The organism is Streptomyces sp. NPDC045967, assembly GCF_056430495.1.
This window is the reverse complement of the sequence record NZ_JBWKLE010000010.1, coordinates 1-57,671: the sequence shown is the minus strand read 5'-3', so window position 1 is coordinate 57,671 and position 57,671 is coordinate 1. Positions and strand designations below refer to the sequence as shown.

Annotated in this window: 40 protein-coding genes (1 of these 40 running past the window's edge); 10 read left to right on the top strand and 30 right to left on the bottom strand. The window is 73.3% G+C overall.

Annotated elements, in window-relative coordinates; all coding sequences use genetic code 11:
• Nucleotides 1-1,871, bottom strand: partial view of an APC family permease gene (locus tag AC07FY_RS20380; protein WP_479008097.1) — the 5' portion only. 184 nt of this gene lie to the left of the window's left edge; only the first 1,871 of its 2,055 coding nucleotides appear in the window; the start codon lies at nt 1,869-1,871; the stop codon falls past the left edge of the window.
• A 363-nt stretch (nt 1,872-2,234) separates the two neighbouring features.
• Between AC07FY_RS20380 and AC07FY_RS20375 the strand changes: the two genes are divergently transcribed.
• A complete protein-coding gene (locus AC07FY_RS20375) occupies nt 2,235-2,903 on the top strand; it encodes a potassium channel family protein (RefSeq protein WP_479008095.1) in 669 nt (222 codons plus the stop codon).
• Nucleotides 2,900-3,562: a potassium channel family protein gene (locus AC07FY_RS20370; protein ID WP_479008093.1), complete on the top strand. Its 663-nt coding sequence runs from the start codon at nt 2,900-2,902 to the stop codon at nt 3,560-3,562. Before AC07FY_RS20375 ends, AC07FY_RS20370 begins: the two co-directional genes overlap by 4 nt.
• A gap of 189 nt (nt 3,563-3,751) precedes the next feature.
• On the opposite strand, the gene AC07FY_RS20365 is transcribed toward AC07FY_RS20370, so the two are convergent.
• The 5 genes from AC07FY_RS20365 to AC07FY_RS20345 all read right to left on the bottom strand — a co-directional run bounded on the left by AC07FY_RS20365 (nt 3,752) and on the right by AC07FY_RS20345 (nt 7,009).
• Nucleotides 3,752-4,483, bottom strand: a complete 732-nt coding sequence (locus AC07FY_RS20365) for a DUF3159 domain-containing protein (protein ID WP_479008091.1) — start codon at nt 4,481-4,483, stop codon at nt 3,752-3,754.
• Between the two features lie 3 nt (nt 4,484-4,486).
• Entirely contained in the window at nt 4,487-4,906 is a 420-nt protein-coding gene (locus AC07FY_RS20360; RefSeq protein ID WP_479008089.1) for an OB-fold nucleic acid binding domain-containing protein, read from the bottom strand.
• A gap of 180 nt (nt 4,907-5,086) precedes the next feature.
• Nucleotides 5,087-5,878, bottom strand: coding sequence for a DUF3710 domain-containing protein (locus AC07FY_RS20355; protein ID WP_479008087.1), 792 nt, complete (start codon nt 5,876-5,878; stop codon nt 5,087-5,089).
• 1 nt (nt 5,879) lies between these two features.
• Nucleotides 5,880-6,425 (bottom strand): dUTP diphosphatase, encoded by a 546-nt coding sequence (gene dut / locus AC07FY_RS20350; RefSeq protein WP_479008085.1) that lies wholly within the window; start codon nt 6,423-6,425, stop codon nt 5,880-5,882.
• Nucleotides 6,425-7,009 (bottom strand): PaaI family thioesterase, encoded by a 585-nt coding sequence (locus tag AC07FY_RS20345; RefSeq protein WP_479008083.1) that lies wholly within the window; start codon nt 7,007-7,009, stop codon nt 6,425-6,427. The genes dut and AC07FY_RS20345 overlap by 1 nt, the downstream gene beginning before the upstream one ends.
• 57 nt (nt 7,010-7,066) lie before the next feature.
• Between AC07FY_RS20345 and AC07FY_RS20340 the strand changes: the two genes are divergently transcribed.
• Nucleotides 7,067-7,522: a DUF3093 domain-containing protein gene (locus tag AC07FY_RS20340; protein WP_479008081.1), complete on the top strand. Its 456-nt coding sequence runs from the start codon at nt 7,067-7,069 to the stop codon at nt 7,520-7,522.
• Nucleotides 7,523-7,563: 41 nt separating this feature from the next.
• Here AC07FY_RS20340 and AC07FY_RS20335 read toward each other — a convergent pair whose 3' ends face one another.
• From AC07FY_RS20335 to AC07FY_RS20320, 4 genes are all read right to left on the bottom strand, one after another.
• Nucleotides 7,564-8,499: a hypothetical protein gene (locus AC07FY_RS20335; RefSeq protein WP_479008079.1), complete on the bottom strand. Its 936-nt coding sequence runs from the start codon at nt 8,497-8,499 to the stop codon at nt 7,564-7,566.
• A 12-nt stretch (nt 8,500-8,511) separates the two neighbouring features.
• Nucleotides 8,512-8,808 (bottom strand): DUF4193 domain-containing protein, encoded by a 297-nt coding sequence (locus tag AC07FY_RS20330; RefSeq protein WP_030008769.1) that lies wholly within the window; start codon nt 8,806-8,808, stop codon nt 8,512-8,514.
• 382 nt (nt 8,809-9,190) lie between these two features.
• A complete protein-coding gene (locus AC07FY_RS20325) occupies nt 9,191-10,432 on the bottom strand; it encodes a sensor histidine kinase (RefSeq protein ID WP_479008077.1) in 1,242 nt (413 codons plus the stop codon).
• Between the two features lie 5 nt (nt 10,433-10,437).
• On the bottom strand, nt 10,438-11,091 hold the full coding sequence (locus AC07FY_RS20320) for a response regulator transcription factor (RefSeq protein ID WP_030036265.1): 654 nt from the start codon (nt 11,089-11,091) through the stop codon (nt 10,438-10,440).
• 258 nt (nt 11,092-11,349) lie between these two features.
• On the opposite strand from AC07FY_RS20320, the gene AC07FY_RS20315 reads away from it, so the two are divergent.
• Complete coding sequence (locus AC07FY_RS20315) at nt 11,350-11,529, top strand: hypothetical protein (RefSeq protein ID WP_479008075.1); 180 nt, start codon at nt 11,350-11,352, stop codon at nt 11,527-11,529.
• A gap of 136 nt (nt 11,530-11,665) precedes the next feature.
• On the opposite strand, the gene AC07FY_RS20310 is transcribed toward AC07FY_RS20315, so the two are convergent.
• Together AC07FY_RS20310 and AC07FY_RS20305 are read right to left on the bottom strand one after the other, a co-directional pair.
• Nucleotides 11,666-12,469 carry an inositol monophosphatase family protein gene (locus AC07FY_RS20310; protein ID WP_479008073.1) on the bottom strand — a complete coding sequence of 268 codons (804 nt, stop codon included), beginning with the start codon at nt 12,467-12,469 and terminating at the stop codon, nt 11,666-11,668.
• Nucleotides 12,470-12,481: 12 nt separating this feature from the next.
• On the bottom strand, nt 12,482-13,651 hold the full coding sequence (locus tag AC07FY_RS20305; RefSeq protein WP_479008071.1) for a ferrochelatase: 1,170 nt from the start codon (nt 13,649-13,651) through the stop codon (nt 12,482-12,484).
• Nucleotides 13,652-13,823: 172 nt separating this feature from the next.
• Between AC07FY_RS20305 and AC07FY_RS20300 the strand changes: the two genes are divergently transcribed.
• From AC07FY_RS20300 to sepH, 3 genes are all read left to right on the top strand, one after another.
• Complete coding sequence (locus AC07FY_RS20300; protein WP_479008069.1) at nt 13,824-15,077, top strand: MFS transporter; 1,254 nt, start codon at nt 13,824-13,826, stop codon at nt 15,075-15,077.
• Nucleotides 15,031-16,356: a D-arabinono-1,4-lactone oxidase gene (locus AC07FY_RS20295; protein ID WP_479008067.1), complete on the top strand. Its 1,326-nt coding sequence runs from the start codon at nt 15,031-15,033 to the stop codon at nt 16,354-16,356. Before AC07FY_RS20300 ends, AC07FY_RS20295 begins: the two co-directional genes overlap by 47 nt.
• A gap of 1,272 nt (nt 16,357-17,628) precedes the next feature.
• Nucleotides 17,629-18,681 carry a septation protein SepH gene (sepH, locus tag AC07FY_RS20290; RefSeq protein ID WP_479008065.1) on the top strand — a complete coding sequence of 351 codons (1,053 nt, stop codon included), beginning with the start codon at nt 17,629-17,631 and terminating at the stop codon, nt 18,679-18,681.
• Nucleotides 18,682-18,777: 96 nt separating this feature from the next.
• On the opposite strand, the gene AC07FY_RS20285 is transcribed toward sepH, so the two are convergent.
• Nucleotides 18,778-19,623: a sulfurtransferase gene (locus AC07FY_RS20285; protein ID WP_479008063.1), complete on the bottom strand. Its 846-nt coding sequence runs from the start codon at nt 19,621-19,623 to the stop codon at nt 18,778-18,780.
• Nucleotides 19,624-19,797: 174 nt separating this feature from the next.
• Here AC07FY_RS20285 and AC07FY_RS20280 point away from each other — a divergent pair, with 174 nt between their 5' ends.
• Nucleotides 19,798-20,595 (top strand): VOC family protein, encoded by a 798-nt coding sequence (locus AC07FY_RS20280; protein WP_479008061.1) that lies wholly within the window; start codon nt 19,798-19,800, stop codon nt 20,593-20,595.
• 103 nt (nt 20,596-20,698) lie between these two features.
• Here AC07FY_RS20280 and AC07FY_RS20275 read toward each other — a convergent pair whose 3' ends face one another.
• On the bottom strand, nt 20,699-21,133 hold the full coding sequence (locus tag AC07FY_RS20275; protein WP_479008059.1) for a type II 3-dehydroquinate dehydratase: 435 nt from the start codon (nt 21,131-21,133) through the stop codon (nt 20,699-20,701).
• 411 nt (nt 21,134-21,544) lie between these two features.
• Here AC07FY_RS20275 and AC07FY_RS20270 point away from each other — a divergent pair, with 411 nt between their 5' ends.
• Nucleotides 21,545-22,873 carry a helix-turn-helix transcriptional regulator gene (locus tag AC07FY_RS20270; RefSeq protein ID WP_479008057.1) on the top strand — a complete coding sequence of 443 codons (1,329 nt, stop codon included), beginning with the start codon at nt 21,545-21,547 and terminating at the stop codon, nt 22,871-22,873.
• Between the two features lie 44 nt (nt 22,874-22,917).
• Here the strand turns inward: AC07FY_RS20270 and AC07FY_RS20265 are convergent, their stop codons facing one another.
• The 4 genes from AC07FY_RS20265 to AC07FY_RS20250 form a co-directional block, all read right to left on the bottom strand.
• Nucleotides 22,918-23,775, bottom strand: coding sequence for a metallophosphoesterase family protein (locus AC07FY_RS20265; RefSeq protein WP_479008055.1), 858 nt, complete (start codon nt 23,773-23,775; stop codon nt 22,918-22,920).
• Nucleotides 23,775-24,542: a thioesterase II family protein gene (locus tag AC07FY_RS20260; protein WP_479008053.1), complete on the bottom strand. Its 768-nt coding sequence runs from the start codon at nt 24,540-24,542 to the stop codon at nt 23,775-23,777. Before AC07FY_RS20260 ends, AC07FY_RS20265 begins: the two co-directional genes overlap by 1 nt.
• 168 nt (nt 24,543-24,710) lie before the next feature.
• Nucleotides 24,711-25,955, bottom strand: a complete 1,245-nt coding sequence (locus AC07FY_RS20255) for a cytochrome P450 family protein (protein WP_479008051.1) — start codon at nt 25,953-25,955, stop codon at nt 24,711-24,713.
• A gap of 313 nt (nt 25,956-26,268) precedes the next feature.
• On the bottom strand, nt 26,269-27,015 hold the full coding sequence (locus AC07FY_RS20250) for a class I SAM-dependent methyltransferase (protein WP_479008049.1): 747 nt from the start codon (nt 27,013-27,015) through the stop codon (nt 26,269-26,271).
• A 418-nt stretch (nt 27,016-27,433) separates the two neighbouring features.
• On the opposite strand from AC07FY_RS20250, the gene mhpA reads away from it, so the two are divergent.
• A complete protein-coding gene (gene mhpA / locus AC07FY_RS20245; protein ID WP_479008047.1) occupies nt 27,434-29,068 on the top strand; it encodes a bifunctional 3-(3-hydroxy-phenyl)propionate/3-hydroxycinnamic acid hydroxylase MhpA in 1,635 nt (544 codons plus the stop codon).
• A gap of 3 nt (nt 29,069-29,071) precedes the next feature.
• On the opposite strand, the gene AC07FY_RS20240 is transcribed toward mhpA, so the two are convergent.
• From AC07FY_RS20240 to AC07FY_RS20185, 12 genes are all read right to left on the bottom strand, one after another.
• The gene (locus tag AC07FY_RS20240) at nt 29,072-29,971 is read right to left on the bottom strand and encodes an ROK family protein (protein WP_479008045.1); all 900 of its coding nucleotides are present in this window, start codon (nt 29,969-29,971) and stop codon (nt 29,072-29,074) included.
• Between the two features lie 15 nt (nt 29,972-29,986).
• Nucleotides 29,987-30,679: an HAD-IA family hydrolase gene (locus AC07FY_RS20235; RefSeq protein WP_479008043.1), complete on the bottom strand. Its 693-nt coding sequence runs from the start codon at nt 30,677-30,679 to the stop codon at nt 29,987-29,989.
• Between the two features lie 239 nt (nt 30,680-30,918).
• Nucleotides 30,919-32,004, bottom strand: a complete 1,086-nt coding sequence (locus tag AC07FY_RS20230) for a Gfo/Idh/MocA family protein (protein ID WP_479008041.1) — start codon at nt 32,002-32,004, stop codon at nt 30,919-30,921.
• Nucleotides 32,001-33,161, bottom strand: a complete 1,161-nt coding sequence (locus AC07FY_RS20225; RefSeq protein WP_479008039.1) for a DegT/DnrJ/EryC1/StrS family aminotransferase — start codon at nt 33,159-33,161, stop codon at nt 32,001-32,003. Before AC07FY_RS20225 ends, AC07FY_RS20230 begins: the two co-directional genes overlap by 4 nt.
• 226 nt (nt 33,162-33,387) lie before the next feature.
• Nucleotides 33,388-34,200, bottom strand: a complete 813-nt coding sequence (locus AC07FY_RS20220) for a shikimate dehydrogenase family protein (RefSeq protein ID WP_479008037.1) — start codon at nt 34,198-34,200, stop codon at nt 33,388-33,390.
• Nucleotides 34,197-35,447, bottom strand: a complete 1,251-nt coding sequence (locus AC07FY_RS20215; RefSeq protein ID WP_479008035.1) for a 3-deoxy-7-phosphoheptulonate synthase — start codon at nt 35,445-35,447, stop codon at nt 34,197-34,199. The genes AC07FY_RS20220 and AC07FY_RS20215 overlap by 4 nt, the downstream gene beginning before the upstream one ends.
• Before the next feature lies 1 nt (nt 35,448).
• The gene (locus tag AC07FY_RS20210; protein ID WP_479008033.1) at nt 35,449-36,516 is read right to left on the bottom strand and encodes a 3-dehydroquinate synthase family protein; all 1,068 of its coding nucleotides are present in this window, start codon (nt 36,514-36,516) and stop codon (nt 35,449-35,451) included.
• 6 nt (nt 36,517-36,522) lie between these two features.
• Nucleotides 36,523-37,866, bottom strand: a complete 1,344-nt coding sequence (locus tag AC07FY_RS20205; RefSeq protein ID WP_479008031.1) for an NAD(P)/FAD-dependent oxidoreductase — start codon at nt 37,864-37,866, stop codon at nt 36,523-36,525.
• Nucleotides 37,867-37,953: 87 nt separating this feature from the next.
• Entirely contained in the window at nt 37,954-38,730 is a 777-nt protein-coding gene (locus tag AC07FY_RS20200; protein WP_479008029.1) for an arylamine N-acetyltransferase, read from the bottom strand.
• A 14-nt stretch (nt 38,731-38,744) separates the two neighbouring features.
• Nucleotides 38,745-49,421 (bottom strand): type I polyketide synthase, encoded by a 10,677-nt coding sequence (locus AC07FY_RS20195; RefSeq protein WP_479008027.1) that lies wholly within the window; start codon nt 49,419-49,421, stop codon nt 38,745-38,747.
• A 50-nt stretch (nt 49,422-49,471) separates the two neighbouring features.
• Complete coding sequence (locus AC07FY_RS20190; protein ID WP_479008025.1) at nt 49,472-55,081, bottom strand: type I polyketide synthase; 5,610 nt, start codon at nt 55,079-55,081, stop codon at nt 49,472-49,474.
• Nucleotides 55,082-55,135: 54 nt separating this feature from the next.
• A partial coding sequence (locus AC07FY_RS20185) for a type I polyketide synthase (protein WP_479008023.1) occupies nt 55,136-57,671 on the bottom strand: 2,536 nt, incomplete at its 5' end.

The following is a 57,671-nucleotide window of genomic DNA, read 5'->3' as shown; positions in this document are numbered from 1 at the left end:
CGCAGGGCGCTCTGGTTGTGCAGCAGGTGCTCGTACCAGCGCCCGACCACGTACTCCGGGATGTAGACGCTGACCGCGTCGCGCGGGTTCTCGCTGCGCAGGCCCTTCACGTACTCGACGACCGGGCGGGTGATCTCCCGGTACGGCGAGTCGAGGATCTTGAGCGGGACGTTGATCCCGCGCCGGTCCCACTCCGCGCGCAGGGCCTTCGTCTCGGCCGGGTCGACGCTGATGCTGAGCGCCTCCAGGGTGTCCGAGCGGGTCAGCTTGGCGAAGGCCAGGGCGCGCAGCGTGGGCTTGTGGACCTTGGAGACCAGGACGATCGAATGGACCCGCGACGGCCGCACGCTGTCGTCGCTGGGGCCGTCGGCGGCGGCGATCTCGGCGGAGACCCGGTCGTAGTGCTTGCGGATCGCGCTCATCGTTCCGTAGAAGATCAGCATGCCGAGCAGGGCGACCCAGGCACCGTGGGTGAACTTGGTCGCGAGGACGACGACCAGCACCATGCCGGTGAAGAAGGCGCCGAAGGTATTGATCGCGCGGGAGCGGTGCATCCGGCGGCGGGCGGCCTGGTCGCGCTCCGACTTCAGGTGGCGGTTCCAGTGCCGGACCATGCCGATCTGGCTCAGCGTGAAGGAGACGAACACGCCGACGATGTAGAGCTGGATCAGCTTGGTGGAGTCCGCGTCGTAGACCCACACGAGCAGCATGGCGGCGCCGGCGAGGAGCACGATGCCGTTGGAGAAGGCGAGCCGGTCGCCGCGGGTGTGGAGCTGGCGCGGCAGGTAGCGGTCCTGGGCCAGGATCGAGCCGAGCAGCGGGAAGCCGTTGTACGCGGTGTTGGCGGCCAGGAACAGGACCAGCGCGGTGGCCGCGGCCAGCACGATGAAGAGGATGCTGCCGTCGCCGAAGACGGCCTCGGCGACCTGGGAGATCACCGGGTGCTGGACGTAGTCGTCGCCGACGGGGACGCCGTCCTTCAGCAGGTCCACGGAGGGGTTCTCGGCCATCCGCACGTTCGTGGCCATGGCCAGGCCGATGATCCCGCAGAACATGGTGACGGCCAGGGCGCCCATGAGCAGCAGGGTGGTGGCCGCGTTCTTGCTCTTGGGCTTGCGGAAGGCGGGGACGCCGTTGCTGATGGCCTCGACGCCCGTGAGCGCGGCGCAGCCGGAGGAGAAGGCCCGCAGCAGCAGGAAGACCAGCGCGAAGCCGGCCAGCCCCTGGTGTTCGGGTTTGATCTCCAGGTCCGCGGTGGGGGCCTGCATGGTGTCGCCGACGACGATGCCCCGCCAGGCACCCCAGGCGATCATGACGAACACCGCTCCGACGAACACGTAGGTCGGAATGGCGAAGAGGTTCCCGGACTCTTTCACCCCGCGCAGATTCATCAGCGTGAGCAGCAGAATCATGACCATCGCCGAGAGCACTTTGTGCTCGATGACGAAATGGACGGCGGAGCCGAGGTTCTCGACTCCCGAGGAGATCGAGACGGCGACGGTCAGGACGTAGTCGACGAGCAGGGCGCTCGCCACCGTGAGGCCGGCCTTGGGTCCGAGGTTGGTGTTGGCGACCTCGTAGTCCCCGCCGCCGCTGGGGTAGGCGTGGACGTTCTGCCGGTAGGAGGCGACCACGGTGAACATCAGCACGACGACCGCGGCCGCGATCCAGGGGCTGAAGTGGTACGCCGACACGCCCGCGATCGACAGGACCAGCAGGACCTCGCCCGGGGCGTAGGCCACGGAGGAGAGCGGGTCCGAGGCGAACACCGGGAGGGCGATCCGCTTGGGCAGGAGCGTTTCCCCGAGGCGGTCGCTGCGTAGCGCCCGGCCGATCAGGATCCGTTTGGGCACGTCGGTCAGTTTGGACACGGAGAGGATCGTAAGCGTTCGAAATCGGCCTGGCGAAACCGCACCCCGCCACGCGGCACGGCGCCGCCTGAATGCGGGCGCTCATGTCGTCCGGACGCGGTCCGCTCGTGCCGGTGGCCGTGCCGTCGCCGCCCGGATTGCGTCTCCGCGTCGTACGCAGGCCGCAGGCCGTGCACGTGCCGAGCGGACGCCGGGCGGATGCCGAGCGGACGCCGGATGCCGGGCGGGCCACCCCACCGGGACGGAGGAGGTCCCGTCCGTGACCGCCCGTGTGTAGCTTGGGCCATCGTCTGAGACCCTGTTAAACCAGAGCATGCAATGAGGCTGGGTACCAGCGAGCCGCTGACAGCCGGAAGGACGGCCGTGCACATCGTCATCATGGGTTGCGGAAGAGTGGGTTCCGCCCTCGCGCAGACCCTGGAACAGCAGGGGCATACGGTCGCCGTCGTCGACCAGGACCCCACCGCATTCCGCCGGCTGGGGGCCGGGTTCGGCGGCCGCCGCGTCACCGGCGTCGGCTTCGACCAGGACACCCTGAGGGAGGCCGGGATCGAGGAGGCGGGCGCCTTCGCCGCGGTCAGCAGTGGTGACAATTCCAACATCATCGCCGCCCGCGTGGCCCGGGAGATGTTCGGCGTCGAGAACGTCGCCGCCCGTATCTACGACCCCAAGCGCGCCGAGGTCTACCAGCGCCTCGGCATCCCCACCGTGGCCACCGTCCGGTGGACCGCCGACCAGATGCTGCGCCGGCTGCTGCCCTCGGGCGCCGAGCCGCTGTGGCGCGACCCGAGCGGGGGCGTGCAGCTCGCCGAGGTGCACGCCTCGGACACCTGGATCGGCCACAAGGTCAGCAAGCTCCAGGAGGAGACCGGCGTCCGCGTCGCCTTCCTGACCCGCCTGGGCGAAGCGATGCTGCCCACGTCGGCGACCGTCCTCCAGGAGGGCGACCTCGTCCACGTCATGATGCGCACGGACGAGATCGAAAAGGTCGAGGCGGCCTTCGCCGAGGGGCCCGAGGAGGCACACGCATGAGAGTCGCGATCGCCGGGGCAGGCGCGGTGGGCCGTTCCATCGCGGGCGAGCTGCTGGAGAACGGGCACGAGGTGCTCCTGGTCGACAAGGCCCCGACCGCCATCTCGGTGGAGCGGGTGCCGCAGGCGGAGTGGCTGCTGGCCGACGCCTGCGAGATCACCTCGCTGGACGAGGCGGCGCTGCAGCGGTGCAACGTGGTCATCGCGGCGACCGGCGACGACAAGGTCAACCTGGTCGTCTCGCTGCTCGCCAAGACCGAGTACGGGGTCCCGCGGGTGGTGGCCCGCGTCAACAACCCGAAGAACGAGTGGCTCTTCAACGAGTCCTGGGGCGTCGACGTCGCGGTGTCCACGCCGCGGCTGATGTCGGCCCTGGTCGAGGAGGCCGTGAGCGTCGGCGACCTGGTGCGGCTGCTGCGCTTCAGCCACGGCGACGCGAACCTGGTCGAGCTGACCCTGCCCCCGGACTCCTCGGTCGCCGGCCGGCAGATCAGCGACCTCACCTGGCCGGAGGACACCTCGCTGGTCACGATCATCCGCGGCAACCGGGTCCTCACCCCGCACGGGGAGGAGACGCTGGAGCCGGGCGACGAGCTGCTGTTCGTGGCGGCGCAGGCGCGGGAGGAGCAGCTGGAGATCCTCCTCCAGGCCCGCCGGTAACCCAGCAGGCACGCTCGCACGACGAAGGGGGCGGGGGCGACCTGATCGGTCGCCCCCGCCCCCTTCGTGCTGTGCCGCCGGACGGACGGTCCTGCGGGTGCCGCGCCGCTCCCGGGGCTCCGCCCCTGACCCTGCGCCTCAAACGCGCGTGGCCGGACATGCCCTGTCGGGCTGGGAGGCGCCTGCGGGCTACGGGCGGTTTTCGCCGGGGGTTTTCTGGGCGGCTTCCTTCGCTTCCCATTCCGCGATCACGTCGATCGGCGGCGGGGCCTTGGCCAGGAAGACCCAGGTGAAGTACACGGCGAGCACCATCGGCGGGAGTTTCAGGGCGATCAGCACCCACCCGAGCTGCGTCGCGTCGCCCCACCAGTACAGCGGGAAGAGGATCGCGTACTTGACCAGGAAGATGATGCCCCAGGCCAGGCTGGCCTTGACGTACGCCTTCTTGCGGCCCGGGTTGCGGGTGCGCCAGGACAGGTTCTCCTTGAACACCGGCCCCAGGATCACGCCCAGCAGGGGGAAGCCCACCAGCGCCGAAACGGTGAAGGCCACGCCCAGCCCTGCGCCGTAGATCATGCCCGGCAGGTAGAAGCCCTTCGCGCTGCCCGTGAACAGGGCGAAGGCCACGCCCACGCCCACGCCGAAGACGCCGCTGAAGGCGTGCTTCACGGTGTCCCTGCGCAGCAGTCGCACGATCACGAGCAGGACCGCGACCGCGCCCGCCGCGAGGGCGGAGAGCTTCACGTCCCGGTTGATCGTGTAGATCATGACGAACAGCAGCCCGGGGAGCATCGTCTCCACGGTGCCCCGGATGCCGCCGAAGGCGTCGAACAGCGCCGCCTGGGTCAGTGCGCCCTGGTCGTCGGCGGGGGCGCCGTCGGGGCCCGGTTCCGGGGTGGTCGGTTTGTCGAGTGACGTCACCGGTCAGTGCTCCTGTCCGAGCGGTCGGAGTTCGTACTTCGGGTTGAAGAGCACGCGGCGGCCGTGGGTCATGGAGATCCTGCCGGAGGCGATCATGCGCCGGCCCGGCTCGATTCCCACGATCGAGCGACGCCCGAGCCAGACCACGTCCAGTGCCGCCGAGCCGTCGAACAGCTCCGCCTCGAGGGCGGGGACGCCCGCGCGCGGCCGCAGGGTGACCGTACGCAGGGTGCCGGTCACCTTCACTATCTGCCGGTCGTCGCAGTCGCAGATGCGCGTGCACCCCGCGGCTTCTGCGTCCTCCTGCAGCTCCGCCGAATGCAGCTCCTCCTGCGAGGTGGACAGCCGCTCTATCATCCGGCGGAACCGGCCCGCCGGCCTGGCCGGCTTCGCGGGCTTCTCGGGACGCGGTTCAGCACTCATAACAGGAAGCCTACCGGCGTGCGCACCACCTCTCGAAGCGGTGCACCGGGCCCGGTTCGGTGATGAGGTGCCGGCGGTCCGGCTCCTCCCCCACGTGAAAAGGCCGGTGGGCCCGCCCGAGGGGGCGGGGCCCACCGGCCCGAGGCGTGCGGAAGCTCCGCGGGCCGTCGACCGGAGGGGTCAGCGGACCTCGGTGATCTCGGGGCCGCGCTCCAGCTGTCCCATGCCGCCGCCGAAGCGGGAGCCTTCCTGCTCCTCCGTCTGCACGCCGTCCGGCACCATCTGGGCGTCGTTGGGCAGCTTCAGGACGATCGGGTCGCGGGGCGCCATCGGGCCGTCACCGCGGACCACGACGGTGTCCCGGAAGATCTGCTCCAGGACCCCCGCCGACTCGGGGCGCACCGCGCCCTGGCCGGAGATGACGCCGCGCAGGAACCAGCGCGGACCGTCGACGCCGACGAAGCGGACCAGCTGCGCGCCGGTCTGCCCGTCCGGCAGCGGTACGGGAACCTGGGCGCGCAGCTCCCAGCCCAGCGGACCCTCGACCTCGTCGATGATGCCGCCCTGCTGGGTGATGCCCGAGGCGATCTCCTCGCGGACCTCGCCCCAGATGCCTTCCTTGCGCGGTGCGGCGAAGGCCTGCAGCTGTACGGCGCTGTCGCCCAGGACGACGGTCGCGGCGACGATCGCGTCCCCGGCGACCTCGACCCGCAGCTCCATGCCCTCGACCCCGGGTACGAAGATGCCGCCCAGGTCCACCCGGCCGTCGGCCGGGTCGCCGAGCACCTCGGAGACGTCCCAGGGGCCGTCGGGGCGCGGGGCCGGAGGCAGGTTCACCCGGCGCGGCTGGGCCGCGTCGAGCTCCTCGGCGCCGTCCTGCCCGCCGGCGTCCAGGCCGGACACACGGCCATCGACCTGCTCGGTCGCGCCGCCGTCCTTGGCGGAGTCGTTCTTCTTGCGACGTCCGAACACGTCACTGTCCTTCCCGGTCGGTTACGACCGAAGCGTAGCCATTCCCACCCTGCTGACCAGTGCCGGATCCGGCCACGGCCGCATGACCGCCGGTGGAGCCGAAACCCCCCTCGGCCCGGGCCGAGCCGGGAAGTTCCGCCACCTCGTGGAAGCGCACCTTCTCGACCCGCTGGACAACCAGCTGGGCAATGCGGTCGAAGCGCTCGAACCGGACGCTCTCGCGAGGGTCGAGGTTGACCACGATCACCTTGATCTCCCCACGGTACCCGGCATCCACCGTCCCCGGGGCATTCACGAGCGCGAGCCCGCAGCGGGCGGCCAGGCCGGAGCGCGGGTGCACGAAGGCGGCGTACCCGTCGGGCAGCGCGATGGACACCCCGGTGGGGAGGACCGCCCGCTCGCCGGGTTGCAGCTCGGCGGCCTCGGTGGTCACCAGGTCGCAGCCGGCGTCACCGGGGTGACCGTAGGCGGGCAGGGGGACCTCCGGGTCGACGCGGCGGATGAGCACGTCGACGTCGTGGCGGGGGCCGTGGTCGTTCAGGGACATCAGGGGTTCACCTCGAAGGCGCGGGCGCGCCTGACCTGGTCCGGGTCGGACATCGCCGCCCGGATCTCCTCGGGCCGACCGTTGTCGATGAAGTGGTCGACCTTCACCTCGATGAACAGCGCGTCCGCCCGTACGGCGACGGGACCCTCGGGGCCGCCTATCCGGCCGACCGCGCTGCAGTAGATCTTGCGCCCGGCGACGGCGGTGACCTCGGCCTCCAGGTACAGCACCGTGTCCACCGGAACGGGCCGGACGAAGTCGGTCTCCAGCCGGCCCGTCACGGCGATGACGCGCAGCAGCCAGTTGAGCGAGCCGAGCGTCTCGTCGAGCGCGGTGGCCAGCACGCCGCCGTGGGCGAGGCCGGGGGCGCCCTGGTGCGCGGGCTTGACGGTGAACTCGGCGGTGATGCGCACGCCCTCACCCGCACGGGCTTCCAGGTGGAGTCCGTGCGGCTGTCCCCCGCCGCAGCCGAAGCAGTGTTCGTAGTGCGCGCCGAGGAGCTCGCCGGGTGCGGGCGCGTCGGGGTGCCGGACCGGCGCGGCGGCATCGGCCGGGGGCGTCAACGCTGTGTTTCGTCCACTCACAGCCGCAGACCTTACCCGCGCGGCCATCCGCCGGACGCCTCGTGGCAGGCTTGGTTCATGCAGCCCTCCCCCGCGCTCCACGACGAACGCCTGACCGCTCCCCGCTCCTGGTGGGGCATCGCCGCGCTCACCGGCCTCGCGTGCGCGCTGATGCTGCTGCCGCTGGGCACGCTGCCGCTGCTGGCCGGGCTGGTCGGGGGCGCCGGACTGGCCGGGATGCTGGTGAGTTCGTACGGCTCCGCGCGCGTGCGCGTGGTGAACGGCGCGCTGGCGGCCGGTGAGGCGCGGATCCCGGTGGCGGCCCTGGGCGAACCGCAGGTCCTGGACGCCGAGGAGGCGCGCGCCTGGCGTACCCACAAGGCCGACACCCGCGCGTTCATGCTGCTGCGCGGCTACGTGCCGACCGCGGTCCGCGTCGAGGTGACCGATCCGGCGGATCCCACCCCCTACGTGTACGTCTCCACCCGCGAGCCGGAGGCCCTGCGGGCGGCCATCCTCGCGGCGAAGGGCTGACCCCGCCGACTTCGGGAGCCGGCGTCGCGGGCCGGGGGTCCTCAGCCTCCGCCGTCCTGCCGTCCGGGGCCCTCGAGTGCGACCCTGACGGCCTCGGGAAGGGGCTGGGAGGGCTGTTCCAGGGGCGGGAGCTGCGGGAGGGACTCCCAGGGCACGGCGCGACCGCGCAGGTCTCCACGGACCTTCTCGGCGAGTTTGCGGGTGTCGCGGCGGTTCATGGCCGCACCGACGGCCGCCCCGATCATGAAGGGGATGAGGTTGGGCAGGTTGCGGACCATCCGCTTCGTGATCTGCTGGCGCAGTTCGCGCTTCATCTGGCCGCCGAGCGCCGCGTTCAGCGTGGTCGGTTTGGTGAGGTCGACGCCGCGCTCCTCGGTCCAGGAGGTCAGGTAGGCGACGCTGCGCTGCCGGACCGTGCCGGGCGGGCGCAGGCCGTAGACCTCGTGGAGTTCGGCGACCAGTTTGAGTTCGATGGCGGCGACGCCGGTGATCTCCGCGGCCAGTTCCGCCGGCATGGCGGGCGGGACGGGCAGCATGGCCGCCGCTCCGATGCCGGCGCCGACGGCCGAGGTGGCGTTGGCGGCGCCGAGGATCAGCTTGTCGGCAAGCTGATCGGGGTCGAGGCCCGGGAACTGCGCGCGCAGGGTCGCGAGGTCCCGAACCGGAACGCGCGGTGCGTTCTCGATGATCCTTTCGGCGATGTACAGGGCGGCGTCCCTGACACCCTCGCCGCCCTTGCGTACACCGTTCCTGACGGCTTGCAGCCGACGGGTCCCGGACCGGTGCCGGGCCTCCTCGCCGGCCTCTGTGTCCGACGGCACCGCGGGGGCGGTGTCGGAGGGCACATCGGCACTCTCGATGGCGGAGCCGCCGGAGGTTCCGGGACCCGTGCGCGGGTCCGTGGTTCCTCCTCGCGTCTCCGCCGGATCACCGGACTTCCGGAAGCGGCGCTTCCGAAACGGTGTCGAGCCGGCCACGGCGGACGCCTCTCAGTCGCAGTCGCGGCAGATCGGCTGACCGTTCTTCTCGCGGGCCAGCTGGCTGCGGTGGTGCACCAGGAAGCAGCTCATGCAGGTGAACTCGTCGGCCTGCTTCGGCAGGACCCGGACGGCCAGTTCCTCGTTGGAGAGGTCCGCGCCGGGAAGCTCCATGCTCTCGACCGAGTCGAATTCGTCCATGTCCGCGGACGAGGTCGACTTCTCGTTACGTCGGGCCTTCAGCTCTTCAATGCTGTCGTTGTCGACGTCGTCGTCGGTCTTGCGTGGGGTGTCGTAGTCCGTTGCCATTGTTCGCTCTCCCCCTCTGGGTGTTAGCGGTGTCTCAGCGCACGTAACGCGCGAGAGGCCGGACTTGTGCCCGACCTGAGGCGGAGATTTTGCCTCACATCAAGGTCTGTTACTCAATCGACACCCAGCCGCCTGCCTGAAGGAGCACTCAGCTGGGATGACGACCGGGACCGTACACGGTCCCGGGGTCGTCTTGCACAAACGCCACCCCGTGTATTTCCCGCCATCCGGGGTGCCGGAAACCCGGACGTCCCGGGCTTTCCGGCCCTCAAGGGGTCACAGAACGCACATGGTCCGACACCCGGTCATGTGATCGATCACACAGGGCCGGTTGTCTTCATGGGACAGGTATTCAGCCAAAAGCGAACACGGGGCGCTGTGCTCACATGGGAAGAGTGACGCGCATCACGAGACCACCGCCTTCCCGGGGGATCGCCTGGATCCGTCCGCCGTGGGCACGCGCCACGGAGCGCGCGATGGACAGCCCGAGCCCGACGCCCTTGTCGCTGTTCGTCCGCTCCGTGCGCAGCCGCCTGAAGGGCTCGAACAGGTTGTCCACCTCGTACGCGGGGACCACGGGACCCGTGTTCGACACCACCAGGACCGCCGTGCCGTGCTGGGCCTCGGTGGTGACCTCCACCCAGCCGTCCTCCGGCACGTTGTACCGCACGGCGTTCTGCACCAGGTTCAGGGCGATCCGCTCCAGCAGCACGCCGTTGCCGGGGATGACGACCAGGGCGCGCTCCCCGCGGATCTCCACGCCCTTGGCCTCGGCCTCCCCGCGCACCTGGTCCAGGGCGCGGGAGGCGACCTCCGCCAGGTCCACGGGCTTGCGTTCGACGATCTGGTTCTCGCTGCGGGCCAGCAGCAGCAGGCCCTCGACCAGCTGCTCGCTGCGCTCGTTGGTGGCGAGCAGGGTCTTGCCGAGCTGCTGGAGCTCGAGCGGCGCCCCGGGGTCGGAGAGGTGCACCTCCAGCAGCGTGCGGTTGATCGCGAGCGGGGTCCGCAGCTCGTGCGAGGCGTTCGCGACGAACCGCTGCTGGGCCGTGAAGGCCCGCTCCAGCCGGTCGAGCATCTCGTCGAAGGTGTCGGCGAGCTCCTTGAGCTCGTCGTCCGGCCCGTCCAGCTCGATCCGCCGGGTCAGGTCGGATCCGACGACGCGGCGGGCGGTGCGGGTGATCTTGCCGAGCGGCGAGAGCACCCGGCCGGCCATCGCGTAGCCGAAGGCGAAGGCGATGATGCTCAGGCCCAGCAGGGCCATCAGCGAACGGCTCAGCAGGTCGTCCAGCGCGTGCCTGCGCTGTTCGAGCATGCACTGGCCGATCGCGGCGTTGAACTCGCTGGGCGTCAGCTGGCCCACCACACCGGGGCAGGTGCTGCTGGTGACCCGCACCTCGCCGCCGACGATCTGGAACGGGGGCGCGTTGCCCTCCCGCAGGGCCTGGGCCGCCAGCAGGTAGATGATCGACAGCAGCAGGATGCCCGCGATCAGGAACATCCCGCCGTAGAGCAGGGTGAGGCGTATGCGGATGGTCGGCCGCAGCCACGGGAAGGGACTCTCCGGCGCGGCGGGGTCCCAGGTCGGCTTGGGCGGCGCGACCGGTGGCGCCGGGTTGGCTGGCACGCGCGTCAGATCCGGTATCCGGAGCCCGGCACGGTCACGATGACCGGCGGCTCGCCCAGCTTGCGCCGCAGGGTCATCACGGTCACCCGGACGACGTTCGTGAAGGGGTCGGTGTTCTCGTCCCACGCCTTCTCCAACAGCTGCTCGGCCGAGACCACGGTGCCCTCGCTGCGCATGAGGACCTCCAGCACGGCGAACTCCTTGGGCGCCAGCTGCACCTCCCTGCCCTCGCGGAACACCTCGCGCCGGTTGGGATCCAGCTTGATGCCGGCCCGCTCCAGGACCGGCGGCAGCGCGACGGTGGTGCGCCGCCCCAGGGCCCGCACCCGGGCGGTCAGCTCGGTGAAGGCGAAGGGCTTGGGCAGGTAGTCGTCCGCCCCGAGCTCCAGGCCCTCCACCCGGTCGCTGACGTCGCCGGAGGCGGTCAGCATCAGGACGCGCGTGGGCATCCCGAGCTCGACGATCTTCCGGCAGACGTCGTCGCCGTGGACGAGCGGGAGGTCCCGGTCGAGCACGACCACGTCGTAGTCGTTGACGCCGACCCGCTCCAGGGCGGCGGCGCCGTCGTACACGACGTCCACGGCCATGGCCTCCCGGCGCAGGCCGGTGGCCACCGCATCGGCGAGCAGCTGCTCGTCCTCGACGACGAGTACGCGCACGTCGATTTCCTTCCTCCGAGCCCCGGCAGGGCACACGTGTGTTGCGTCGCCCATCCTGCCCCTTTCGGCCGTAAACCGGCTGTAAGGCGCCGCTCGCACGCTGCAGCGACGGGCCCGTGCCGGGCGGAGGCGGGGATTCCCACGGCTCACGAGGTTTCTGCGCCCGGGGTGCCGGGGAGGACGTCACCACACCCCGACCACTCCCTGACGGCGGATCGCCACGCCGCCGCCGACCCACGAAGAGGGGGCGAACCCACCATGGACGCATTCACCGCGGGTCTCCTGCAGCGCATCAGGGCCACGCAGACGGACCTCAGGCAGGCCCGCGAGGCGGGCGACGACTTCCTCGCCGACGTGGAGCAGGCGGAGCTGGAGGACCTCCACCGCCTGGCCGCCGAGCACGGAGTCCCGGTCTCGGTCGCCGTGCCCGCCGGCTGACCGGCTCCCCCGTCACGGCCCGGACCCCGGCCGCCCCTCGGGGCGCCGGGGTCCCCTCGTGTGCGCCGGGATTCCCCACGCGCGGCCGGGGTTCCCCGAGGTGCGGGGGGAATTCCCCGCGCGGCCGGGCCCCGGGTCAGTCGTGCCAGGCCCCCGCCGCCTCCAGCAGCGGCTGCAGGGAGGCGAAGACTTCGGGGGTGGCGGCGAGGGTGAGCTCGCCCGTCGCGGGCCGCCCCGGCCGGCCGCCGGTCAGGGCCCCGGCCTCGCGGGCGATCAGGTCGCCCGCCGCCAGGTCCCAGGGGTTCAGCCCGCGCTCGTAGTACCCGTCGAGCCGCCCGGCGGCCACGTCGCACAGGTCCAGCGCCGCCGAGCCGCCCCGCCGGATGTCGCGGACCAGCGGGATGATCCGCGCCACGACCTCGGCCTGGTGCGCCCGCCGGGTCTGCACGTACGCGAAGCCCGTCCCGAGCAGGGCCTGGTCCAGCGGCGCCGCCGGCCGGCAGGCGAGGCGCAGTGCGCCCAGCCAGGCCCCGCCGCCGAGGACCGCGTGGTAGGTCTCGCCGCGCATCGGGGCCGCCACGACGCCCACCACGGTCTCGCCCCCGTACTCGGCGGCGATGGACACGCCCCAGCTGGGCAGGCCGTAGAGGTAGTTCACGGTGCCGTCCAGCGGGTCGACGACCCACCGCACCCCGCTGGTCCCGGGGGCGTCCGCGCCCTCCTCGCCCAGCAGCCCGTCCTCGGGCCGCCGTTCCGCGAGGATGCCGGTGATCAGCTTCTCGGCCGCGATGTCCATCTCGGTCACCACGTCGATGGGGCTGCTCTTGGTCGCGGCGACCGCCAGGTCGGCCGGCCGGCCGTCGCGCAGCAGGGCGCCGGCCTGCCGGGCGGCCTCCAGGCCGACGTCCAGCAGCTCGGCCTTCAGCTCATCGGAGATCAAGGTTCCTCATCCCTACGCGTACGGACTGTCGGCGCCCGCGGCCGCCGGCCGGGGCGTCCGCCCCGGGCAGCACCCCACGGCGCACAGGTCGTGGCTCTGTCCCAGCGTGCCCACCCAGCACTCCGGGACCGTCTCCCCGCGCTCCCTGGCGGCCCGCTCCAGCACGAGCTCGCGTACCGCGGCGGCGAACGCGGGGTCGGCCCCGACCGTCGCCGAGCGGGCGACGGGCAGGCCCAGCTCGGCCGCCTTCGCGGTGGCCTCGGTGTCGAGGTCGTAGAGGACCTCCATGTGGTCGGAGACGAAGCCGATGGGCACCATCACGGCGGCGGGCGCCCCCTCGGCGTGCAGGGCCTCCAGGTGGTCGCAGACGTCCGGCTCCAGCCACGGGATGTGCGGGGCTCCGCTGCGGGACTGGTAGACGAGCCGCCAGGGGCGGCTGACGCCGGTCCGCGCGGCCACCTCGTCCGCGATCACCCGGGCGACGTCGAGGTGCTGCCTGACGTACGCGCCGCCCTCGCCCCCCTCGGTGTGGTCCTCGACGGGGCCGGAGGTGTCGGCCGCCGCCGTCGGGATGGAGTGGGTGGTGAAGGCGAGGTGCGCGCCGGAGCGCACGTCCTCGGGCAGCCCGGCGAGCGAGGCCACCACCCCGTCGACCATGGGCCCCACGAAGCCCGGGTGGTTGAAGTAGTGGCGCAGCTTGTCCACGCGCGGCGGTTCCAGGCCCTCCTCGGCGAGGGCGGCCAGCGCGTCGGCGAGGTTCTCGCGGTACTGCCGGCAGCCGGAGTAGGAGGCGTAGGCGCTGGTCGCGAGCACGGCGATCCGGCGGCGGCCGTCGGCGGCCATCTCCCGCATCACGTCCGTCAGGTACGGCGCCCAGTTGCGGTTGCCCCAGTAGACCGGCAGGTCCAGCCCGTGCTCGGCGAAGTCCTTGCGCAGCGCGTCGAGCAGCGCCCGGTTCTGGGCGTTGATGGGGCTGACCCCGCCGAAGCCGAAGTAGTGCTGCCCGACCTCCTTGAGCCGTTCCCGCGGGATCCCCCGCCCGCGCGTGACGTTCTCCAGGAACGGCACGACGTCGTCGGGGCCCTCGGGCCCCCCGAAGGAGAGCAGCAGGAGGGCGTCGTAGGGGGCGGCGGAACCTTCGGCCGGGGGCCGGGCGGCGGCGGCGCGGAGCTGGTCTGACATGCCTCGAATCCTGCCACCCGGCCCGGTCCGGCGGGAATCGGCCCGGCCGGGGACAGCCCGCCCGTGCGAGGTAAGGTGAACCTAAGTTCCCATGTCGGGAGCGTTTCCCGTGCGGGTGCCGCGCCGGCGGTCGTAACCTGTACGGGCAGATGACGTCCCTTACGGAGACCCCTTGCCCAGTCCCTACCGCGCCATCTTCGCGACCCCCGGCACCAAGGGGTTCAGCGCCGCCGGCCTCATCGGCCGCCTGCCCATATCGATGGTCGGGGTCGGCATCCTGACGATGATCTCCGAGATCACCGGCCGGTACGCGATGGCGAGCGCCCTGACCGGCACCCTCGCCCTGGCCGCCGCGGTGGTCGGCCCGCAGGTCTCGCGGCTGGTGGACCAGTACGGCCAGCGGCGGGTCCTGCGCCCCGCCACCCTGGTCTCCGTGGCCTCGGTCGCCGGGCTGCTGGTGGCCGCCGCGAGCGGGTGGCCCGACTGGACCCTCTTCGTGTTCGCCGCGATCGCCGGCTGCGTGCCGAGCGTCGGCTCGATGGTCCGCGCCCGGTGGACCGTCATCTACCAGGACTCCCCGCGCGAGCTGCACACCGCGTACTCCTTCGAGTCGGTGGTCGACGAGGTCTGCTTCATCTTCGGCCCGATCATCGCCATCGGCCTGTCCACCACCTGGTTCCCCGAGGCCGGTCCGCTGATCGCCGCCGTCTGCCTGCTGGTCGGCGTCTGGCTGCTCACCGCTCAGCGCTCCACCGAGCCCGCGCCGCATCCGCGCAGCGAGGGCGGGGACCGCACCTCGGCCCTGCGCTCCCCCGGCCTGCAGGTGCTGACGCTGACCTTCGTGGCGACGGGCGCGATCTTCGGTTCCATCGACGTGTCCACCCTGGCCTTCGCCGAGGAGGAGGGGCACAAGTCCTGGGCGAGCTTCATCCTGGCGATCTGGGCACTGGGGTCCTGTATCGCCGGAATCGTCTTCGGCCTGCTCCACCTCAAGGGCCGGACCGAACTGCGATGGGTGGTGGGCGTATGCGCGATGGCCGTGAGTATGATCCCCCTCCTACTGGCCGGGGACCTTCCGTATCTGGCCGTGGCGCTCTTCGTCTCGGGCCTCGCCATCGCTCCCACGATGATCACCACGATGGCCCTGATCGAGGCGCACGTACCACGCGCGAAGCTGACCGAGGGCATGACCTGGATCAGCACCGGCCTCGCGGTCGGCGTCGCGGTCGGCTCCTCGGTGACCGGTCTGGTCATCGACGCGGCGGGCGCGCAGCGCGGGTTCGTCGTCTCCATCGCGTCGGGGGTGGCCGCGGCGGCGGTGGCGTTCGCGGGATACCGCCGGCTGACGAAGCCGGCGCAAGGGGAGGAGCCAGCTACCGATGGGGACGGCGACAGCAGGGCACAGCAGCAGGACCGCGTGGTCTAACTGGGCGGGCAACGTCCGGGCCACGCCCGCGCGCACCGTCACCCCGGCCTCGGTCGGGGAACTCCAGGAAGTGGTCCGCCGGGCCGCCGAAGAGGGCCTGCGGGTCAAGGCGGTCGGCACCGGCCACTCCTTCACCGCGGCCGCCGTGACCGACGGGGTGCTCGTACGGCCGCAGGCGCTGGCCGGGATCAGCTCGCTCGACCGCGCCGCCGGGACGGTCACGGTGGGCGCGGGCACCGTTCTGAGGGACCTGAACACGGCCCTGGCCCGGCAGGGCCTGTCGCTCACGAACATGGGCGACATCATGGAGCAGACCGTCTCCGGCGCCACCGGCACCGGCACCCACGGCACCGGTCGGGACTCGGCCTCCATCGCCGCCCAGATCCGCGGCATGGAGCTGGTCACCGCGGACGGCGAGCTGCTGACGTGCTCCGAGACGGAGAACCCCGAGGTGTTCGCCGCGGCCCGGATCGGCATCGGGGCGCTCGGCATCGTCACCTCGCTCACCCTCGCCGTCGAACCGGTCTTCTTCCTGACCGCCCGTGAGGAGCCCATGGGCTTCGACCGGGTGACCGCCGAGTTCGACGAGCACGTCGCGGAGAACGAGCACTTCGAGTTCTACTGGTTCCCCCACACCGGCAACTGCAACACCAAGCGGAACAACCGCAGCCAGGGCCCCGCGGCCCCGCCCGGGCCGGTGAGCGCGTGGATCGAGGACGAGCTGCTGTCCAACGGCGTCTTCCAGGCGGTGAACTCGCTGGGCCGCGCGGTCCCGGCCACCATCCCCGCGATCGCCCGGGTGGCCAGCCGCGCGCTGTCCGCGCGCACGTACACGGACATCCCCTACAGGGTGTTCACCAGTCCGCGCCGGGTCCGGTTCGTGGAGATGGAGTACGCGCTCCCCCGGGAGCGGGTGGTCGAGGCGCTGCGGGAGCTCCGGGCGATGGTCGACCGCTCCGGGCTGCGCGTCAGCTTCCCGGTCGAGGTGCGCACGGCGCCGGCGGACGACATCACGCTGTCGACGGCCTCCGGCCGGGAGACGGCCTACATCGCGGTGCACATGTACCGGGGCACCCCCTACCAGGCCTACTTCACCGCGGCCGAGCGCATCTTCACCGCCCACGGCGGCCGGCCCCACTGGGGCAAGCTGCACACGCGGGACGCGGAGTACCTGGCCGGGGCGTACCCGCGGTTCGCGGAGTTCACCGCGCTCCGCGACCGGCTCGACCCGGGCCGGTTGTTCGGCAACGACTACCTGCGGCGCATCCTGGGCGACTGACCCCCTGGCGCCCCCCTCAGGGAGCGGCCGGGCCCTGCCCGGACGGCGTCGGCCCGGCCGGGTCGGGGGGCGCGGACGGGGCGGGCGGGGAGGTCGGCTCCGGCGTCGGGGTGGGCTGCGCGGGGGTGGGGCTCGGTGTCGGGTCCCCCGGGTCGGCGGGGGTGGGCGTCGGGACCGCGCCCCGACCGCCGCCGCCGTGCGGGCCGGAAGGGTCCGGGCCGGTCGAGGTGTCCGGGGTCGCGCTCCGCGTTCCGCCGGTGCCCGGCGTCCGGTGGGGGCCCGGGGGCGGTGAGGGACGGTGGTCGGGCGCCGTGCGGGTGCCTCCGGAGAGATGGTGCCGCCGTCGGCGCTGACCGAGGTGCCGGCGATCGCCTCGTAACTCCCGAGGGCGCCCAGGCCGAGGGCGCAGGCGGCCCCGGCGGCCACGGCCGTGCGCTTCCAGCCCCGCACGCGGGTGCCGTGCACGGTGGCCGCACCGAACTCCCCGCAGGGCGCGGTGTCCTCGGGCCCGCCGGGCGGCGGCACCGGTCGGGTCCGCGGGCGGGCGGTCCCGCGCAGCCGGTCGCCGGTGCGCCGGAAGAAGTGCTGGACGACGGGGCCGCCGGCGGTGGCGACGACGCTGACCACACCGGCGCCCAGGATGGTGCCGTAGACCCCCAACCGCGAGGCGAGCAGGGCCGCCGCGACGGTGGCGAGCGAACTGCCGGCCACCTGGGCGGCGCTCAGGTCGAGCTTCGCGTCCTCCGGTTCGGCGTCGTGCGCCGTCTTCTGACCCTTCGCCATCCCGCGTACGTCCCTCCTCTCCCGCGTCGGAAGCCTTCACGAGTGACCGACGACCGAGCGAAACGATTAGTTCCGTTTCTGTGGATCGTGTGAAGCAGGACACCCGGAAACGGGCGCGGGTGCAGGTGGGAGCCGCCGGAGGGCAGGCCAACTCCCGCCGTCCGGGAGAAGTCCGGCGGCGCGGCGGTCCACCCAGGTGGCCCGAATGGAGTACTGTGACGAGCCCTGGGGCCGTCCTTCCTTACGGATGTCCGGACTCGGGAGAGGGGGCCGGTTGATGGAGAACGGCGCTCGAAGACCGGTGATGCCGCGGTATCGCACGGGCGCCTGCTGCGCACAGTAACCGTTCGGTCACTGTGCGTGCCCAACAGGTAACCGTGCCATAACGGCGATCAAGGGCGCATGCCCGACACGCCGGTTTAACTCGGCAAGGTTGTGGCAGGCTGCACCCGGGCAGGCCACACTCGACTAGCGGAAGCAGCGACGCACGTGACGTCGGCAGGCACCACCCGGGAGGTCCCCATGCCCGAACTGCGTGTCGTGGCCGTCTCAAATGACGGCACACGACTGGTGCTCAAGGCTGGGGACAGCACGGAGTACACGCTTCCGATCGACGAACGGCTGCGGGCCGCCGTGCGCAACGACCGCGCGCGCCTGAACCAGATCGAGATCGAGGTGGAGAGCCACCTCCGCCCCCGTGACATCCAGGCCCGCATACGAGCCGGTGCCTCCGCGGAGGAGGTCGCCCAACTCGCCGGCATCCCCGTCGACCGCGTACGACGCTTCGAGGGCCCGGTGCTCGCCGAGCGCGCGTTCATGGCCGAGCGGGCCCGCAAGACCCCCGTGCGCCGGCCCGGCGAGAACACCGGTCCGCAGCTCGGCGAGGCCGTGCAGGAGCGGCTGTCCCTGCGGGGGGCGGAGAAGGAGTCCGTCCAGTGGGACTCCTGGCGCCGCGACGACGGCACCTGGGAGGTCCTGCTCGTCTACCGGGTCGCCGGTGAGCCGCACTCGGCGAGCTGGACGTACGACCCGCCGCGCCGGTTGGTCGTGGCCGTGGACGACGAGGCGCGCTCGCTGATCGGCGAGTCCGACGACCTGCCCGCCACTCCGGAACCGAGCTTCCCCTTCGTCCCGAGGATCGCGCGGCTGCCGCGCGACCGGCCGCTGGACCGCGCGCTCGACCGCCAGCTGGAACGGCCGACGGCCCCCCAACCGGAGCCGGAGGAGGAGCGGGACACGCTGACCAGCCTGCTGGAGGCGGTCCCGAGCTTCCGGGGCGACATGGTGGTCCCGGAACGGGCGCCCGAGGACCCGGCGCCGGAGGAAGAGGTGGCGGAACCGCCTGCTCCGGCCGCCTCGGCGGGCGCGGGCTCGGCGTACGCCGATGTCCTGATGCCGCGTACGGTGGCCGGCCACCGCGAGCGGCTGACGGGGACCACGGACCGGCAGGCCGAGGCGGACGGCGTCCGGCCCGGCCGCCGGGCGGCGGTGCCCAGCTGGGACGAGATCGTCTTCGGCACCCGCCGCAAGAAGCAGGAGTAGCACGCCGGCCGCCCGGGTCGGGCCCGCTCCCGTCCCCGGCGGGGCGCGCTCCCGCCCCCGGGCGGGATGTCGCCCGCCCGGGTGCGCCGCCCGCCGTTACTGCGGCGCGGGGCCCGTGGCCACCGGGCGGGCCGGGTCGCGGGACCACTCCGACCAGCTGCCCGCGTAGAGGTCGGCGGGGATGCCCGCGATCTCCAGCGCCAGGACCTCGTGTGCGCCGGACACCCCCGAACCGCAGTACACGCCCACCGGCGCGCCGCCCGCGGCGCCGAGCGCGGCGAAGCGTGCGCGCAGGGCGCCGACGGGCAGGAAGCGGCCGTCCGGACCGACGTTCTCCGTGGTCGGGGCGGACAGCGCGCCCGGGATGTGGCCGCCGACCGGGTCGATCGGTTCGACCTCCCCGCGGTACCGCTCCCCCGCACGCGCGTCCAAAAGCACCCCCGCACGCGCCCGCGCGGCCGCCCCGTCCGCGTCGAGCAGCCCGACGGCGCCCGGATTTGGCTTGAAATCGCCCTCCGGGGGAATCACCCGGTCGGCCGACACGTCACCCCCCGCTGACGTCCACGCGTCCAGGCCGCCGTCCAGGACCCGTACGTCCGCGTGCCCCGTCCAGCGCAGCAGCCACCACGCCCGGGCCGCGGCCCAGCCCTGGCCGCCGTCGTACACGACGACCGGCACGCCCGCCGAGACCCCGGCCCGCCGCATCGCCGCCCCGAACGCCTCCGGGTCCGGAAGCGGGTGGCGCCCGCCCGACCCGGCCGGACCAGCCAGTTCGCGGTCGAGGTCGACGTACGCCGCACCGGGCAGGTGCCCGGCGTCGTAGGCGGGGCGCTGGTCGAGGCCGCCCAGCTGCCAGCGGACGTCCAGCAGCACGGGAGGCCGGGAACCGGCCAGTTCGCTCATGAGTTCGGCGGCGGAGAGGATCGGTGGGGTCGCAGTCATACCGGCCATCTTCCTCCCCGCCCGGTACCCGGGTCACAAGCCCGCCGCCCGGGGGGCGCCTTGATCCGGTCATCTCCTCCCGGGGCCCGGACGTGCGGCCCGGTCGAAGCGCGCCGGGCCCCCCGGAGTGGAAGCATCAGCAGCGGCAACGGGACGACGGAGGAGACGGTTGACATGACCGAGGCAGCGAAGGCCACTCGGCGCACACCCGGCACCCCGTGCTGGGTGAGCCTCATGGTGCACGGCCTCGGAACCACCGAGGACTTCTACGCCGACCTGTTCGGCTGGGAGTACGAGCCCGGTCCCGAGCAGCTCGGCCCGTACGTGAGGGCCCTGCTGGACGGCCAGGAGGTGGCGGGCATCGGCGAGATGCCGCCGGACCGCCATCTTCCGGTCGCCTGGACGACATACCTGGCCACGGACGACGCCGACGCCACGGCCGAGACGATCCGCTCGTGCGGCGGCACGGTGGCGGTGGGCCCGCTGGACGCCGGTGTCGCCGGCCGCGTGGCGATCTGTTCCGACCCGCTGGGCGCGATCTTCGGACTGTGGCAGGCGCAGAGCCGCATGGGCACCCGCTCGTACGGGGCCCCGGGCACTCCGGTGTGGAACGAGCTCGTCACCCAGGACGCCTCGACGGTCGGCAAGTTCTACGAGCACGTCTTCGGCCATGAGCCGCAGACGCACTCCACCGCCTCGGACGACTTCGACTACGTGACCCTGCTGCTGGGGGGCCGCCCGGTGGCCGCCGTGCACGGCGTGGGCCGCTCCCTGCCGCACGACCGGGGGCCGCACTGGATGGCCTACTTCGAGGTCGAGGACACCGACACGGCCGCGGCCAAGGTCCTCGACCTGGGCGGCCGCATCGTGCAACCGGCCCGGGAGGGCCTCACCGGCCGCGTGGCCACGGTCGCGGACCCGGAGGGCGCCGTCTTCGGGCTCGTACGGTCGCGTTCGCGGGCGTCGGCCTAGGCCCTGTCGTCAAAGTGGCGCCGGGCCGGGCGGGACTTCGACGACAGGGCCGAGCCGGAGCGGGGTGCCGTGCGGGGCGGCGCGACGCGGTCAACCCTTCCGGTCACGGCACCAGGTGCAGCAGCGCCTTGGCGGCCAGCCGGTAGCCGAACGAGCCGAGGCCGACCACCACACCGCTGGCCAGGGGGGCGATCACCGACTCGTGGCGGAACTGCTCGCGGGCCCAGACGTTGCTGAGGTGCACCTCCACCCACGGCGGCGGATAGCTCGCCAGGGCGTCGCGCAGACTCCATCCCGCGATCATGAGCGCGCCGGGATTGACGATGGCCCCCACCGTGGTGTCGCTGTGCTCGTGCAGGGCCCGGACGAGCTCCCCTTCGGAGTCGTGCTGGACGGAGACGACGTCCCATCCCCGGGCGTCCACCTCTTCGGCGACCGCCTTCTCTATGTCGGCCAGTGTGTCGGTGCCGTATATCTCCGGCTCGCGCCGTCCCAGGATTCCCAGATTGGGACCGTTCAGGAGAAGTACGACACTCAAGGGGACACCTCTTCACACCGTCGGCGAACTGGAGGACCGCGAACCCGGACCCGGATCACGCCCATCGTGTCGGGCCCGCCCGACCGGCACCATCATCAGCGCTGGTAGTTCCGGCGGCGTTCTCGAGAAACCGGCCCGTCCTTCCTCGACGCCGGCTCGGGACGCACTGGAGAACGCCTGGTGCGTCCCGTACGCGCGGTTCGCACCGCACCCCGCGGGCACCCTGGCGCGCACGGGACCGCCGGGGTCCGCCCGCGCCGCGAGGGCCGCCGGAACACGCCGTCCGTCCGCTCGGCTCCGATCGCCTCTCGAGGGGTTCCTGAGCAGCCGCCGCCTAGGCTCCGCCGAGAACTGCCGGTGCCACCACGGGAACGACGCGGCGTGACTGATGATCCCCTGACAGGAGATGTGATGCTCGATTCTCTGTTCCGGTCGGACCTCCCGCCCGCCTTCGCCACGCTCCCGGCGTGCGGCGACGCCTCGTGCGAGACGGTCAGACTGTCCTCGCTCTCCTTCACCGCCTGGTCCCGCGGCGATCTCACGGATGCGCTGCGGCTGTCGGACGCGGCGAGCCAGGGACACCCCGCCTGCGCCGGAACGTGCACGGGGCCGGCCACCATCTGGCATTCCGCACTGCTGGTCAGGGTCCGCGAGGTGGTGGCCGCGGCCCGGTCGCTCGCCCGTATCGAGGAGCTGACGGCCGGCGCCGGGAACACCGACGCGCTGGTCGCGGCCTCGCACGTGTGCGCCGGCGAACTCGCGCTGGCCCAGGGCGATGTCGGCACCGCGATCGACGCGGTGGGCAAGGGGGTGCACGAGGCGCGGCGTGCGGGTCTGCGCGGCCTGCTCCCCGACGCGCACACGGTGATGGCCCTCAGCGCGCTGCGACAGGGCAACATGAGCGTCAGTACGGAGTTCGTGGACCAGCTGCGGGACGACGCCCTGCTCGGCCGGACGACCGACCGGCCCGGCCAGTACGCCTGGGCCGCGGCCCAGTTGCTGGAGGTGCAGGGCGGTGCGAAGAGCGCCGCGCACTTCATCGTGGGCATCATCACCGACGACCAGCTCGTCCTGGAACTCCTGGCCTCGCAGCCGGCGGCCGCGGCCTGGCTCGTGCGGACCACCCGGGAACTGGGCGACGTGTCCCTCGCCCGGCGGGTGGCGTCGCAGGCCACCGGCCTCGCGGCGCGCAACGGCGGACTGCGTTCGATCGGGGCGGCGGCGCTGCACGCCCGCGGGCTGCTCGGTGACAGCCCCGAACAGCTCGTCGGCGCCGGGGAGTCGCACCTGGACCCGTGGGCCGGGGCGTCGGCCTTCGAGGACGCCGGGAACCTCCTCGCCGACCTCGGCCCGGAACGCGACCGGGCGGTGGAGATACTCGAGCGCGCGGTGGACGGGTACACGAACGCCGGTGCCCCGCGCGACGCCCGGCGGGTCGTCAGCACGCTGCGGGGGCTCGGGGTACGGCGCGGCCGCTATCCGCGCTATGCCGGTCAGGAGGGCGTGAACACCGGATCCCTCACCGAGACCGAGGCGGCCGTCGCCGAGCTGGTGAGCCACGGGTTCACCAACTCCCAGGTCGGCGAGCACCTGTTCATCTCCGGCCACACGGTGGCATTCCACCTGAAGAAGATCTTCCGCAAGCTGAACGTGACGTCGCGGGTGGAGCTGACCCGGGCGTGGAGCCGCCTTTCCGACCCGGCCGCCGACCCGGCCGCCGAGCCGGCGTCCGCCCGCTGATCCCGGCCGGTCCGGCCGCGGCCGGTCCGCCGTCGCTCCACCGCTCACCCGGTGGCGGCGGGCGCCGGCAGGATCCGGCGCAGCTTCCCCGGCGTTCCTCCCGGGCGCTTGCGCCACTCGCGGGGGTAGCCCACGGAGACCTCCTCGAAGCGGACGCCCTCGTGGTAGGTGGTGCGCGGGATGTGCAGGTGGCCGTAGACCATGGCGGCCACGCGGAACCTGCGGTGCCAGTCGGCGGTGAGCCCCGTCCCGCACCACATGGCGAACTCCGGGTACCACAGCACGTCCGTCGGGTGCCGGTCGAGGGGGTAGTGGTTGACCAGCACGGTGGGCAGGTCCTCGGGGAGTTCGGCGAGCCGGCGCTCGGTCTCGGCGACCCGGGCCCGGCACCATGCCTCGCGGCTCGGGTAGGGGTCGGGGTGCAGCACGTACTCGTCCTGGCACACGACCCCGGTCTCGTGCGCGTAGGCGAGCCCCTCCTCCTTGGTGGTGCAGCCGGCCGGCAGGAAGGAGTAGTCGTACCCCAGGAAGAGCGGCGCCACGGCGACGGGGCCGCCCGCCCCCTGCCAGACCGGATAGGGGTCCTCGGGGGTGGTGACGCCCAGGTCGCGGCAGAGTTCGACCAGGTGCTCGTAGCGGGCGACTCCGCGCAGGGTGACGGTGTCGCTCGGGTGGGTCCACAGCTCGTGGTTGCCGGGGACCCAGACCACCTTGCGGAAGCGGCTCGCGAACGTCTTCAGGCACCAGCGGACGTCCGCCGCCGTCTCCGCCACGTCGCCGGCGACCAGCAGCCAGTCCTCGTCCGACTCGGGCACCATCCGGTCGACCAGGGCGCGGTTCTCGGCGTAGTGGAGGTGGAGGTCGCTGATGGCGAGCAGCTGCCCGGTGCCGCCGGCGGCCATCACCGGCTCCGCACGGCGTTCGTGAGCCGCTGCGCCAGCAGTTCGGCCACGGGGGCGCTCTGCTCGACCAGGTAGAAGTGGCCTCCCGGGAGGACGTGGAGGTCGGTCGGGCCGGTGGTGTGGTCCTCCCAGGCGGCCGCCTCGTCGATCGAGACCCGGGGGTCGCTGTCCCCGGTGATCACCGTGACCGGGCAGTCCAGCCGCCGGCCGGGCTCGTACCGGTAGGTCTCGACCGCCCGGTAGTCGCTGCGGATCGCCGGCATGATCATTTCGAGTAGTTCGGGGTCGTCCAGCATGGCCGCGTGGGTGCCGCTCAGCTTCCGCAGTTCGGCGACCATCCGCTCGTCGGACTGCGTGTGGACGCCCTCTTCGCGCTCCCGGGAGGGGGCCCGGCGGCCTGAGGTGAAGAGCCGTACCGGCGCGGGGAGTGCGGCGTCCTGCATGCGCAGGGCCACCTCGTAGGCGAGCACGGCGCCCATGCTGTGCCCGAACAGCGCCAGGGGCTTGTCGTCGAGCCGGCGCACCGCCTGGAAGATCCGGTCGGCGAGGTCCGGGAGGCTCGGGATGTTGGGCTCGTGGCGCCGGTCCTGCCGCCCCGGGTACTGGACCGCCAGCACCTCCACCGCGGGTGCGAGCGCCTTGGACATCGGGAAGTAGAAGCTCGCCGAGCCGCCGGCGTGCGGCAGGCACAGCAGGCGGACCGCACTGTCCGGTGCCGGGTGGGACCGGCGCACCCACTTCTCGAACTGCTCCGCTGCTTGGGGCACGTCCAGAACATCCTTTCGGGAACAGCCCTTGGCGTGCTGCTGCTCCACCACGGGTCGAGCACTTGTCGTCTTCAGGAGCGTAGGACGGGCGACGGCGGCCGGACATCCCCCGATCTGATAGGTGGGCGGCTCCCGGGGGCGGCCCCGCACCGGCAGGTGCCCGCGCGGTCAGCCGAGCCGCAGCGGGAGGGCGGCGACCGCGGTGAAACCGGTCCGCAGCACCCACGGGACCTGCTCGCGGGGCACGGCGAGGGAGAGGCCGGGGAAGCGGGTGAACAGCGCGCGCAGCGCCACCTCCGCCTCCTGCAGGGCCAGCGGCGCGCCGAGGCAGTAGTGGGCTCCCTGCCCGAACCCGAGGTGGCCGGTCCCGGTCTCCCGGCCGATGTCCAGCCGTTCCGGGCAGCCGAAGGCACGCGGGTCGGTGTTCGCGGACAGGATCAGCGGCAGGACCGGCGCGCCCGCGGGGATCACCACGCCGCCGAGCTCGACGTCCCGCGCCGGATAGCGGGGGTTGCCGAACTGGGTGGGCCCCAGCCGCATGAACTCCAGCACCGCCTGCGGCCACCGGTCGGGGTCCTCGCGCAGCAGGGCCAGCTGGTCGGGGTGTTCGAGCAGGGCCAGCACCGAGTTGGCGATCAGGTTCATCGTCGTCTCGTGGCCGGCGATCACCAGGGTGAAGACGAGCTTGACCATCTCCCGGTCGGTGAGGCGGTCTCCGTCGTCCTCCTGGACCTCCACCAGGGCGCTGATCAGGTCGTCGCGCGGTTCGGCGCGGCGGGCGGCGATCACGCCGAACAGGTGGTCGGCGCACGCGCGGAAGACGGCCGGAAGGCGCTCGGCATGCTCCGTGGGGGCCATCAGGGCGCGCCCCCACCCGTACCAGTCCGCGCGGTCGGCCTCGTCGATCCCGACCAGTTCGCAGATCACGGTGGCCGGCAGCACGAAGCAGAAGGCGTCCACGAGGTCCACCGGCGTGCCGTCGCGTCCCGCCTCGGCCAGCCGGTCGAGGAGCGTCTCGGTGATCTCCTCGATCCGGGGGCGCAGCGCGGCGACCCGCCGCGCGGTGAACGCCTTGGAGACCAGCCTGCGCAGCCGCAGGTGGTCGGCGCCGTCGATCTCGATCAGCTTCCCGGAGAGGTACTCGACCACGTCGGAGGAGACGTCCTTCATGACGGTGAACCGGCCGGCCGCGCCCGGCACGGAGGCCGGGTTGTTCAGGAACAGCGGGTCGGTGAGCACCCGGCGCACGTCGTCGTAGCGGGTGACCAGCCACATCGGCGGTCCGCCCATGATCGAGCCGGTCAGCACCGGCGCCTGCTCGCGCATCGCCGCGTACCCGGCGAACGGGTCGGCGATCAGATCCGGCGCGAACAGGTCGACCGGGGCGGCCGGGGTCTCGGCAGTGGCGGTCACGGGTGTACCCCTTCGTGGGTCGAGTCGGAGCGGTTGCCCCTGCGGCAGCCGGCCGCCCGGCCGGCTCCGCGGCCGGCTGCCGCAGGGGCAACCGGCCGCGGGGAAGGACGCCTTGTTCGGGCCGGTGGCCCGGCAGCGTCGGCTCTAGGGCGTGTCTTTCGGATCAGGCCGGCCCGGCCCGCGGCGTCCGGTGCCGTGCATCGCAAGGCCGAGGAGGGAGCCGATGCGGAGCATCGGCGACCGACGAGAACGCCGCGAGGTGCGGTGCCGGACGCCGCGGGCCCGGCATGATCCGAAAGACACGCCCTGGGTCCTAGCCGGCGCGGACGGCCGTGAGCTGCCAGACGGGGGCCTTGATCTCGCCCTCCAGCTCCTCCTCCGGCCACTTGAAGGCCGGGTCGAAGGCGACCGGCGCGTCGGGGGCGCCCTCGGCGGGCTTCACGCCGAGCATCTGCCGGATGCCCTCGTGGGTGAGGGTGGTGTCGTACTCGGCGAGGTGGAGGGAGGTGATCTCGAACTTCTCACCCACGTTGCGGCGCAGGTTCTCCTCGGTGACGCGCTGCACCGTCGGGAAGGGCGCGTGCGCCTCGGCGGCGAAGACCCACAGGTGCAGCTTCGCACCGGGCTTGGTGGCACGGTGCAGTGCGGCGATGTAGTCGCGCTGGCCCTGCTCGTTGAGGCAGTGGTAGAGCGCGCTGTCGACGACGGTGTCGAACCGGCCCTCGAAGCCCTCCAGGCTGGTGGCGTCGGCGACGGTGAAGTCGACCTCGACGCCCTGGGCCTCGGCCCGCTTGGACGCCTCCCGGACGGCGGTCTTCGCCGCATCGATGCCGGTGACCTTGTGGCCGCGCGAGGCGAGGAAGATCGAGTTGCCGCCGAGGCCGCAGCCGATGTCCAGGACGTCGCCGCTGATCTCGCCCGCTTCCTCGAGCGCGATGAGGACCGGCTGCGGGCCGCCGATGTCCCACGGCGCCGGGGGGCCTACGCGGGTTTCTCCCTTGTAGCTCTCGTAAAAGGCGTCCAGGTCGAGATTTTCCACGGAAACCTGATTTGCGGTCACACGAGCCTCCAGCGAATTGTTCAACGAGTTGATTTTCGGCATCCGACCGCGCCGACATCACGTCGTGCACGCCCGTGCCCAGAGCCCGGCAGCGGTGGCCCGCGCGCCTTGCATTGTCCTGCCACACGCTAGGGCGGGCACCACCGCCGGACCATCCCCCGACCTGATAGGACTTTCCGGGTCCGGCCCGCGGACAAAGGGGCCTTAGGGCACCGGCGAACGGGCGGACATCCCCCAACCTCACAGTCTTTACCGTTCCTTGACACGTCCGGAAGGCCGCAATACTATTCTGGCAATTTTCCAGCGTGGCGGAATTCAGCGCCTCGACGGCGCGGAGCTGTTCCATTCTCCTTGACGCCGTTCTTCGAAGTTCTCGCTGATCTGCCCACGGCATGCGACGAGGGGCACGATGCCAACCATGCGAACGCACGACACGCACGCGAATCCGACGGACACCGATGTCGTCGTCGTGGGCAACGGGCCGATCGGTGCCGCCCTGTCGGTGCTGCTCGCCCAGCGCGGGTGGCGGGTGACGGTGCTCGAGCGCCGCCCCCGGCCGTATCGGCTCCCCCGGGCGACCAGCTTCGACGGGGAGACGGCCCGGTTGCTGGCCGGCACCGGGATCGGCCCGGACCTGGGCCGGGTCACCGAGCCCGCCAACGGCTACCAGTGGCAGACCGCGGCCGGCGCGGTGCTGCTGGACATCGCGTTCACCACCTCCGGTCCCTACGGCTGGCCGGACGCCAACACGATGCACCAGCCCGCCCTGGAGGACCTGTTGGCCGCCCGGGCGGCGGACCTCCCCGGTGTCACGGTGCTGCGCGGGCACCAGGTCGTGGCGATCGCCGACGGCGGGGACCGGGTGGAGGTGACGGCCTCCACCGACGACGGTGCGACCCGCGCCCTTTCCGCACGGTGGGTCGTGGGCTGCGACGGCGCGAACAGCTTCGTGCGCGACCACCTCGACGTCCCGGTCACGGACCTCGGGTTCTCCTACGAGTGGCTGCTCTGCGACGTCGAACTGCGCCGACCGCGCGCGTTCACCCCCTCCAACGTGCAGATCTGCGATCCGGCCCGGCCCACCACCGTGGTGGCCAGCGGACCGGGGCGCCGGCGCTGGGAGTTCATGCGCCTGCCGGGCGAGAGCGCCGCCGAACTCAACCGGGAGGAGACGGCCTGGCGGTTGCTGGCGCCGTTCGGCGTCACCCCCGACACCGCGACCCTGCTGCGCAGCACCACCTACATCTTCCAGGCGCGGTGGGCCGACCAGTGGCGCGTGGGCCGGGTCCTGCTGGCCGGGGACGCCGCCCACCTCATGCCGCCCTTCGCCGGGCAGGGCATGTGCTCCGGGATCCGGGACGTCGTCAACCTGGCGTGGAAGCTGGACCTGTGCCTGCGCGGCCTCGCCGACGACTCCGTCCTGGACACCTATGCGGAGGAGCGCCGGGCTCAGGCCAAGGAGGCGATCCTGTCCTCGGTGCAGCTGGGCCGGATGATCTGCGTGACGGACCCGGCGGCCGCCGCCGAACGCGACGCGACGGTGCTCGCGGGCCGGCGCGGCCGGCCGGCGGGCCGGCCCGAGCCGGCGAAGCCGCTGACGGGCGGGCTGCTGCACCGGGCGGCCGGGGACGGGGCCGCCGAGGCGCCCGCGGGTGCCGTCGTACCGCAGGGGCGGGTGACCGGGCCGGGCGGCAGCGGACTGTTCGACGACGTCGTCGGCCGCGGTTTCGTGCTGCTGACCACCGAGGACCCGCACTCCGTCCTCGACGGCGACCGGCTGTCCTTCCTCACCGGCCTCGGGGCCCGCCTGGTGCGGCTGCTGCCGGCCGGGCAGGCGCCCGGGGAGGACGGTGACGTCGTCGGCGTGATGGACACCGACGAGGTCTACGGGCCGTACCTGGCGCGGTACGGGGCGACGTGCCTGCTCGTCCGGCCCGACTACCACGTCTTCGGTGCCGCGAGCGGTCCGGACGGCGCCGCGGCGCTGGTCGACGACCTGCGGGACCGGCTGGGGGCCGCGGTGCCGGCCGGTGCGGGGTGGTCGGCCGGCTGACGGTCAGGCGGCGGCCAGCCGGGCCAGGGCCACCGCCCCGCGCAGCGACGACAGGCCGCCCAGCGCTGCCGGTCGCACCGGCGGCGGGGGCAGGCCGGGCCGGGCCAGCTCGGCCAGGTGGCCGGCCACCATCCCGACGAGCGCGGGGATGCCGGCCGCGAAGCCGCCGCCGAGGAGGACGAGCCGGGGGTGGACCAGCTCCTGGACGCCGCAGACGGCGGCGGCCAGGGCCCGGCTGCTCTCCCGCACCGCGGCCACGGCCCACGGCTCCCCGTCGGACAGCGCGCCGCGCAGGTCCTCGAAGGGGGCGGGGGCGCCGCGCAGCCGGGCCGCGCGACGCAGGGTGGCCGGTCCGGAGGCGAGGGCCTGCAGGCATCCCCGGCGGCCGCAGACGCACCGCTCACCGTCCAGGTCGACGATCACGTGTCCGATCTCGAAGGAGCCGCGGCCGAGGCCGGGGCAGAGGTCGCCGCGCAGGACGAGCCCGCCGCCGACGCCGGTGCCCACCCCGAGGTAGAGCAGGTCCTCGCAGTCCGACGCGCGGGCCTCGGCCAGTGCGCCGAGGTCCCCGTCGTCGGCCCAGGCGACGGCGGCCGAGGGGAACAGCGCCCGCAGCGAGCCGGCCAGGTCGAGGCCGTTCCACTCGGGGCGGCTGGGCCAGGCGGTGACCCGCCCGTCCGCCCCGACCGTGCCCGGCATCGCCACGCCCACCGCCCGCAGCGGTGCCGGGAGGCGGCTGCGCAACGCGGTGACGTGCTCGCCGAGTTGTGCCAGGTCCCGGGCGGCGCTGCCGCGCGGGCCCCAGGGGAACGAGGACTCCTCCACGCAGGTCGCGCCGGTCTCGACCCGGAAGGCGACCTTGGTGCCCCCGATGTCGACACCGAGGTGGTGTGCCTGCTCCATGTCGGTGGACGGCCCTCAGTCGCGGGGCACGGGCGGGCACAGGGACAGCAGGTCGGCCGGGCGGTGCAGGACGGCGCCCGGCCGGGCGGCCAGCAGCGCGTCCTCGTCGTCCACCTCGGCCCACAGCGCCGCGGCCGAGGCGACGCCGGCGCCCTCGGCACTGGCCAGGTCGGTCGGTGCGTCGCCGACCATGATCGCGGCTTCGGCCGGCAGCCCCAGCAGGCGCAGGGCGTGCTCCACGATGTCGGGGGCCGGCTTCGGGTGGGCGACCTCGTCCGAGCCGATGACGTGCTCGAAGAACGGCAGCAGGTTCAGCTGGTCGAGCAGGGAGCGGGCCCGGGGGCCGCTCTTGCCGGTGGCCACGGCGAGCCGGAACCCGCGCACCCGCAGGGCCAGCAGCAGTTCGACGATGCCGTCGAAGACCGGCACCTGGGGAGCGAGCCGGTAGCTCTCGCGGACGAAGGGCTCCTCCATCTCCAGCGGCAGGCCCATGATCCGCATGATGTCGGGGAAGTAGCGGCCCTGGTGGCGCCGGTACTCCTCGAAGGGCGCCGGGCCGTCGCCGACGGTCTCCTTGTAGGCGACGGCGAACGCCTCCTCCATCACCGCGAAACTGTCGACGATGACCCCGTCGAGGTCGAAGATCACGGCCCGCCTGGCCGCCGGGAGCGTCTGCGCCGGCGGTGTCCGTAGCGTTGTCACTGTCATGGGATGCCCATTTCCGTCCGTCTGCTCGTTCTCTGGTAGCCGGTGGTCGACCGGCTTTCCGTGCCCGTCACGGCACTAGGTCCTGTCGTCAAAGTGGCGCCGGTCAGGCCCGCGGCGTCCGGTGCCGTGCATCGCAAGGCGGAGGGGCGGCCGTGTACTGGACGTACTCGGGCGCCCCGACAACGCGGCGAGGTGCGGTGCCGGGCGCCGCGGGCCAGGCGCGACTTCGACGACAGGGCCTAGCGGTAGGCGGGCACGGCCTGCCGGGCCCGCGCGGAGCGGGCCGAGGCGTAGAAGTCCTCGATGACGCGGACCGTGGTGCGGGCCTCGCCGATGGACCTGCCGCGGTTGCGGGGGTCCCTGAGGATGCCGGCGAGGCCGTCGAGCTGCCGCCGGTACTCGTTGCCGATCGGTTCGTCCGGAACCGGGACGGACGTGGTCGTGCCCTCGCGGGTGAGCGTCAGCACCGACTGGGGCTGGCGGTTGGGGCTGAAGCCGAAGGTGCACCGCAGCTCGGCGGTGCCCGCGCTGCCCACCAGCCGGATCGTGGACACGTCGCGCGCCTCGTGCGAGGCCCAGCTGGCGTGCAGGGCGACGGAGACGCCGTCCTCGCGGACGAGGAAACCGCGGGCGGTGTCCTCGACGTCGCCGCCGGAGTCGGCCGCGGGCCGGTCCTGGCGCCAGGCCGCGCTCCAGGAACCGGTGTTCACGAAATCGCTGCCCGTGACACCGACGACCTGGGTGAAGGGCGACGGGCCCAGGAGGGAGGCGAGGGTGTCGAACAAGTGCCAGCCGAGGTCGAAGAGCACGCCGCCGCCGGCCTTGCTGCGCTGGGTGAACCAGCCGCCGGCCTTGGGGATGCCGCGCGCCCGGACCCAGGACAGGTCCACGTGCCGGATGTGCCCGAGCTCCGGGACCAGCCGGGCCAGGGCGCCGACGTCGCTGCGGTGGGGCGCCGCGCTGCCGGCCAGCAGGACGGCCCCGCCGCCGCGTTCGGCGGCGGCCAGCAGGTCGGCCTCCTCGGAGGTCAGGCACACCGGCTTCTCCAGGAAGACGGATATGCCCTTGGCGAGCAGGGCCGCGGCGACCCGGGCGTGCAGGAAGTTGGGTACGGCGACGACGGCGAGGTCGACGCGGCGCGGGTCGAGGGCGTCCACCGTCGCGTGGACCTCGAGGCCGGGCGTGCCCTCGAAGGCGGCGCGGGCCGCCGGTTCGGTGTCGGTGACGGCCACCACGTCGAAGTCGGCGTGTTCGCGCAGCAGGGGAAGCCACAACTCCCGCCCCGCCCAGCCGAGTCCGACGACGGCCACCCGGACGGCGCTCATGCGGTGCTCACCGCGTGGGCGATGATCTCGGCGGTCCGGTGCATGTCTTCCTCGGAGGCGAGCAGCGTGCGGTGGTGCAGCCAGACGCAGTCCCGGCTGATGGCCTCCGAGTGGGGGCAGCGCTCGGCGAGCTCGTCCGGGGTCGCGTCGGGCGCGCCGATCTCCCAGAAGGCAGCGGTGCGGTAGATCGCGCGGAATCCCGCGAACGCCGGCAGGCCGGCCTCCACGAGCCGGTCGACCAGCGCGTTGCGGTCGTCCTCGCCCATGCCGGGCAGCCGGAACATCGCCATGTAGTGCGAGGGGACGTCGGTGCGCTCGTCACCGCGCTGCGGGACCACCCCGTCGATCGATGCGAGCAGCTCGGACAGCACGGCCCAGCGTTCGTGGCGGGTCGCGATCTGCTCGTCGAGGCGGCGCAGCTGGGACCGCAGGACCGCGGCCGAGAACTCGCCGAGGCGCAGGTTGGATCCGGCGATGGCGTGGTGGTAGCGGCGGTCGGTGCGGGGCCGTCCGCAGCTGTGCCGCAGGAAGGCGTTCTCGTACATCTCGGAGTCCGGGAACAGGACGGCGCCGCCCTCGCCGGCGGTCATGAGCTTGCCGTTCTGGAAGCTGAACGCGGCGACGGAGCCGAGTTCGCCGACGCGCTTGCCCTGCCAGCGGGCGCCGTGGGCGTGCGCGGCGTCCTGCAGCAGCGGGACGCCCGTGTCGGCGGAGAGCTTGTCCAGGGCGTCCATGTCGGCGAGGAAGCCCGCCATGTGCACGGGCATGATCGCGCGGGTGCGGGAGGTCACGGCGGCGGCGGCCGAGGCGACATCGATGGAGTAGGTGTCCGGGTCCACGTCCACCGGGACCGCGACGGCGCCGAGCCGCTGCGCGGCCTGGGAGGACGAGATGAAGGTGAAGGCCGGGACGATGACTTCGGAACCCGGTCCGACGCCCATGACCTGAAGGGCCAGTTCCAGTGCGTGGGTTCCGTTGGTGACCGCCAGCGCGTGGGCGGCGCCGTGGTGCTCGGCGAACTCCCGCTCGAAGGAGTCGACCTCGTTTCCGCCCATGCGCCACCACTGGCCCTGCTCGAGGGCACGGATGAGCCCTTCGCGCTCACTCTCGTCATACTGGGGCCACTGGGGGAATTCCGGCGCCTGTCGCACGTTCATGTTTCTCCAAGTAATGGATCTGACTCGACGCGGGTGCGAATCGGATGGGGCGGCGCGCCACAGGGGAAGACGCCCGCACGAGCACGTTCCGTCGAGTTCGCGGAAAAGGCGCACACTCCGCCCCGTGCAGCGTCATGTGCAGTCAAAAATGAGCTGAATTACCGGTCCAATGTAGAGCTTCCGCCCTTGCCCCCGCATCCCCGGATCCGGTGGTCTTGCCCGGAATTCAGCGCAGGTCGAAGAAGGCTCGATAGGAATTCAGTTGCCCCTCGAGCATGTGAATGCCGTGGTGGATCCGGTGGCCTCGGGCGGCCGCCAGTCGCAGCAGCCTGGTTTCACGGGGTTTCATGACGATGTCGGCCACCACGCAGTGCGGCGGAAGGGAGTCCAGGGGGAACGGCAGCGGATCGCCCGGGTGCATGCCGAGCGGTGTGGCGTTCACGGCGAGGTCGACCTCGCGCAGGCGGGGGCCGTCCAGGGCGGACACCCGGCCGGGCCAGTGCGCGTCGAGACGGGAGACCAGCCCTTCGAGTTTCGCGGGGTCCCAGTCGTAGACGCCCAGCCGGGTGACGCCGGCCGCCAGGAGCGCCGCGGCGACGGCACTGCCGGCGCCGCCCGCGCCGACGAGCGCGGCGCGGCGGCCGCCGGGGTCGTGGCCGGCTCCGAGGAGGCCCGCCACGAAGCCCGAGCCGTCGAAGTTCTCGGCGAGCCAGCCGCCGTCGGCCTCGCGGCGCAGCACGTTGGCGCTGCCGACGATGTCGACGGTCGTACCGCGCCGGTCGGCCAGCCGGGGAACGGCCGCCTTGTGGGGCACGGTGATGAACATCCCGTCGAGGTTCTCCATCCGCTGCAGCCCGCGGACGACGGTTTCCAGGTCCCCCGGGCGGGCGTGCACGGGGACGACCACCGCGTCGATGCGCAGGCTCGCGAAGACCGGGTTCATCAGCGTGGGCGCCTGGACCTGCGCGATGGGGTGCCCCAGCACGGCGTACAGGCGCGTGGTGCCGGTGATGGGGGTGGCGGCGGGCAGTCCGGTCATCGCAGCGCCGCCCCGGCGAGTCCGGCCGCGGCCAGTCCGGCGACGCGCAGGGCGAGGTCCCTCGCCTGCCGCGCGTTCAGGCGCGGGTCGCAGGCGGTGCGGTAGCGGGCCGGCAGATCGGCTTCGGTCACTGACCCGCCGACGCATTCGGTGACGTCGTCCCCCGTCACCTCGACGTGGATGCCGCCGGGGTGGGTGCCCAGCCGCCGGTGGACTTCGAAGAACCCGGCGATCTCGTCGGCCACCCGTTCGACGTCGCGCGTCTTGTACCCGTCCGCCGACGTGCGGGTGTTGCCGTGCATCGGGTCGCACTGCCAGATCACCTGGTGGCCGGAGGCGGTGACCTCCTCCACGATCGGCGGCAGCACCTCGCGGACCTGTGCGTGCCCCATCCGGCTGACCAGGGTCAGCCGCCCGGCTTCCCGGTGCGGGTCGAGGCGCCGCACGTAGGCGAGGGCCGCCCGCGGGGTCGTGCCCGGGCCTATCTTCAGGCCGATCGGGTTGGACAGCAGTTCCGCGAACGCGATGTGCGCGCCGTCGGGTTGGCGGGTGCGCTCGCCGATCCACAGGAAGTGCCCCAGGCCGCTGGAGAAGCGGGGCTCGGGTCCGCTCGTGTCCACGCGCAGCAGGGAGGTCTCGTAGTCGAGCAGGAGCGCCTCGTGGCTGACGTGGACGTCGGGGAAGGAACGGACCAGGGCCATCGCGCGGGCTGCGTCCGCGTGGGCCCGCAGCATCCGGAGGGGGTCGGCCGTGCGGGCCGCGAGGGTGGGCTCGACGGAGTTGACCAGGTCGCCGCGGTAGACGGGCAGGCCCGTCGCGTCGGTGCTCTGGGAGCGGGGTTTGGCGTACTGGCCGGCCATCCGGGCGATCGTGACGACGGGCAGGCCGCTGCCGCCGGTGAGTAGCGCGGCCATGTCGACGAGCGTGTCGAGATTGGCCCGCAGGTGGGCTTCGGTGTTCCCGGCGAAGGTCTCGGCGCAGTCGCCGCCCTGGAGCAGGAACGCCTCGCCGCGCGCGACCGCGGCGAGCCGGCCGCGCAGCCGCGCCGTCTCGGCCGGGGCGACGATCGGCTCGGACCGGCTGAGGAGTTCCACCGCTTCGGCGGCCCGCCGCGGGTCCGGCCAGGCGGGCTGCTGCGCGGCCGGCCGGGCCAGCGCCGCGGCCAGCCTGCCCGACAGCAGGCGGTCCACCGCGGGGGCGGCACCCGGGCCGGCGGAAGCGGCCGGGCGCTGGGTCATGAGTTCCATGTCACACCACATCGGTCGTGGAGGCACCGGACACGGCGGCGCCGACGAGGTCGGCCGTCCGTGCCCGGGGCATCCGGTCCAGGACCCGGGCGACGGCCTCGGCGGGCACGTCGCTCACCAGTTCCGCGCCCTGCGGGCCGTCCAGGACGAAGCCGAGTCCGGTCATCGCCTTCTTGTCGTGCCGCATCAGGTCGATGAGGGCCGCCGGCTCCGCCTCGGCGGGCAGGGCGGTGGGCAGGCCGTAGTGCCGGACGACGTCGTGGTGTTCGTCCACCCGCGCCCCGTCGATCCGGCCCAGGGCGCCGGCGAGCCGGCCCGCGAAGACCGTCCCGATCGCCACCGCCTCGCCGTGGCGCAGCGCGAAGCCGGTGGCCTTCTCCAGGGCGTGGCCCAGCGTGTGGCCGTAGTTCAGCAGGTGCCGCGGTCCGGTGTCCCGCTCGTCCCGCTCCACGATGCCGGCCTTGAGGGTCACGCTGGCGGTGATCTGCTCCTCCAGCGTGAGCCCGCGCAGGTCCGGCGCGCCGATGAAGTGGCAGCGGGCGATCTCCCCGAGGCCGTTCAGCATCTCCCGGCGCGGCAGGGTCGACAGGTAGTCGGTGTCGCACAGCACGGCGCTGGGCTGCCAGTACGCGCCGACCAGGTTCTTGCCGGCCGGCAGGTTCACCGCCGTCTTCCCGCCGACGCTGGCGTCCACCTGGGCGAGCAGCGTCGTCGGGAGGTGGATCACGGGGACGCCGCGGTGGTAGAGCGCGGCGGCGAGCCCGACCACGTCGGTGGTCGTGCCGCCGCCGCAGGAGACGACGACGTCGGAGCGGGTGAGCCCGAACCGTACGAACGCGCCGCACAGGGCCTCCACCGTGGCCAGGGTCTTGTCCTGCTCGCCGTCCCGGGCCGGCAGCAGCAGGGTCTCCACGCCCGTGTCGGGCACCCATTCCTCCGGCCGGGCCGAGACCACGACGGCCCGTCTGGCGCCCAGCCGCCGGATGGTCCCGGCGAGTGACGTACGCACCCCCGGGCCGATGAGGACGTCGTAGGCATGGTCTCGAAGGCGCAGGGGAACGGTAGCCATCACGTCCTACCGACCCGCCGTCGCCCGGTGCACGCGTGCCGCGGCGCGCTCCTTGCGGTCGAACTCGTCGAGCTGGGGGTAGGCCGGGCAGCCGTACACCCGCTTGAACGGGGCGAAGGTGTCCCACTCGGTCCGCCGCCGCATTTCCTGTGCCATGGGGTTGTGCTCACTCCAGAAGTCGCCGCCGATGAGCCGGATCACGTACTTCTCCAGTGCCTCGCGCCGCGTGGAGCGGGCCGCGTCGGCGGCCACCGACACCAGCTCGCCCTCGTAGTAGGCGTGGATGAGGCGGATGTACGTGTCGTAGCCCGTCTTGAAGTAGTCGGAATACGTGTCGAACAGGCGGCGCTCGGCCGGGGGATCGGCCAGCGCCGCTCCGATCGCCTCGGCCGCGCGGACCGCGGTGGCCGCCGCCACCAGCACGCCGCCGGAGAACATCGGGTCGCCGAAACAGCCGGCGTCCCCGACCATGAGCCAGCCGGGCCCGGTGACCGTGTCCGCGTGGTAGCAGTAGTCGGTCTCGACCTTGAGGTCGCCGGTGGGGCGGGTCCCGGCCAGCCGCGCGGTGATCCGGGGGATGCGGGCCACGTGCTCCTCGAAGACCTTCTCGGCCGTCGTCCCCCGCAGCACGTCGCGCGGCATGACCGTGCCCACGCTGATGGCGTCCTTGGACAGCGGGATCGCCCAGACCCAGCCGTCGTCGTGGGCGCCGACCTGGATGTCGCCCTCGACACCGGGGTTGCGGCTCTCGTCGAGTCCCTCGTAGTGCCGGAACACCGCCACCATGCGGAGCTTCTCGAGGGTCTTGCGCAGCCCGAAGCGGTGGGCGATCCGGCCGGCGCGGCCGCTCGCGTCGACCACGTAGGCCGCACGCAGCTCGTGGTCCGCTCCCTCGCGCTGGTAGCGGACGCCGACCATCCGGTCGCCTTCCATGAGCAGGTCGGTCACGTTGGCCCCGAAGAGGACCTCCGCGCCGGCCGCCTCGGCCTGCTCGGTGAGCATCTTGTCGAACTTGGCCCGCTCGACCTGGAAGGCGCTGGGGTGGCGGCCCTCGCCCTGCTTGGTGAAGTCCGCCCGGAAGACGCCTTCGAAGAACTTCGTCTCGGTCGGGTCGATGAACTCGCCGCCGAACTTGGGCACGTAGCCCTGCGCCTCCACCGCCTCGCGCAGGCCGATCCGGTCGAACAGTCCCATCATGTAGGGCAGCAGGGATTCGCCTATGTGGAACCGGGGGAACTCGTCCTTCTCCAGCAGCACCACGCGGTGGCCCTGCCGGGCGAGGACCAGGGCGCTGACCGCGCCCGCCGGTCCACCGCCCATCACGATGACGTCAGCGGCTTCTCTTTCCATCGTTCTCCCTTTCGCTTTCCGACGCGTTCACATGCCGCGGGGCATGAGCGGTGGTACGTGTGGGGGGGGTGGGAGGCACAGAAGAACTCAGGAGAGCGGACCGGAGACGATGCTGGAGACCAGCGTCCGGTGCTCGTCGTCGTCCATGACCGTGCGCACCTGCTCACGGCCGTCTCGGACCGTCAGGTAGCGCCGTTGCTTCATCACGGCCTGGCCGTTGTCGAAAGTGCGGCCGCACAGCACTTCCTTGTCGTCCTGCTTCCGCGGGTCCGCGAGGATCCCCCGGAAGCAGTCCTCCAGTTCCTTCCAGTCGTTCCACTGGCGGGGCGTCATCGTGAAGGTGTAGACGACGCTCCACCGGGTGACCGCCCCGCGGCGCTGGAGGGCGGTTCCGGATGCGTGGTCGACCAGCCGGAACTGGCTTCCGTACTGGGACTGCACCGCGTCGGTGACCAGCAGCGGCTCCATGTAGGAGGGGCCGGGGTAGCCGACGTCCACGAGCCAGTCCTCACCGTCGAGGCGGACCCGGTTGAACATGTGCTCGATGCCGAGCCCGAAGGTGTCCCAGCCGGTGGCGGTGCTTCCCGCGATCAGCGTGACGTCGTAGCCCAGCTCGCGCAGGAGGCGGTGGAACATCCGGTTCAGGTGGTAGCAGGCGCCGCCCGCGCCGTCGATGACGGTCTTCTCGAACAGGGCGTCCTCGTCGAGGTCGACGATGTGGACACCCTCGCCGAGGTCGTAGGCGAAGCTGTTGTACGGAAGCGCCATGAGGTGGCTCTTGTGCAGCTTGCGCAGCGTCCCGATGTCCACACCGGTCTCCCCGTCGCAACCGATGCGCCGCAGGTACCTGTTGACGTCGAACATGTCGTCATCCTCTTTCAGACGGAGATCGCTTGCGGGTGCGCGGCCTCGTCGCCGCACATCAGCTCGTGCAGGTACCCGGCGAGCAGTCCCGGCGTCGGGTGGTCGAAGACGAGGTTGGGCGACAGCTTCGTCTCGGTGATGTTGCGCAGCCTGTTGCGGAGTTCGATGGCGGTCAGGGAGTCGAAGCCGATCTCGAACAGGCCCTGGTCCGCGTCGAAGTGGTACGTCGGGCTGTATCCCAGTACGGCGGCCACCTGGGCCCGCACCAGGTCGAGCAGGACCTTCGCCCGGTCGTCGGCGGACAGCCCGGCCAGCCGCTCGGACAGCCGGCGCTGGTCCTCCTCGGCCCCCGCGGCCTGCACCAGCTGGCGGCCGGTGCGGACCAGGCCGCGCAGCAGGTGCGGGGCTCCGCCGCCGGCCGCGGCCTGGCTGCGCAGCGCCTTCAGGTCCAGCTTGACCGGGACCAGCAGGGCGTGGCCGGAGCCCACGGCGGCGTCGAACAGGTCCATGCCCTCCGCCGGGGTGATCGGCAGCAGGCCGCCCCGGCGGTTCATCCGGTTCCTGGTGAGGTCGTCGATGTGCTCCGCCATGCCGTCGGCCTGCTCCCACAGGCCCCAGGCCAGCGACAGGCCCGGCAGGCCGGCCGCCCTGCGCTCGGCCATCAGGCCGTCGAGGAAGGCGTTCGCCGCCGCGTAGCCGCCGCTGCCGGCGCCCATGAAGAGCGCCGAGACGGACGAGTAGACGACGAAGGCGTCGAGGTCCAGGCCCCGGGTGAGCTCGTCGAGGTGGCGTACCGCGTCCACCTTGGGTGCGAAGACCCGCGCCAGCCGCTCCGGAGTGAGCATGCCGATCACGCCGTCCTCGGTCACGCCCGCGGTGTGCACCACTGCGGTCAGCCGGCGCCCGTCGGGCACGGACGCCAGCAGCGCCTCCACCTGACCGCGGTCGGACATGTCACAGGCCACCACCGACACCTCGGCGCCCTGCCCGGTCAGCTCCGCGACCAGGTCCGCCACGCCCTCGGCGTCCGGGCCGCGGCGGCTGGCCAGCATCAGGTGCCGTACGCCGTGGCGGGCGACGAGATGCCGGGCCACCAGGCCGCCGAGCGAACCGGCGCCCGACAGCAGGACGGTGCCCTCCGGCCCGAACACCGCGGGTGCGTCCCCGGCTTGCCCGGCGGTCCGGGCGAGCCGGGGCACGGACAGGGCCGTGCCGCGCACGGCGACCTGCGGCTCGCCGCTCGCCAGTACGGCCGCCAGGGCCCCTTCCACCGGCCCTCCGGCGGCGGGGTCGGTGTCGAGGAGGATGATCCGGTCGGGGTTCTCGGCCTGGGCGGCACGGACCAGGCCCCATACGGCCGCTCCGGCCGGGTCGGTCACCGCGCCGTCACCCCCGGCGGGCACCGCGCCCCGGGTCGCGACGACCAGCCGCGACTCCTCCAGCCCGGTCCCGCCCAGCCAGCACTGCACGACCTCCAGCACCCGGCAGGCCAGGCCCAGGACCGCGCCCTCACCGTCGTCGGTGCCGACGGCCTCAATGACCGCCAGCGCGGGGGCCGGCGCACCCGACTCCACGTCGTCGGCCAGTGTCGCCACCTGTTCGGCGGTGCCCACCGCCACCCAGGAGGGCCCGGCCTGCCCGCCGCCGGAGAGGGGGAGTTCGTTCCACTGCACCTGGAACAGCGCCTCGGAGCCGGGCGCGCCCGCGGCCGTCCGCAGTTGCTCGGGCGAGACGACGCGGCCCACCAGCGAGTCCATGGTCACGACCAGCCCGCCGGTCTCGTCCGCCGCCTGGAACGACATCGCGTCGTCTTCGTTGCGGGCGATGCGCACGCGCAGCGCCGAGGCGCCGGCCGCGTACAGCTCCAGCCCGTTCCACGCGAACGGCAGCTGCAGCTCCTGCCCGTCCTCCTCGCCTTCGGCCGCGCTGTCGGCGGCCGCCGCGGCGGCGGTCAGCATGGCCGAGTGCAGGGCCGCGTCCAGCAGCGCCGGGTGGATGCCGAAACCGCCGGCCTCCTTGCGGTGCTCCTCGGGCAGGGCGACCTCGGCGAAGAGTTCCCCGCCGCGCCGCCACACCGCCCGCACGCCCTTGAAGGCCGGGCCGTAGCCGTATCCCACCTCGGCGAGCCGGCCGTAGCCGCTGCTGACGTCGACCGCTTGAGCACCGGCCGGGGGCCAGGCCGCGAAGTCGAAGGCGGTGGCGCCGCCGTTCGCGCGGACCGTGACGGCCAGCATGCCGGTGGCGTGCCGGGTCCAGGTGTCCGTACCACCCTGGCCCGCGGCGTCCTCGCGCTGCGAGTAGACGTCCACCGTGCGCGAGCTGTTCTCCCGTGGCCCGCCGACCACGACCTGCACGCGTACGCCGCCGTGCTCGGGCACCACCAGCGGGGCTTCGATGACGAGTTCCTCCAGCACCCCGCACCCGGCTTCGTCGCCGGCGCGCACCGCGAGTTCCACCAGGCCGGTGCCCGGTACGAGGACCACCCCTTGGACCCGGTGATCGGTCAGCCACGGGTGCGTGCGCAGCGACAGCCGCGACGTGAAGATGAACCCGTCGGAATGCGGCAGCTGTACCACGGCGCCCAGCATCGGGTGGTCGGCGCCGGCGAGGCCCAGCGAGGTGGCGTCGGTCGGCTGTCCGGCCGGCCGGAGCCAGTAGTGCTGGTGGTCGAAGGCGTAGGTGGGCAGCTCGACCCGCCGTTCGGCGGAGGTCTGCGGCAGGACCCCGGTCCAGTCCACGGCCACGCCGCGGACGAAGAGTTCGGCCATGGAGGCGAGGAGACGGCGCAGGCCGCCGTCCTCGCGGCGCAGGGATCCGGTCACGAGGGCGTCGGAGCCGTGGGCGTCGACGGTCTCGGTGATGGGCTGGACCAGCACCGGGTGGGCGCTGACCTCCAGGAACACCCCGTGGCCCTGGCGCAGGAGGTCGGCGACGGCGGGGCCGAAGCCCACCTGCGCGCGCAGGTTGCGGTACCAGTAGTCGCCGTCCAGGACGCCCGCGTCCTGGATCCGGCCGCCGGTGACGGTGGAGTGGAAGGGGATCCGGGGCTCTTGGGCCGCGACGCCGGCCAGTGCCTCGGCGAGCGCGTCGCGGACGTCCTCGACGTGCCGGGTGTGGGAGGCGTAGTCCACCGCGACCCGCCGGACCCGGACGCCGTCGGCGGTCAGGGCCGCCAGGGCCTCGTCCAGGGCTTCGGCGTCACCCGCGATCACCACGGAGGCCGGCCCGTTGACCGCGGCGACCTCGACGCGGCCCTCCCACGGCTGGATGCGCGCGAGCGCCTCGTCCGCGCTCAGTGCCACCGAGGCCATACCGCCGCGCCCGGCCAGCTCCGAGGCGATGACCCGGCTGCGCAGGGCCACCACGCGCGCCGCGTCGTCGAGGGAGAGGGCCCCGGCCACGCAGGCGGCCGCGATCTCGCCCTGCGAGTGGCCGAGTACCGCGTCCGGTGTGATGCCGACCGACTCCCAGACCGCTGCCAGGCCCACCATGACGGCGAAGCTGGCGGGTTGGAGCACGTCGACCCGTTCGATGAGCCCGGGGTCGCCCTCCCCGCGCAGCACCTCGATCAGCGACCAGTCCACGAACGGCTCCAGAGCCGCCGCACACTCAGCGATCCGCTCCGCGAACACCGGGGAGGAGTCCAGCAGTTCACGGCCCATGCCCGCCCACTGCGCACCCTGCCCCGGGAACACCCACACCACCTTGCCGTGCGTGCCCGAGCCGGCGCTGCCGGAGACGACACCGGGGGCGCTCTCACCGCGGGCCAGCGCCTGCAGACCGGCGAGGGCCTCCTCGTCCGAACCGGCCACGACGACCGCCCGTTCACCGAAGAGCGCGCGGCCCGACACCAGCGCCGCGGCCACGTCCGCCAGCGGCGCCTCCTCGGCGCCGGTGAGGAACTCCGCGAGCCGCCCGGCCTGCCGCGGGAGCGAGCCGGCGTTCCGCGCGGAGACCACCAACGGCCACACACCGGCGGTCGTCGGCTCCTCGGCGGCGGGCTGCGCCGCCTGCGCCGGTGCCTCTTCGAGGATCAGGTGGGCGTTGGTCCCGCTGATGCCGAAGGAGGACACCCCCGCTCGGCGCGGATGGCCGTTGCGGGGCCATGCGCGCGCCTCGGTGAGCAGCTCGACGGCTCCCGCCGTCCAGTCGACCTGGCTCGTGGGCTCGTCCACGTGCAGCGTCGGGGGCATGACCCCGTGCCGCATGGCCTGCACCATCTTGATCACGCTGGCCACGCCCGCGGCGGCCTGTGCGTGGCCGATGTTGGACTTGAGCGAGCCGAGCCACAGCGGCTGTTCCGGGTCGCGGTCCCGGCCGTACGTGGCGAGCAGTGCCTGCGCTTCGATCGGGTCGCCGAGCGCGGTGCCGGTTCCGTGGCCCTCGACCACGTCCACCTCGGAGGGGGCGAGACCCGCACTGTCCAGGGCCCGGCGGATGACCCGCTGCTGCGACGGTCCGTTCGGCGCCGTCAGACCGTTCGACGCGCCGTCCTGGTTGACGGCGCTGCCGCGCAGCACCGCCAGCACCCGGTGGCCGCGCTCGCGCGCCACCGACAGCCGCTCCAGCGCCACCACGCCCACGCCTTCGGCCCAGCCGGTGCCGTCCGCGCCGTCGGCGTAGGACTTGCACCGGCCGTCGGCGGCGAGGCCGCGCTGCCGGGAGAACTCCACGAAGGTGCCGGGGGACGCCATCACCGTCGCGCCGCCGGCGAGCGCCATCGAGCACTCGCCCTGCCGCAGCGCCTGCGCGGCCAGGTGCATCGCCACCAGCGAGGAGGAGCAGGCGGTGTCGATGGTGACCGCCGGGCCCTCGAACCCGAACACGTACGAGACGCGGCCGGAGGCCACGCTCGCCGCGGACGCCGTGGCCGCGAAGCCCTCCAGCTCCGGCGCCTCGCCGGCGCCCGCGCCGTAGCCCTGGCTGGAGACGCCCGAGAACACGCCGACGTCGGTGCCCTTCAGCGAGGCGGGGTCGATCCCGGCCTGCTCCATGGCCTCCCAGGAGGTCTCGAGCAGCACGCGCTGCTGGGGGTCCATGGCGAGGGCCTCGCGCGGGGAGATCCCGAAGAACGCCGGGTCGAAGAGCCCCGCCCCGCGCAGGAACCCGCCCTGGGAGGTGTAGGAGGTGCCGGTGCTGTCGGGGTCCGCGTCGAACAGGCCGTCCAGGTCCCAGCCGCGGTCGTCCGGGAAGTCGGACATGCCCTCGCGGCCCTCGGACACCAGCCGCCACAGGTCTTCGGGATCCGTCACACCGCCCGGCAGCCGGCAGGCCATGCCGACGATGGCGATGGGCTCGTCGGGATCCGCGACGGCGGTCACGGTGGAGGCGGGGGCGCCGGCCACCGTGTCCCCGAGCTCGTCGCGCAGGTAGCGGGCGAGCGCCAGCGGGGTCGGGTAGTCGAAGACCAGCGTCGCCGGAAGCTTCAGTCCGGTCTCCTCACGGAGCCGGTTGCGCAGTTCCACGGAGATGAGCGAGTCGAAACCGGCGTCCTTGAACGCCGTCTCCGCCCCGACGCCGCCGGGCCCGGTGTGCCCGAGCACCAGCGCGACCTGCGCCCGCACCAGATCCAGGAGCAGGGCCTCCTGCTCCGCCGCGCCGAGCCCGGCGAGGCGGCGGAGCAGCCCGCCGTCCCCGGCGGACACCGCCCGCGCCGCCTGCCGGCCGGCCCGCACCAGGCCGCGCAGCAGGGGCGGCACTCCCGCACCGGCTACGGCGTCGGCCCGTACGGCGCGCAGGTCGAGCTTGACCGGCACCACCAGCGCCTGCCCGGTCTCCACGGCGGCGTCGAACAGCTCCATGCCCTCCACGGCGGAAATCGCCTGCACACCGCCGCGGTTCATGCGCGCCTGGTCGGCGCCGCTGAGGTGGGCGGTCATGCCGTCGATCTGCTCCCACAGGCCCCAGGCCAGCGACAGGCCCGGCAGGCCCGCCGCGCGACGGCCGGCCACCAGCCCGTCCAGGAAGGCGTTCGCCGCGCCGTAGTTGGCCTGTCCGGCCGATCCGAACACGCCGGAGGCGGAGGAGAAGACCACGAACGTGTCGAGGTCCAGGCCGCGGGTGAGCTCGTCGAGGTGGCGTACCGCGTCGACCTTCGGGGCGAACACCCTCGCGAGCCGCTCCGGGCTCTGCGCGGCGACCACGCCGTCGTCCAGTACGCCGGCGGTGTGCACGACACCGGTCAGCGGGTACTCGGCCGGGACCGACGCCAGCAGCGAGCGCACCTGCTCGCGGTCGGACACGTCGCAGGCGGCCACCGCCACGGCCGCGCCCTGCCCGGTCAACTCCGCGACGAGCTCCGTCATGCCCTCGGCCTGCGCACCGCGGCGGCTGGCCAGCACCAGGCTCCGTACGCCGTGCCGGGTGACCAGGTGCCGGGCCACGAGCGCGCCCAGGGATCCGGCGCCCGTGACCAGGACCGTGCCGTCCGGCCCGAAGACCGCCGGGGCGGCCGGGGCCTGGGCGGCCGCACGGGCGAGCCGCGGGACCGACAGCGCGGCGCCGCGGACGGCCACCTGCGGCTCGCCTCCGGCCAGCACCGCGGCCAGGACCGGCAGCACGTCTCCGTCACCGGCCGGGTCGGCGTCGATCAGGACGATCCGGTCCGGGTTCTCCGCCTGCGCGGCGCGCACCAGACCCCACACCGCCGAGCCGGCCGGGTCGGTCACCGTGCCGTCACCGGCGGGGACCGCGCCCCGGGTCACGACGACCAGCCGCGACTCCTCCAGTCCGGACGCGGCCAGCCACGCCTGCACGACCTCCAGCACCCGCGAGGTCAGCGCCAGTACGGCGTCCTCACCCACGCCGCCGACCGCTTCCAGCAGCGTCACCGGCGGCAGGTCGGCGCGCCCGGCGAGGGCCGGCACGTCGTCGGCGCGGGACACCGCCGCCCAGGACGGCGCCGGCTGCGCGGCCTGGGCGGCGGGCAGCTCGCTCCACTCCACCCGGAACAGCGCGTGGGCGACCGCCGTGTCCGCCGCCGTGTCCAGCTGTTCGGCCGACACCGGACGGGACACCAGCGAGTCCAGGGTCACGACCAGGCCGCCGGTCTCGTCCGCCGCCGTCAGCGAGACGGCTCCCGGCCCGCCGGGCGCCATGCGCACCCGCAGTGCCGTGGCGCCCGCGGCGTGCAGCTCGAGCCCGTTCCACGCGAACGGCAGCACCGGCCGCCCGGACTCCTCGCCCGCGGTGCCCGTCGCGGCGCCGAACATGCCGGTGTGCAGGGCCGCGTCCAGCAGCGCCGGGTGGATGCCGTACCGGGCGGCCTCCTTGCGGTGCTCCTCGGGCAGGGCGGCCTCGGCGAAGAGTTCCCCGCCGCGCCGCCACACCGCCCGCAGGCCCTGGAACACCGGACCGTAGCCGTAACCGCTCTCGACCAGACCCGCGTAGAAGTCCCCGAGCTCGACGGGCTGGGCGCCGGGCGGCGGCCAGGCGGTGAAGTCGAAGCGGTCGCCGCCGCCCTCGGTCGGGGCGGGGGCGGAGAGCATGCCGGTGGCGTGCCGTGCCCAGCTGTCGGCGCCGTCGTCGAGCAGGTCCTCGCGCTGGGAGTACACGTCCACGGTGCGCGAGCCGTTCGCGCCCGCGCCGCCGACCGCGACCAGAACCCGTACGCCGCCCTGCTCGGGCACCACCAGCGGTGCCTCGATCACGAGCTCGTCCAGGACCCCGCAGCCGACCTCGTCACCGGCGCGCACCGCGAGCTCCACGAGCCCGGTGCCGGCGACGAGCACCACTCCGCCGACCCGGTGGTCGGCCAGCCAGGGGTGCGAGCGCAGCGACAGGCGCGAGGTGAAGACGAGCCCGTCGGACTGCGGGAGGCGCACCACCGCGCCCAGCAGCGGGTGGTCGGCGGTCGTTTGCCCCAACGACGCGGCGTCGGTGGCCTGTCCGGCCGGCGGGAGCCAGTAGTGCCGTCGGTCGAAGGCGTACGTCGGCAGGTCGGCCCACGCCGGTCGGGGTGCCCGCGGCAACAGACCGCTCCAGTCCACGGCCACCCCGCGGACGAACAGCCCGGCCAGCGAGGCCAGCAGCGTCTGCTCCTCCGGGCGGCCGTCGCGCAGGGCCGCGACGCAGGTCGCGTCGGTGTCCGCGGCGGCAGCCGTCTCCTGCACCAGGCCGGTCAGCGCCGCTCCCGGGCCCAGCTCGACGAACAGCGAGCCGCCGTACTCCACCGCGGCGGCGATCCCCTCGGCGAACCGCACCGGCCGGCGTACGTGTCCGGCCCAGTACTGCGGGTCGGCGAGCTCCTGCGGCCCGGCCAGGCGGCCGGTCACGTTCGAGACCACCGGTACGGCCGGGCTCCGCCACTCGATGCCGTCCAGCTCGGCGGCGAACTCGGCCAGCATCGGCTCCATCCGCAGGGAATGGAACGCGTGCGACACCGCCAGCCGCTTCGTCTTGTGTCCGCGCTCCTTGAGCCGGGCGGCCGCGGCGAGGACCACTTCCTCCTCACCGGAGAGCACCACCGAGGCCGGGCCGTTGACGGCAGCGATCTCCACGCCCTCGCCCAGCAGCCCGGCGACCTCCGCCTCGCCGGCCCCGACCGCGACCATGGCCCCGCCCGGCGGCAGCGCCTGCATCAGCCGGCCGCGGGCGGCGACCAGGCGCGCCGCGTCCGGCAGGGACAGCGCGCCCGCGACGTGGGCGGCCGTGATCTCGCCGACCGAGTGCCCGATCACGACGTCGGGCCGCACGCCCCAGGACTCCACCAGCCGGTACAGGGCGGTTTCCACCGCGAACAGTCCGGCCTGCGTGTACACCGTCCGGCCGAGGAGTTCGCCGCTGTCCGGCACCGCGCCGAAGACGACGTCGCGCACCGGGTGGTCGACGTGCCCGGCCAGCCGCGCGTCCAGCTGCTCGCACGCCTCGTCCAGCGCCTTCGCGAACACCGGGTACCGGTCGTACAGCTCCTGGCCCATGCCCACGCGCTGGGAGCCCTGGCCGGGGAACACCCACACGGTCTTGCCCGGCGCACCCGCACCGGTCGCGGTGCCGGTGACGACGCCGGGTGCGTTCTCGCCGCGGGCCAGCGCCCGCAGACCGGCCAGCGCCTCCTGGTCGGAGCCGGCCACGACCACCGCGCGCTCACCGAGGAGTGCGCGGCCCGACAGCAGCGCCCCGGCCACGCCCGCCAGGGGCACCTCGCCGTCGGCGGACTCCAGGTACGCGGCCAGGCGGTCGGCCTGACCGGCCAGGGCGTCGGCGCTGCGCGCCGACACCACCAGCGGCACCACGCCGCCGGGGGCCGCCCCCTGCTCCGGTGCTTCCTCTTGCGGTGCTTCCTCTTGCGGCGCTTCGTCGTGCGTCGCTTCGTCGTGCGGCGCTTCCTCCAGGATCACGTGCGCGTTCGTGCCACTGACACCGAACGAGGAGACGCCCGCGCGGCGCGGCCGGCCACCGCGCGGCCACTCCCGCGCCTCGGTGAGCAGCTCCACCGCGCCCTCGGTCCAGTCCACCTGCGTGGTCGGCTTCTCGACGTGGAGCGTGGGGGGCATGACGCCGTGCCGGATCGCCTGCACCATCTTGATCACGCCGGCCACACCCGCGGCGGCCTGAGTGTGCCCGATGTTCGACTTCAGGGAACCCAGCCAGAGCGGCTGCTCCGGGTCACGGCCCTGGCCGTAGGTCGCCAGCAGCGCCTGCGCCTCGATCGGGTCGCCCAGGGCCGTACCGGTCCCGTGCGCCTCCACGACGTCCACGTCCGCCGGCACCAGCCCAGCACTGGCCAGCGCCTTGCGGATGACCCGCTGCTGCGACGGGCCGTTCGGCGCCGTCAGGCCGTTGGAGGCGCCGTCCTGGTTGACCGCGCTGCTGCGCAGCACCGCCAGCACCTGGTGTCCACGCTCGCGCGCCACCGACAGCCGTTCCAGGACGACCACGCCCACGCCCTCGGCCCAGCCCGTGCCGTCCGCGCCGTCCGCGAACGCCCGGCACCGGCCGTCGCCCGCCAGGACCCGCTGCCGGGAGAACGCCACGAAGGTGCCGGGCGTCGCCATCACGGTCGCGCCGCCGGCCAGCGCCATCGAGCATTCACCCTGGCGCAGTGACTGCGCGGCCAGGTGCATCGTCACCAGCGAGGACGAACAGGCGGTGTCCACGGTGACCGCCGGTCCCTCCAGCCCCAGCACGTAACTCACGCGCCCGGACGCCACGCTGGAGGCGCCTCCGGTGCCCGCGAAGCCCTCCAGCTCCGGCGGGATCGCACCGACTCCGGCCCCGTAGCCCTGGGTGAACACCCCGGAGAACACTCCGACATCGGTGCCCTTCAGCGACACCGGGTCGATGCCGGCGCCCTCCAGCGCCTCCCACGAGGTCTCCAGCAGCAGCCGCTGCTGCGGGTCCATCACCAGCGCCTCGCGCGGGGAGATGCCGAAGAATCCCGCGTCGAAGAGGCCGGCGCCTTGCAGGAAGCCGCCCTGGTCCGTGTACGAGGTACCCGCGTGGTCGGGGTCCGGGTCGAAGAGGGCGTCCAGGTCCCAGCCGCGGTCCTCCGGGAAGGACGACATCGCGTCACGGCCCTCGGACACCAAGCTCCACAAGTCCTCCGGCCCCGTCACACCACCGGGGAACCGGCACGCCATGCCGACGATCGCGATCGGCTCGTCGGCGTGGCGGGAGCCCTGCTGACGCAGGGTGTGCAGCTCGGTGGTGACGCGCTTGAGGTACTTGAGGAGTTTTTCGTCCGTGGCCATTCTTCAGTCCTTAACGAAGATGTGATGGAGCCGCACAGCGGGAACCGGTGTCAGATGAGGCCGAATTCACCATCGATGAAGTCGAAGATCTCATCGGCGGACGCGGACTCCAGTTGCTCCGCCACCGTGGAGGCGTCGCTCGCCTCGAGCACTCCGTTGCACCTGGCCACCAAACCCTGGAGGCGAAGGGCGATGCTGGATTTCTGGTCGAGGCGCAGACCGGTGATCAGCGACTCGACGTCCTCGATCTTCGCGTTGAGCTGCGACAGCACGTCGTCGCTGGTGCCGAGTTCGTCGCGCAGGTAGCGGGCGATGGTCAGCGGGGTGGGGTAGTCGAAGACCAGCGTCGCCGGGAGTTTGAGACCCGTCGCCTCGCGCAGCCGGTTGCGCAGCTCCACCGAGGTGAGCGAGTCGAACCCGGTGTCCTTGAACGCCATGTCCGCCCGGACGGCTTCCGGTCCGGCGTGGCCGAGCACGACCGCGACCTGGGTGCGCACCAGATCGAGGAGCAGGGCTTCCTGTTCCGCCGCGGGAAGCACGGCCAGGCGGGCGACCAGCCCGCCGTCGGTGGCGGCCGCGGCCCGCGCGACGTGCCGGCCGGCCCGCACCAGGCCCCGCATCAGGTGCGGGACTCCCGCGCCGGCCGCGGCCTGGCCGCGCAGCGCCCGCAGGTCCAGGTTGACCGGGACGAGCAGCGGCAGGTCCGACGCGGCGGCCGCGTCGAGCAGCCGCATGCCCTGCGCCGCCGTCATCGCCTGCACACCGCCGCGGCCGGCCCGTGCCTGGTCGGCTCCGCCCAGGTGGGCGGTCATGGCGGTGGCCTGCTCCCACAGGCCCCAGGCCAGTGACTGCCCGGGCAGGCCCGCTGCGTGGCGGGCGGCCATCAAGCCGTCCAGGAAGGCGTTCGCCGCCGCGTAGTTGGCCTGTCCGGCCGATCCGAACACGCCGGAGGCGGAGGAGAAGACCACGAACGTGTCGAGGTCCAGGCCGCGGGTGAGCTCGTCGAGGTGGCGTACCGCGTCGACCTTCGGGGCGAACACCCTCGCGAGCCGCTCCGGGGTCTGCGCGGCGACCACACCGTCGTCCAGTACGCCGGCGGTGTGCACGACACCGGTCAGCGGGTACTCGGCCGGGACCGACGCCAGCAGCGAGCGCACCTGGTCGCGGTCGGACACGTCGCAGGCGGCCACCGCCACGGCGGCGCCCTGCCCGGTCAGCTCGGCGACGAGCTCCGTCATGCCCTCGGCCGCCGGGCCCTTCCGGCTGGCCAGTACGAGACTGCGTACACCGTGCCGGGTCACCAGGTGTCGGGCCACCAGAGCGCCCAGGGCGCCGGCGCCGGAGACCAGGACGGTGCCTTCGGTGGCGAACGCGGACGCGGTATCCGGGGCCGCGGCCCCGGCGCGGACCAGACGCGGCACGGAGAGGGCGGTGCCACGGACGGCGACCTGCGGTTCGCCGCAGGCCAGCACCGCGCCCAGCAGGCTTGTCGCTCCGTCCTCGGAGGCCGGGTCGGCGTCGATCAGGACGATCCGGTCCGGGTGCTCGACCTGCGCGGCCCGGACCAGGCCCCACACGGCCGATCCGGCCGGGTCGGTGACGGTGCCGTCACCCGCGGGGACCGCGCCCCGGGTGACCACGACCAGGTGGGACTCCTCCAGTCCGGGGGCGGCCAGCCACGCCTGCACGGCTCCCAGCACGCGGGAGGTCAGCGCCAGTGCGGCGTCCTCACCGTCACCACCGACCGCTTCCAGCAGCGCCACGGGCGGCACCACGCTCTCGGCCAGGGCCGCGACGTCCTCGGCCGTGGTCACCGGCACCCACCACGGGGCGGAGTCCTGCGCCTCGAAGACGGCAGGCTCGGTCCAGTCCACCGCGAACAGGGAGTCGGCGGACGCGGCGTCCGGAGCCGCTCCCATCTGCTCCGGAGACAGCGGCCGGGACACCACGGAGTCCAGCGTGACCACGAGCCCGCCGGTCTCGTCGGCCGCCTCCACGGACAGCGTGTCCGCACCCGCCGGCACCCACCGCACCCGCAGCGCCGAGGCACCCACGGCGTGCAGCACCACACCGCTCCACTCCAGCGGCTGCCGCAACCCACCGCCCACCGCGTCGATCAGTGCGGCCTGCCCGGCCTGCACCGCCGACTCCAGCAACGCCGGATGGACACCGAACCCACCGGCCTCCTTGCGCAACTCCTCCGGCAGCGCGACCTCGGCGAAGACCTCCTCGCCGCGCCGCCACACCGCCCGCAGACCCTGGAACGCCGGACCATAGCCGTACCCGTCCTCCACCAGACCGGCATAGAACTCCCCGACCTCCACCGGCTGAGCGCCGGCCGGCGGCCACACGGTGAAGTCGAACCCGGAACCGGACACCGAAGCCGACTCCGCCAGCACACCCCTCGCATGCCGCGTCCACACATCCCCGCCCGCGGCGTCCTCACGCAGCGCGAACACCTCCACCGGACGGCCACCGCCCTCACCCGGACCACCGACCGCAACCTGAATCCGGACCCCGCCCTGCTCGGGCACCACCAACGGCGCCTCGATCACGAGCTGTTCCAGCACGCCGTAGCCGAACTCGTCACCGGCACGCACCGCGAGGTCGACGTACGCCGCACCGGGGACCACCGCCGCACCGCCGAGGGTGTGATCGGCGAGCCAGGGGTGCGTGCGCAGCGACAGCCGGGAGGTGAAGACCAGTCCGTCCGACTGGGGAAGCCGTACGACCGCGCCCAGGAGCGGGTGATCGGCACCGGCCAGTCCGAGGGAGGCGGCGTCGGTGGCCGACTCGCCCGGCTTGAGCCAGTAGTGCTGGTGGTCGAAGGCGTACGTCGGGAGGTCCACCCGAGCGGTGGGCTCGGGCACGACAGCGCTCCAGTCCACGGCCAGTCCACGGACGAAGAGTTCGGCCACGGACACGAGCAGACGGCGCAGCCCGCCGTCCTCGCGCCGCAGGGATCCGGTCACCACGACACCGGCGTCGGTCTCGGCCAGGTCGACGGCCTCGGTGATCGGCTGGACCAGCACCGGGTGGGCGCTGACCTCCACGAACACCCCGTGGCCCTGGTCGAGCAGCTCCGCCACCGCCGGGCCGAAGCCGACCTGGCCGCGGAGGTTGCGGTACCAGTAGTCACCGTCGAGGGCGTCGGTAGTCCCGATCCAACCGCCGGTGACGGTCGAGTAGAAGGGGGTCTTCGGGGTCTGCGCCTCGATCCCGGCGAGGGCCTCGGCGAGCGCCTCGCGAATCGCCTCGACGTGCCGGGTGTGCGAGGCGTAGTCCACCGCGACCCGGCGGACCCGCACACCGTCGGCCGACAGGGCCGCCAGGGCCTCATCCAGCGCCTGCGCGTCACCCGCGATCACCACCGACGACGGACCGTTGACCGCGGCGACCTCCACCCGATCGGCCCACGGCAGAATCCGCGCAACCGCATCGGCCTCGCTCAGCGCGACCGAAGCCATACCGCCCCGACCCGCCAGATCCCTCGCGATGGCCTGACTGCGCAGGGCCACCACCCGCGCCGCGTCCTCCAGGGAGAGCGCACCGGCCACGCACGCGGCCGCGATCTCACCCTGGGAGTGGCCGAGCACCGCGTCCGGCGTGATCCCCACGGAGGACCACACCGCCGCCAGACCCACCATCACCGCGAAACTGGCCGGCTGGAGCACATCCACCCGCTCCATCAGCTCCGGATCCGTCTCCCCGCGCAACACCTCGACCAGCGACCAGTCCACGAACGGCTCCAAAGCCGCCGCACACTCAGCGATCCGTGCCGCGAACACCTGGGATGAATCCAGCAGTTCACGGCCCATACCCGCCCACTGCGCACCCTGCCCCGGGAACACCCACACCACCTTGCCCGGAGAGCCGACCGCGCTACCGGTCACCACACCGGGCACGTCCTCGCCCCGGGCCAGCGCCCGGAGCGCGGCCGGCGCGGCATCGCGGTCGCCCGAGTCGGCCACGACGACCGCGCGTTCACTGAAGACGGAACGCTCCGAGACGAGCGCCCCGGCCACATCCGCCGGCGTCACCGCCTCCTCGGCGCCCTCGAGGAACGCCGCGAGCCGCTCCGCCTGACCGGCCAGCGAACCGGCGCTGCGCGCGGACACCACCAGCGGCACCGCCCCGGCGGGCGCGGCCGCGGACTGCTCCGCCACCGGCCGGTCCGTTCCCTCTGCCGGCGCCGGCGCCGCCTCTTCGGTGGGGGCCTCTTCCAAAATCAGGTGCGCGTTCGTCCCGCTGATGCCGAACGAGGAGATGCCCACCCGGCGCGGACGGCCGCTCCGCGGCCACTCCCGGGCCTCGGTGAGCAGCTCGATGGCCCCGTCGGTCCAATCCACCTGCCGTGTGGGCGCGTCCACGTGCAGGGTCGCCGGGAGCAGCCCGTGCCGCATCGCCTGCACCATCTTGATGACGCCGGCCACCCCGGCGGCGGCCTGCGTGTGTCCCAGGTTCGACTTCGACGAGCCCAGCCACAACGGGTTCTGCGGGTCCCGGTCCCGGCCGTACGTGGCCAGCAGCGCCTGCGCTTCGATGGGGTCGCCCAGCGTCGTCCCCGTTCCGTGGCCCTCGACCGCATCCACCTCGGACGGGGAGAGCCCGGCATTGGCCAGTGCCTTGCGGATGACGCGCTGCTGCGACGGCCCGTTCGGCGCCGTGAGGCCGTTGGACGCGCCGTCCTGGTTCAGCGCGCTGCCGCGCAGCACGGCCAGCACCCGGTGCCCGCGGGCGCGCGCGACCGAGAGCCGTTCGAGCAGCACCACACCCACACCTTCGGACAGGCCCATGCCGTCCGCACCGTCCGCGTACGCCTTGCAGCGTCCGTCGGCGGCCAGCCCGCGCTGCCGGGAGAAGGCCATGAACGTGCCGGGGGTGGCCATCACCATGACGCCGCCGGCCAGGGCGAGCGAGCAGTCCCCCTGCCGCAGCGCCTGCGCGGCCAGGTGCATCGCGACGAGCGATGAGGAGCACCCGGTGTCGATCGACACCGCGGGCCCCTCGAAGCCGAACACGTACGACACGCGGCCCGACGCCACGCTCGACGCCGTCGCCGCACCCGCGAAGGCCTCCAGCTCCGGCGCGACCGACCCGCCGGCGGTCCCGTAGCCCTGGGCGGATATGCCCGTGAACACGCCGACGTCGCTGCCCTTCAGCGAGACGGGGTCGATGCCGGCGCCCTCGAACGCCTCCCAGGAGGTTTCCAGCAGCAGCCGCTGCTGGGGGTCCATGGCCAGGGCCTCGCGCGGCGAGATCCCGAAGAACCCGGCGTCGAAGAGGCCCGCGTCATGGACGAAGCCGCCCTGGCTGACGTACGAGGTGCCCGCACTGTCGGGGTCCGGGTCGATCAGCGCCTCCAGATCCCAGTGACGGTTGTCGGGGAAGTCGGAGACGGTGTCGCGCCCGTCGGCCACCAGCTTCCACAGCTCCTCCGGAGAGGACACACCTCCCGGGTAGCGGCACGCCATGGAGACGATGGCGATGGGCTCCCGCGCCTGGTCCTCGACCTCGCGCAGCCGCTTGCGGGCATCGCGGGCGTCGGCGATGGCCCTCTTGAGGTAGTCGCGGAGTTGTACCTCGTCAGCCACTGAATTCAGCTCCCAGGAAATCGATGTGTGCGAATGCCGCGGGTGGTGGTGGGGTCGGTCCCGCACCGTCGTGCGGGACCGTACGGCCGGGCCCACCCGGGCCCGGCCGTACGGTCCGGCTCAGTCGAGCCGGTCGAAGATCGCGAACAGGTCCTCGTCGCTCGCGCTGTCGAGGTCCTGGTCGGACACGTCCGCCGCTCCCGCCGCGCCGGACGGGGCGCCCGCCGCCTCGGCCGCCTTCAGCAGTTCCCGCAGGCGTACCGCGATCCGGTCCCGGGCCTGCGCATCGGACGCCGCGGACTCGATGGCCGCGTCCAGGCCGGCGAGACCGGCCAGCACCGAGTCGGCGGGGGGCGCCTTGTCGACCGCGAGTTCCTCGCACAGGTGCCGGGCGAGCGCCAACGGGGTGGGATAGTCGAAGACCAGCGTGGCCGGAAGCTTCAGGCCGGTGGCCTCACGCATCCGGTTGCGCAGTTCCACCGAGGTGAGCGAGTCGAATCCGGCGTCCTTGAACGCCGTCTCCGCCCGGACGCCTTCCAGCCCGGAGTGGCCGAGCACGACCGCGATCTGCGTCCGGACCAGGTCGAGAAGCAGTGCCTCCTGTTCTGTGGCGTCGAGTCCGGCGAGCCGCGCGGACAGCTGTCCGCGCTCGTCACCGGTGGCCGCCGCCCTCGCCTGCTGACGGCCGGTGCGCACCAGCCCGCGCAGCAGGTGCGGAACACCGCCACCGGCCGCCGCGTCGGCGCGTGCTCCCCGCACGTCCAACGCGACCGGCACCAGCAGGGCGTGCCCGGACCCCGAGGAGCCCACAGCCGCACCGAAGAGCTCCATGCCCTCGGCCGGCTCGAGCGCCGTGATGCCCCCGCGTCCCTCACGCCGGCTCATCTGAGCCTTGGTGAGGTCGTCGATGGTGTCCCCCAGATGGGTGGCCGTATGCCACGGACCCCAGGCGAGCGACAGACCCGGCAGGCCGGCCGCTCGTCGGTGGGCCATCAACCCGTCCAGGAAAGCATTGGCCGCGGCGTATCCGCCACTACCAGCTCCCATAAAGACTGACGACGCGGAGGAGTAGACGAGGAAGGCGTCGAGGTCCGTGCCGCGGGTCAGTTCGTCGAGGTGGCGCACCGCGTCCACCTTCGGCGCGTACACCTTCGCGAGCCGCTCCGGGGTCAGTGCCCCGATCACTCCGGCGTCGAACACACCCGCGGTGTGGACGACACCGCGCAGGGGGTGGTCGGCCGGCACGGAGGCGAGGAGCGCCTCCACCTGGCCGCGGTCGGACACGTCGCAGGCCACCGCCGACACCGTGGCGCCCTGGGCGGTGAGTTCGGCCACCAGGTCGGCCACGCCGTCGGCGTCCGGCCCCTTGCGGCTGGCCAGCACCAGACGGCGCACACCGAGTCGGGTGACGAGGTGGCGGGCGGCCAGCGCGCCCAGCGATCCGGCGCCCGAGATCAGGACCGTGCCTTCCGGACCGAACATCGCCGAACCGGCCGCGGCATCGTTCGCGGGGCCTTCCGCGGCCCCGTTGCCGATCCGGGCGAGCCGGGGGACGGAGAAGGCCGTGCCCCGGACGGCGACCTGCGGCTCGCCGCAGGCCAGCACCGCGCCCAGGACCAGCTCCGCACTGCCGTCGCAGGCCGGATCGGTGTCGAGCAGGACGATCCGGTCCGGGTTCTCCGACTGTGCGGCGCGCACCAGGCCCCACACCGCCGAGCCGGCCGGGTCGGTGACCGTGCCGTCGCCGGCCGCCACCGCGCCCCGGGTCAGCACCACCAGCCGCGACCCCTCCAGCCCGTTCCCGGCCAGCCACGCCTGGACGACCTCCAGGACACGGGAGGACAGGGCCAGAACGGCGTCCTCGCCGTCGCCGCCGACCGCATCCAGAACGGCCGCCGCCGGCGCGCCGAGGCCCGCCGCGGCGTCGTCGGCCAGCGCCGCAACGTCCTCGGCGCGGTCCACCGGCACCCACCAGGGCGACGGCTCCAGTCCTTCGTCCAGATCCAGCCCGGTCCACTCCACCGCGAAGAGGGAGGAGCGGGTCCCGTCCGCCGCCGCGGCGTCGAGCTGCTCGGCGGACACCGGCCGGGACACCAACGAGTCCATCGTCACCACCAGGGCGCCGGTGGCGTCCGCGGCCTCGACCGCCAGGGCGTCCGGGCCCGCCGGGGCGACCCGTACGCGCAGGGCGGAGGCGCCCACGGCATGCAGCACGAGACCGTTCCACGCGAAGGCCAGTACGGCCTCGCCCGTTTCCCCGTCCGCCGCGTCGGCCGGACCGGCGAAGGTGCCGGCCTGCAGGGCCGCGTCCAGCAACGCCGGGTGGATGCCGAACTGGTCTGCCTCCCCGCGCAGTTCCTCGGGCAGGGCGACCTCGGCGAAGACCTCCTCACCGCAGCGCCACACCGCCCGCAGGCCCTGGAACGCCGGACCGTAACCGAAGCCGCGCTCGTCCAGGTCGGCGTAGAACTCCCCCACCTCGACCGGCTGGGCACCGGCCGGGGGCCAGGCGGCGAAGTCGAAGCCCTGCCCCGCGCCCTGGGCCCCGGTGACCGCCAGCGTGCCGGTGGCGTGCCGGGTCCAGGTGTCGGCGCCGTCCTCATCCGCCGCGTCCTCACGCTGCGAGTACACCTCGACGGTCCGCGAGCCGTTGGCC

Excerpts from the sequence above, each read along its gene's own strand:
- AC07FY_RS20215 (WP_479008035.1), bottom strand. The coding sequence starts at position 35,447 with ATGGAACTCATGACCCAGCGCCCGGCCGCTTCCGCCGGCCCGGGTGCC.
- AC07FY_RS20205 (WP_479008031.1), bottom strand. The coding sequence starts at position 37,866 with ATGGAAAGAGAAGCCGCTGACGTCATCGTGATGGGCGGTGGACCGGCG.
- mhpA (WP_479008047.1), top strand. The coding sequence starts at position 27,434 with ATGCGAACGCACGACACGCACGCGAATCCGACGGACACCGATGTCGTC.
- AC07FY_RS20220 (WP_479008037.1), bottom strand. The coding sequence starts at position 34,200 with ATGACCGGACTGCCCGCCGCCACCCCCATCACCGGCACCACGCGCCTG.
- AC07FY_RS20340 (WP_479008081.1), top strand. The coding sequence starts at position 7,067 with ATGCAGCCCTCCCCCGCGCTCCACGACGAACGCCTGACCGCTCCCCGC.
- AC07FY_RS20240 (WP_479008045.1), bottom strand. The coding sequence starts at position 29,971 with ATGGAGCAGGCACACCACCTCGGTGTCGACATCGGGGGCACCAAGGTC.
- AC07FY_RS20315 (WP_479008075.1), top strand. The coding sequence starts at position 11,350 with ATGGACGCATTCACCGCGGGTCTCCTGCAGCGCATCAGGGCCACGCAG.
- AC07FY_RS20235 (WP_479008043.1), bottom strand. The coding sequence starts at position 30,679 with ATGACAGTGACAACGCTACGGACACCGCCGGCGCAGACGCTCCCGGCG.
- AC07FY_RS20265 (WP_479008055.1), bottom strand. The coding sequence starts at position 23,775 with ATGGCCGCCGGCGGCACCGGGCAGCTGCTCGCCATCAGCGACCTCCAC.
- AC07FY_RS20230 (WP_479008041.1), bottom strand. The coding sequence starts at position 32,004 with ATGAGCGCCGTCCGGGTGGCCGTCGTCGGACTCGGCTGGGCGGGGCGG.
- AC07FY_RS20200 (WP_479008029.1), bottom strand. The coding sequence starts at position 38,730 with ATGTTCGACGTCAACAGGTACCTGCGGCGCATCGGTTGCGACGGGGAG.
- AC07FY_RS20195 (WP_479008027.1), bottom strand. The coding sequence starts at position 49,421 with ATGGCCACGGACGAAAAACTCCTCAAGTACCTCAAGCGCGTCACCACC.
- AC07FY_RS20360 (WP_479008089.1), bottom strand. The coding sequence starts at position 4,906 with ATGAGTGCTGAACCGCGTCCCGAGAAGCCCGCGAAGCCGGCCAGGCCG.
- dut (WP_479008085.1), bottom strand. The coding sequence starts at position 6,425 with ATGTCCCTGAACGACCACGGCCCCCGCCACGACGTCGACGTGCTCATC.
- AC07FY_RS20210 (WP_479008033.1), bottom strand. The coding sequence starts at position 36,516 with ATGGCTACCGTTCCCCTGCGCCTTCGAGACCATGCCTACGACGTCCTC.
- AC07FY_RS20285 (WP_479008063.1), bottom strand. The coding sequence starts at position 19,623 with ATGACTGCGACCCCACCGATCCTCTCCGCCGCCGAACTCATGAGCGAA.
- AC07FY_RS20280 (WP_479008061.1), top strand. The coding sequence starts at position 19,798 with ATGACCGAGGCAGCGAAGGCCACTCGGCGCACACCCGGCACCCCGTGC.
- AC07FY_RS20225 (WP_479008039.1), bottom strand. The coding sequence starts at position 33,161 with ATGAACGTGCGACAGGCGCCGGAATTCCCCCAGTGGCCCCAGTATGAC.
- AC07FY_RS20370 (WP_479008093.1), top strand. The coding sequence starts at position 2,900 with ATGAGAGTCGCGATCGCCGGGGCAGGCGCGGTGGGCCGTTCCATCGCG.
- AC07FY_RS20330 (WP_030008769.1), bottom strand. The coding sequence starts at position 8,808 with ATGGCAACGGACTACGACACCCCACGCAAGACCGACGACGACGTCGAC.
- AC07FY_RS20305 (WP_479008071.1), bottom strand. The coding sequence starts at position 13,651 with ATGTCAGACCAGCTCCGCGCCGCCGCCGCCCGGCCCCCGGCCGAAGGT.
- AC07FY_RS20295 (WP_479008067.1), top strand. The coding sequence starts at position 15,031 with ATGGGGACGGCGACAGCAGGGCACAGCAGCAGGACCGCGTGGTCTAAC.
- AC07FY_RS20270 (WP_479008057.1), top strand. The coding sequence starts at position 21,545 with ATGCTCGATTCTCTGTTCCGGTCGGACCTCCCGCCCGCCTTCGCCACG.